General features: G+C 66.9%; 38 protein-coding genes and 2 pseudogenes (1 of these 40 running past the window's edge). 27 read left to right on the top strand and 13 right to left on the bottom strand.

Going from position 1 to position 47,492, the window contains the following annotated elements; translation table 11 throughout:
- The first annotated feature begins 1,334 nt into the window (after positions 1-1,334).
- The 4 genes from CJ014_RS17395 (at position 1,335) to CJ014_RS17380 (ending at position 7,945) form a co-directional block, all read left to right on the top strand.
- Entirely contained in the window at positions 1,335-2,027 is a 693-nt protein-coding gene (locus CJ014_RS17395; RefSeq protein WP_100081751.1) for an SDR family NAD(P)-dependent oxidoreductase, read from the top strand.
- A 434-nt stretch (positions 2,028-2,461) separates the two neighbouring features.
- Positions 2,462-3,466 carry an efflux RND transporter periplasmic adaptor subunit gene (locus CJ014_RS17390; protein WP_245427418.1) on the top strand — a complete coding sequence of 335 codons (1,005 nt, stop codon included), beginning with the start codon at positions 2,462-2,464 and terminating at the stop codon, positions 3,464-3,466.
- Complete coding sequence (locus tag CJ014_RS17385; protein WP_100081749.1) at positions 3,463-6,771, top strand: efflux RND transporter permease subunit; 3,309 nt, start codon at positions 3,463-3,465, stop codon at positions 6,769-6,771. The genes CJ014_RS17390 and CJ014_RS17385 overlap by 4 nt, the downstream gene beginning before the upstream one ends.
- Before the next feature lie 37 nt (positions 6,772-6,808).
- The gene (locus CJ014_RS17380; protein ID WP_245427417.1) at positions 6,809-7,945 is read left to right on the top strand and encodes an alpha/beta hydrolase; all 1,137 of its coding nucleotides are present in this window, start codon (positions 6,809-6,811) and stop codon (positions 7,943-7,945) included.
- Between the two features lie 35 nt (positions 7,946-7,980).
- On the opposite strand, the gene CJ014_RS17375 is transcribed toward CJ014_RS17380, so the two are convergent.
- A complete protein-coding gene (locus CJ014_RS17375) occupies positions 7,981-8,571 on the bottom strand; it encodes a TetR/AcrR family transcriptional regulator (RefSeq protein ID WP_100081747.1) in 591 nt (196 codons plus the stop codon).
- A gap of 5 nt (positions 8,572-8,576) precedes the next feature.
- The gene (locus tag CJ014_RS17370) at positions 8,577-11,033 is read right to left on the bottom strand and encodes an MGDG synthase family glycosyltransferase (protein ID WP_100081746.1); all 2,457 of its coding nucleotides are present in this window, start codon (positions 11,031-11,033) and stop codon (positions 8,577-8,579) included.
- 363 nt (positions 11,034-11,396) lie between these two features.
- Between CJ014_RS17370 and CJ014_RS17365 the strand changes: the two genes are divergently transcribed.
- The gene (locus CJ014_RS17365; RefSeq protein WP_100081745.1) at positions 11,397-12,479 is read left to right on the top strand and encodes a DUF2336 domain-containing protein; all 1,083 of its coding nucleotides are present in this window, start codon (positions 11,397-11,399) and stop codon (positions 12,477-12,479) included.
- A 233-nt stretch (positions 12,480-12,712) separates the two neighbouring features.
- Here CJ014_RS17365 and CJ014_RS17360 read toward each other — a convergent pair whose 3' ends face one another.
- The 3 genes from CJ014_RS17360 to CJ014_RS17350 form a co-directional block, all read right to left on the bottom strand.
- Positions 12,713-13,456: a 3-oxoacyl-ACP reductase family protein gene (locus tag CJ014_RS17360; RefSeq protein WP_100081744.1), complete on the bottom strand. Its 744-nt coding sequence runs from the start codon at positions 13,454-13,456 to the stop codon at positions 12,713-12,715.
- A gap of 71 nt (positions 13,457-13,527) precedes the next feature.
- Positions 13,528-14,112: a TetR/AcrR family transcriptional regulator gene (locus tag CJ014_RS17355; protein ID WP_100081743.1), complete on the bottom strand. Its 585-nt coding sequence runs from the start codon at positions 14,110-14,112 to the stop codon at positions 13,528-13,530.
- Positions 14,113-14,453: 341 nt separating this feature from the next.
- Positions 14,454-15,245: a DeoR/GlpR family DNA-binding transcription regulator gene (locus CJ014_RS17350; protein WP_100081742.1), complete on the bottom strand. Its 792-nt coding sequence runs from the start codon at positions 15,243-15,245 to the stop codon at positions 14,454-14,456.
- Between the two features lie 611 nt (positions 15,246-15,856).
- Here CJ014_RS17350 and CJ014_RS17345 point away from each other — a divergent pair.
- From CJ014_RS17345 to CJ014_RS17265, 17 genes and pseudogenes are all read left to right on the top strand, one after another.
- The gene (locus CJ014_RS17345) at positions 15,857-16,717 is read left to right on the top strand and encodes an L-ribulose-5-phosphate 3-epimerase (protein ID WP_100081763.1); all 861 of its coding nucleotides are present in this window, start codon (positions 15,857-15,859) and stop codon (positions 16,715-16,717) included.
- Positions 16,718-16,846: 129 nt separating this feature from the next.
- Positions 16,847-17,503, top strand: coding sequence for a 3-dehydro-L-gulonate-6-phosphate decarboxylase (locus CJ014_RS17340; RefSeq protein WP_100081762.1), 657 nt, complete (start codon positions 16,847-16,849; stop codon positions 17,501-17,503).
- Positions 17,504-17,579: 76 nt separating this feature from the next.
- Entirely contained in the window at positions 17,580-18,527 is a 948-nt protein-coding gene (locus CJ014_RS17335; protein ID WP_100081741.1) for a sugar kinase, read from the top strand.
- A gap of 27 nt (positions 18,528-18,554) precedes the next feature.
- Positions 18,555-19,934 carry an MFS transporter gene (locus CJ014_RS17330; RefSeq protein WP_100081740.1) on the top strand — a complete coding sequence of 460 codons (1,380 nt, stop codon included), beginning with the start codon at positions 18,555-18,557 and terminating at the stop codon, positions 19,932-19,934.
- A gap of 110 nt (positions 19,935-20,044) precedes the next feature.
- Entirely contained in the window at positions 20,045-21,100 is a 1,056-nt protein-coding gene (gene ulaG, locus CJ014_RS17325; protein WP_100081739.1) for an L-ascorbate 6-phosphate lactonase, read from the top strand.
- A gap of 69 nt (positions 21,101-21,169) precedes the next feature.
- On the top strand, positions 21,170-22,177 hold the full coding sequence (locus tag CJ014_RS17320; RefSeq protein WP_245427416.1) for an ArsR/SmtB family transcription factor: 1,008 nt from the start codon (positions 21,170-21,172) through the stop codon (positions 22,175-22,177).
- A gap of 27 nt (positions 22,178-22,204) precedes the next feature.
- On the top strand, positions 22,205-23,116 hold the full coding sequence (gene metF / locus CJ014_RS17315) for a methylenetetrahydrofolate reductase [NAD(P)H] (protein ID WP_100081737.1): 912 nt from the start codon (positions 22,205-22,207) through the stop codon (positions 23,114-23,116).
- A 16-nt stretch (positions 23,117-23,132) separates the two neighbouring features.
- Positions 23,133-24,182, top strand: a pseudogene (locus tag CJ014_RS17310) (homocysteine S-methyltransferase family protein); the annotation flags it as partial.
- 59 nt (positions 24,183-24,241) lie between these two features.
- A complete protein-coding gene (locus CJ014_RS17305; protein ID WP_100081735.1) occupies positions 24,242-24,439 on the top strand; it encodes a hypothetical protein in 198 nt (65 codons plus the stop codon).
- Positions 24,439-24,885, top strand: coding sequence for a PIN domain-containing protein (locus CJ014_RS17300; protein ID WP_100081734.1), 447 nt, complete (start codon positions 24,439-24,441; stop codon positions 24,883-24,885). Before CJ014_RS17305 ends, CJ014_RS17300 begins: the two co-directional genes overlap by 1 nt.
- Before the next feature lie 38 nt (positions 24,886-24,923).
- Positions 24,924-27,572 (top strand): annotated as a pseudogene (gene metH / locus CJ014_RS17295) (methionine synthase); the annotation flags it as partial.
- 488 nt (positions 27,573-28,060) lie between these two features.
- Positions 28,061-29,047, top strand: coding sequence for a sugar phosphate isomerase/epimerase family protein (locus CJ014_RS17290; protein ID WP_100081732.1), 987 nt, complete (start codon positions 28,061-28,063; stop codon positions 29,045-29,047).
- A 59-nt stretch (positions 29,048-29,106) separates the two neighbouring features.
- Positions 29,107-30,168, top strand: a complete 1,062-nt coding sequence (locus CJ014_RS17285) for a sugar ABC transporter substrate-binding protein (protein WP_100081731.1) — start codon at positions 29,107-29,109, stop codon at positions 30,166-30,168.
- Positions 30,169-30,227: 59 nt separating this feature from the next.
- Entirely contained in the window at positions 30,228-31,751 is a 1,524-nt protein-coding gene (locus CJ014_RS17280; protein ID WP_100081730.1) for a sugar ABC transporter ATP-binding protein, read from the top strand.
- A 12-nt stretch (positions 31,752-31,763) separates the two neighbouring features.
- On the top strand, positions 31,764-32,744 hold the full coding sequence (locus CJ014_RS17275) for an ABC transporter permease (protein WP_100081729.1): 981 nt from the start codon (positions 31,764-31,766) through the stop codon (positions 32,742-32,744).
- Complete coding sequence (locus CJ014_RS17270; RefSeq protein ID WP_100081728.1) at positions 32,741-33,616, top strand: MurR/RpiR family transcriptional regulator; 876 nt, start codon at positions 32,741-32,743, stop codon at positions 33,614-33,616. Before CJ014_RS17275 ends, CJ014_RS17270 begins: the two co-directional genes overlap by 4 nt.
- Positions 33,613-34,494: a PfkB family carbohydrate kinase gene (locus CJ014_RS17265; protein ID WP_100081727.1), complete on the top strand. Its 882-nt coding sequence runs from the start codon at positions 33,613-33,615 to the stop codon at positions 34,492-34,494. Before CJ014_RS17270 ends, CJ014_RS17265 begins: the two co-directional genes overlap by 4 nt.
- Before the next feature lie 58 nt (positions 34,495-34,552).
- Here the strand turns inward: CJ014_RS17265 and CJ014_RS17260 are convergent, their stop codons facing one another.
- On the bottom strand, positions 34,553-35,011 hold the full coding sequence (locus tag CJ014_RS17260; RefSeq protein ID WP_100081726.1) for a group III truncated hemoglobin: 459 nt from the start codon (positions 35,009-35,011) through the stop codon (positions 34,553-34,555).
- 241 nt (positions 35,012-35,252) lie between these two features.
- Positions 35,253-36,665: an L-fucose/L-arabinose isomerase family protein gene (locus CJ014_RS17255; RefSeq protein ID WP_100081725.1), complete on the bottom strand. Its 1,413-nt coding sequence runs from the start codon at positions 36,663-36,665 to the stop codon at positions 35,253-35,255.
- A 290-nt stretch (positions 36,666-36,955) separates the two neighbouring features.
- On the opposite strand from CJ014_RS17255, the gene CJ014_RS17250 reads away from it, so the two are divergent.
- Positions 36,956-37,756 (top strand): IclR family transcriptional regulator, encoded by an 801-nt coding sequence (locus CJ014_RS17250; RefSeq protein ID WP_100081724.1) that lies wholly within the window; start codon positions 36,956-36,958, stop codon positions 37,754-37,756.
- Positions 37,757-37,857: 101 nt separating this feature from the next.
- Here CJ014_RS17250 and CJ014_RS17245 read toward each other — a convergent pair whose 3' ends face one another.
- The 5 genes from CJ014_RS17245 to CJ014_RS17225 all read right to left on the bottom strand — a co-directional run bounded on the left by CJ014_RS17245 (position 37,858) and on the right by CJ014_RS17225 (position 42,802).
- A complete protein-coding gene (locus CJ014_RS17245) occupies positions 37,858-38,814 on the bottom strand; it encodes an ABC transporter permease (RefSeq protein ID WP_100081723.1) in 957 nt (318 codons plus the stop codon).
- Between the two features lie 10 nt (positions 38,815-38,824).
- Positions 38,825-40,303 (bottom strand): sugar ABC transporter ATP-binding protein, encoded by a 1,479-nt coding sequence (locus CJ014_RS17240; protein ID WP_165790880.1) that lies wholly within the window; start codon positions 40,301-40,303, stop codon positions 38,825-38,827.
- Between the two features lie 60 nt (positions 40,304-40,363).
- Positions 40,364-41,434 carry an ABC transporter substrate-binding protein gene (locus CJ014_RS17235; protein WP_165790879.1) on the bottom strand — a complete coding sequence of 357 codons (1,071 nt, stop codon included), beginning with the start codon at positions 41,432-41,434 and terminating at the stop codon, positions 40,364-40,366.
- 168 nt (positions 41,435-41,602) lie between these two features.
- Positions 41,603-41,830: a hypothetical protein gene (locus tag CJ014_RS17230; RefSeq protein WP_100081720.1), complete on the bottom strand. Its 228-nt coding sequence runs from the start codon at positions 41,828-41,830 to the stop codon at positions 41,603-41,605.
- A 378-nt stretch (positions 41,831-42,208) separates the two neighbouring features.
- Positions 42,209-42,802 carry a TetR/AcrR family transcriptional regulator gene (locus tag CJ014_RS17225; RefSeq protein WP_165790878.1) on the bottom strand — a complete coding sequence of 198 codons (594 nt, stop codon included), beginning with the start codon at positions 42,800-42,802 and terminating at the stop codon, positions 42,209-42,211.
- A 100-nt stretch (positions 42,803-42,902) separates the two neighbouring features.
- Between CJ014_RS17225 and CJ014_RS17220 the strand changes: the two genes are divergently transcribed.
- Genes CJ014_RS17220 through CJ014_RS17205 form a run of 4 tightly spaced genes read left to right on the top strand, consistent with a single transcriptional unit; the run spans position 42,903 to position 47,365 of the window.
- Entirely contained in the window at positions 42,903-44,351 is a 1,449-nt protein-coding gene (locus tag CJ014_RS17220) for an efflux transporter outer membrane subunit (RefSeq protein ID WP_100081718.1), read from the top strand.
- Between the two features lie 5 nt (positions 44,352-44,356).
- Positions 44,357-45,502, top strand: a complete 1,146-nt coding sequence (locus CJ014_RS17215) for an HlyD family secretion protein (RefSeq protein WP_100081761.1) — start codon at positions 44,357-44,359, stop codon at positions 45,500-45,502.
- Positions 45,503-45,506: 4 nt separating this feature from the next.
- Positions 45,507-47,042: a DHA2 family efflux MFS transporter permease subunit gene (locus CJ014_RS17210; protein ID WP_100081717.1), complete on the top strand. Its 1,536-nt coding sequence runs from the start codon at positions 45,507-45,509 to the stop codon at positions 47,040-47,042.
- Positions 47,042-47,365, top strand: coding sequence for a hypothetical protein (locus tag CJ014_RS17205; RefSeq protein WP_100081716.1), 324 nt, complete (start codon positions 47,042-47,044; stop codon positions 47,363-47,365). The genes CJ014_RS17210 and CJ014_RS17205 overlap by 1 nt, the downstream gene beginning before the upstream one ends.
- Positions 47,366-47,440: 75 nt before the next feature.
- Here CJ014_RS17205 and CJ014_RS17200 read toward each other — a convergent pair whose 3' ends face one another.
- Positions 47,441-47,492: the 3' portion of a hypothetical protein gene (locus tag CJ014_RS17200; protein ID WP_133121874.1), read on the bottom strand. Its footprint extends 134 nt past the window's final position; the window shows 52 of its 186 coding nt (coding positions 135-186); its start codon lies off the right edge, out of view; its stop codon occupies positions 47,441-47,443.

Here is a 47,492-nt window from a genome sequence, read left to right as displayed (position 1 = left end):
CATGCACCAATACAACCACTGTCCACGAAAGATCCTTGGCTACAGGACCCCAGCCGAGGTATTCGAAGACTTCCTCACTGTTGCGCTTCAAACGTGAATCCATCCTCCGCCTTCGCGCAGGATGACAGAATTATATTTAGGAAACAGTCACATAGGGCGTTACCCCACGCGCTCTGGCGCACACGCTATAGCGCGCTCACGCTATAGCTCCCACTCTTGTACGCGTGTCATATATCGACCTCTCGCCCTTTCGGCCCGAGGCCCTTCGATTGGCGAATTATATAAATAAAACAATCATATAGATTGTCATCCTCCGCGCAGGCGGAAGACCTCGGGCCGAAAGGGGCGCTAGGCACATATCGATCGCGCCTCTCTCTCGGAGAACCCTATATCCGCCGCTCGCCCCTTCCTGCCTGAGGTCCCCGCCTTCGCGGGGATGACAACTTGATAGATGCCCGCGCAGGCGGAGGATGGCAACTTGATGGATACCCGAGCGAGCCGCTACCGCTCTGTTTCCTATATATAAATCTGTCATCCCCGCGCAGGCGGGGACCTCAGGCCGAAAAGGGCGCCAAGGCGAATATCGGGCACCGGTCAGAAGGAAACCGCTCGATCGCCACGACGCCATCCCGAAACGCGGTTGATATCGGGCCACCCCTCTCCCTGGTCCCTCTCCCACAAGGGGCGAGGGGACGCGGTTTAGGTCTACCCATTACTGGAAAACGCGCCCGTTCAGACCAATGGGTCGGCAAATCCCATCGTCCCCTCGCCCCTTGTGGGAGAGGGACCAGGGAGAGGGGTAAGTCGTAAGCTCGACGATGCCAGATAGTGCTCCGGTTTGGTTGGAGGCCTATATTCGCCGCTCGTTCTTTCCTGCATGAGGTCCTCCGCCTTCGCGGAGAATGACAATCTATGGATGGGTTATCTATCTGTTTCCCATATATAATTCTGTCATCCTCCGCGAAGGCGGAGGACCTTGGGCCGAAAAGGGCACCCGGTGGCCATAGGGCTCCAAAAAGGACAACGGGGCCCGAGCCTGATGGGAGATGCACCTTTTGCGCCGCTTCGGTGCCCGTGCTTCCCGTGCTCTGACGATCAGGCTCCGGAGCCGAAAACGGCGGTTTGGCGTTGCCGGGAATCCTCAGCCGTCGTTCCATCCACTATCGTAATCTCCCGATAAGTCTTTCCACTCATGCGCAAGTCTGAGCGGCTCGCCATGATGCCGGCCGCCCGGTCCGCGTGGCCGCCGCCACGCCGGGCGATCGCGGATCCGTCGTGCCTTGGAGCGGAGGGAACATTCGCGCGCCGGCCCGGTTTTTCGAGTGGAGGGAGCCATGACACCGACGGTCCTGATCACGGGCGCGAGCCGCGGCGTCGGCCTGGAGCTCGTCCGCCAGTATCTCGCGCGCGGGGCGCGCGTGCTGGCCATCCACCGGCCGGGGCCGACGGTGCCGGAGGCGCTGGCCGCGCTCTACGCGGCCCATGCCGACCGGATGCGGCTGATCGCCCTCGACGTCCGCTCCACCAGCGCCGTCGTCAACCTGGCGGCGCGGCTGTCCGAGCGAATCGACATCCTCGTCAACAACACCGGCATGCTGATGGGAACCGGCTTCGCGCCGGCCGGCAACATGATCGGCGGCGGCCTGCGCGCCACGCTGCAGGTCAACGCCACCGGACCGCTGTTCGTGGCGCAGGCGGCGCTGTCCAACATGACGCGCGGCGGCAAGATCGCCACCATCCTGCCGATCGGCGACGTCCGCAGCCTCGACCTGCTCGACCCCGATGCCCGCCAGGCGGCCAAGGCGGCGGTGGTCAAGGTGATGCAGTCGCTGGCCAGCGACCTCAAGCCGGCCGGCGTCGCCGTGGCGCTGGTCCATCCCGGCGCGGTCGGCCCGGCGCCGGACGGCGGCGAAGCCGCGCTCAGCCTCGCCGACAGCGCCCGCGGCATCATCGAGGTGATCGACGGACTGACGCTCGAAACATCCGGCCAGTTCTTCGGCTACGACGGCGGTTCGGCCGAGGACTGAGCCCTCCGAGGGCGCGCCCGGGAAATCTGCGGCCGGCGCCGGCATTTCGGCCGGCCGGTAGATGAAGGTCACCCATCCGGTCGATTTTCACGCTTGACGTTCGGACGGCTTCCGCTCTATCAAATTTAACGAACGTTCAGTAATTACGGTTATCCATGCACATCGTCGACTATCGAGCCGCGTTCAGGGGGCTGGCTGCCGAACGGGATGCCGCGTCCGAACGCCGCGCGGTCTCCGGCGCGGCATGTGACCGCGGATGTTGGCGTCGCCGGCTTTTCCCGTCGTTGCGCCTCCCGCCGTGCCGCGCCGGTCGCGGGGAGCAGGATTGCGCATCGATCGGGACAATCAAACGAGGGATATGCGAGATGGGAAGGTTTCTCCGCATCGCTTTAATTCTGGCCGTTATTCTCATGCTGGTCTCGACGACTGTGGGCATGGCGGAAAATACCGGAGGAAAACCACCCGTATATGCAACGCTGAAGGTGGAGGCGACGTCCACTCCCATCACCTACACGGTGGCCGGTTCCGTCATTTCGGACGGCCGGATCGAGCTGTCGTCGCGGGTCGTCGGCTTCATCCAGCAGCTCGACGTGCGCGAGGGACAGAAGGTGGCGCGGGGCGATCTTCTCGTGCGCATCGATCCTACCGACATCGACCAGGCGATCCGCCAGGCCAGGGCCGGCGTGCAGGCGAGCGAGGAGGATTTGCAGGACGCCGAGCACGAGGTCGAGATGTACGGCACTCTGGTCGGCACCAATTCGGTGTCGAAGGAAACGTTCCGCAAGGCCAAGGTCCGCAGGGACATAGCCCGGGTGACGCTCGACAAGGCACAGTCCGCCCTTGCCGCCGCCGAGGCGCAGAAAAACTATGCCAGCATCACCAGCCCGGTGGACGGCGTGGTGGTTTCCGTTGCCCGGCGGACCGGCGAGATGGCGACGACGGGCGCCACCCTTCTCACGGTGGAATCGCGCGAGGTGCTGCTGTTCAAGGCCTACGTGTCCGAAAGCAATCTCTCGGCGATCGATCCGGAAAAGCCGGTGTCCGTGCGGATCGACACGCTGAAGGACGCCGCGTTCCGGGGGCGCATCCGCGGCATCGTCCCGTCGGGCGACGACGTCACGCGGCGCTATGAAATCAATGTCGTCCTGCCGGCCGATCCGCGTCTGGTGCCGGGCATGTTCGGCCGGGCGGACATCGTCTTCGGCATGCGGCAGGCGCTGATGGTGCCGCGGGCGGCGATCGTGACGCGCGGCGGCCTCCAGGGCGCCTTCGTGCTCGACGGCACGGTGGCGCGGTTCCGCTGGCTGCGGACCGGCCGGACGATCGAGGACAGGGTCGAGGTCGTGGCGGGACTGTCGGACGGCGAGCGCATCGTTTCCGCCGCCAACGACACGCTTTGGGACGGCTCGGAAATCCGGGTCGCGGAGAGCGCCCGATGACCGATCCCCGCCTGAATTTCGCCGGCCGCCTCGCTCAGACCTTCATAACGTCCAAGCTGACCATCGTGTTCATCGTCGCGGTCGCCCTTCTGGGCGTGATGGCGATCCTTCAGACGCCGCGCGAGGAAAATCCGCAAATCACCATGCCGGCCGCCGTCGTCACGGTGACGCTGCCGGGCGCCTCGTCGGCGGAAGTCGAGGAACTCGTGGTGATGCCGCTCGAGGCCATCGTGAACGAGATTCCCGGCGTCGATCACGTGGAAAGCACGGCGCTGAATTCCGTCGGCCTGGTGCAGGTGCAGTTCAAGGTCGGCCAGGAAAAGGAGGCGTCGCTCATCAAGCTCTACGACCGGGTGCTGGCGAGCCGGAGCAGCCTGCCGGCCGACGCCGGAACGCCCGCCGTGCAGAGCGTCGACGCCGACGACGTGCCGATCGTGACCTTCACGCTGGCCTCGGACCGGTACGACGACTACGCCCTTGCCCGGGTGGCCGAGCGCATGGCGGACCGGCTGCGCAGCACGGAGAACATATCGGTGGTCAGCGTCAAGGGCGGCCGCGACCGGCAGATCGCCATCGAGCTCGATCCCGACCGCCTTCAGGCCTTCGGCGTCACCCTCGGCCAGGCCTATGCCGCCTTTTCGGCCAGCAACCTGTCCCTGCCGCTGCAATCCACCGTGCGGGACGGCAAGGTCGAGGCGATCAAGCTGTCGGCCTCGTTCACCTCGGCGGACGACGTCCGCAACCAGATCATCGCCGTTTCCGAGGGACGACCGGTGTATGTCCGCGACGTGGCGACGGTCACCGACGGGCCGGACGCCGAGGTCACGACATTGAGCCGCTTTTCCTTCGGGCGCGGCGATGCCCGCTTCGGCAAGGCGCATTCGGCGGATCTGCCGGCGGTCACCATCGCCATCGCCAAGAAGAAGGGGACCAACGCCGTCGTCGTCGCCAACGCGGCGATCGACCGCGTCGAGCGCATGCAGGCCGCCTTCGTGCCGAAGGATATCCAGGTGGTCGTCACCCGCAACGACGGCCAGAAAGCCGACGACGCCGTCAATCAGTTGCTGGAGCACCTGCTGATCGCGCTCGCCACGGTGGGCCTGGTGCTGGTCCTGTTCCTCGGCTGGCGCGAGGCGACCATCGTCATGGTGACGGTGCCGCTCATCCTGTCGCTGACGCTCCTCACCAACTACCTGGGCGGCGTGACGATCAATCGCGTGACGCTCTACGCTCTGATCCTGGCCCTCGGCCTCTTGGTGGACGCCGCCATCGTCGTCATCGAGAACATTCATCGCCACTACCGGTCGAAGCGGGCGATGAAGAACAAGATCGCCGCGACGGTCAACGCGACCAACGAGATCGGCAATGCCACCAACCTCGCCACCTTCGCGGTGATGCTGGTGTTCATCTCGCTGCTGCTGGCGCTGACCGGCATGCCGCGCCTCTATTTCTTCCCGGTGGCGGTGACGGTGCCGACGGCCATGGCCGCCTCGATCCTGGTGGCCTATATCGTCGTCCCCTGGGCGGCCAACCGCTGGCTGAGCCATCATGCGGTGCGCGATATCGACGAGCACGACGCCGCGCATCACGGCGCGCCGGGCCGGGTGGAGAAGCTCTATCTCCGCCTGTTCGCGCCGCTACAGCAGCGCCGCTGCGTGCGGATCGGCTTCGCGCTGGCGATCGCCGTTCTGATGATCGGCTCGGTCCTGCAGGGGGCGTGGCAGTTCGTCCGCCCGGAGGGCGTCGGCGGCGCCGTGTCGTCCCTGGGGGTTCCCATCGGCTTCCTGCCCAAGGACAACAAGAACACCTTCAACATCGTCGTTTCCATGCCCGAGACGACGCCGGTCGAGGTGACGGACGGGCTGGTCCGCAAGATCGCCGTGCTGCTGTCGCAGGACCGGAACATCGTCAATTACCAGACGTGGATCGGCGAAGCCGGCGTCGCCGATTTCAACGGCCTGTTCAAGGGAACGGCCGGGCGCAGCGGCAGCCATGTGGCCGAAATCCGCGTCAATCTCACCGACAAGCATGCGCGCAGCGCCAGCTCGATCGACATCGTGCGCGACTTGAGGCCGAGGATCGATGGCCTTCTTACCGCCTATCCGGGCGCCGAGGTGTCGCTGGTCGAGGACCCGCCGGGGCCGCCGTTGCGCGCCACGGTGTCGGCCGAACTCTACGGACCGGACCCCGAGGGGTTGCGCCGTCTGTCCGGCGAGGTGCGCGAGGCGTTTTCGGCGACATATGACGTCGTCGACCTCACCGATACCGAGCCGGTCGACGTGCCGGAGCATCGGCTGATTCCCGACAAGGAAAAGGCGGCGCTCTCCAAGGTTTCGACGGCGCAGGTCGCACAGGCGCTTTCCCTGGTCTACGGCGGCGCCGATCTCAGCCGGGCCCATCCCGCCGACGAGCGGAACCCGGTGACCGTCCGGGCGTTCGTGCCGCGGCGCTTCGCCGTCGATCCGACGCGTCTCGACCGGATATTCGTCGACAACACCGACGGCAAGGCCGTTCCGCTGTCCGAGCTGGTCTCCAGCGTGCCGGCCTTCGCCGACCGGCCCATCCTGCATCGCGACAACGAGAAGGTCACCTTCGTCGGCGCGGAACTGGCCGATTCCGTGCCGCTTTATGCCGTGCTCGACATCAAGAAGCGGCTCGACGGCATGACGGCGCCGGACGGGCGGCCGCTCGGGATGGGCAATCTGGGCTTCGCCGAGCGCAAGCCGGATACGATCGACGGCTACCAGCTCCTGTGGGGCGGCGAAATGCGCATGACCCTCAACGCCTACCGCGACCTGACCGTTGCGCTCAGCGGCGCGCTGCTCACGGTGTATTTCCTGCTGGTCGCCTACTACCGCTCGTTCCTCATCCCGATGATCGTCATGTCGGCCGTGCCGCTCGGCATCATCGGCATCTTTCCCGGTCACTGGCTGCTCGGCGCCGATTTCTCCGCCACCTCGATGATCGGCATCATCGCGCTGTCGGGCGTCGTCGTGCGCAATTCGCTGCTGATCATCGACTTCATCCAGGACAACCTCAAGCAGGGGCTGCCTCTGGAGGTCGCCGTGCGGCAGGCCGGCGCGGTGCGCCTCCGGCCGATCCTGCTGACGACGTTCGCCATCATCCTCGGGTCTGCCATCATGGTGACGGACCCGGTGTTCGGCGGCCTGGCCATATCGCTGATCTTCGGAACCGCCGTCTCGACGGTCCTCACCGTCTTCGTCGTGCCGATCCTCTACGATCTCAACGCCAGGCGGAAGCGGCGGCCGGCTGGAGGGGAAGCCCCGGAATGTGCTAAGGCCTGATCGGCGGCGGATCTTCGCGGATGGTGGAGGACAAAAGGTGCAACGATCGCTTTTGCCTCGGTCCAGCCTTCGTTTCCTCCTGCTCCTCGTCCTCGCCCTTGCCGCCGGCTGCGCCGGGCGGCCGGGGCCGGACCTGCTCGATACGCCTGCGACGGTTGCCCCGGATGCCCGGACCGTCAGCGTCTACGTGGCGAGCACGCGGCAGCGCGACGAGGCAAACGCGCGGGCATTCACGTCCGGGCGGGCCGAGGAGGTGGGCTATGCCGAGTACACCATATCGATCCCGCCGCATCACAAGCCGGGCAACATCGAATGGCCCGACCGGCACGTCGATCCGGCGACGGACTTTGCCGTCGTCGGCTATCGCGAACTAAAGCGGGAGGCCTTCGCCCGGGAGGTGTCGAGACCGCGCAACGGCAGCCCGCCCGACGTCGGCGTGTTCGTGCATGGCTTCAACACCAACTTTCAGGAAGCGCTGTTCCGCCTGGCGCAGATGACGGCCGACGCCGACATCGAGGGCGGATCGCCCATCCTGTTCGCCTGGCCGTCCGAGGGGCAGGTGAGGGGCTACATTTCCGACAAGGACGCCGCCACCTATTCGCGCGACCAGTTGGTCGGGCTGTTGACGACGCTTGCCGGCATGAAGACCCGGAGCGACATCACGGTCATCGGACACAGCATGGGCGGATGGCTGACCGCCGAGGCGATACGACAGCTCCGCCTGACCGGAAGGAACGCCGTCATCGACCGTCTGCAGGTGATCCTCGCCGCGCCCGACATCGACGTCGACGTGTTCAGGGCGCAGACGGCGGTGATCGGCCCGCTGTCGCCGCCGATGACGATCCTCGTTTCGCGCGACGATCTCGCCCTCAGGGTTTCGGAGTTCCTGACCGGCGAGCGGCCGCGCGTCGGCAAGCTCGACGTCAACGATCCCCGCGTCGAGGAGGCCACGCTGAAGGCCGGCGTGCAGGTCGTCGACATCTCGGAGCTGGAGGCGCCCGACGACTTCAAGCACGGGCGTTTTGCCCAGCTGGCGACGCTTTACCCCAAGCTTGCCGGCACGAACCAGCCGGGCCCCGGCCTGCGGCAGGCCGGCGCCTTCGTGTTCAACGCCGTCGGCGCCACCCTATCCAGCCCCTTCGTCCTGGCGGGGAAGGTCGTCGGCGGGCAGTGAGGGGCGCCGAAGGGCGGTATGCGGCGGAGCGGGTTTCAAGCGGGCGGCTGAAGGACGCGCTCGATCAGCGAAGCGATATGCCGGCCGACGGTTTCGGGGTCGACATGGCCGGGTTCGCTGCCTTGCAGGTAGGGGAGAGCCACCGCGATCTGGACGTGGCCGAGGATCAGCGCGACGATCGAGGCGGCGGTCAGCCGGGCATCGAGCCGGCGCTCGCCGGCGGTGGCGTCGATCAGTTGCAGGAACGGCCGCTCGAAGATCGTCGTGGCCAGATAGGCGATCCGCCCCTCGTCCCCGTCGAGAAGTTCCCGGAACACGAGCCGGGCGAACACCTCGTCCTCGAAGAGCAGATGCGTCAGCCAGGTGACGAAGGCTCCGATCCGTTCGGCCGGCTGCCTGGCTTCGCTGAAGATGGTGTCGAGCGCGCCGGCCCGCTCGGAGAGGGCATGCACCAGCGTCTCCCGGACCAGCGTGTCCTTGTCGGTAAAATGATAATAGAGATTGGCCGGCGTAACGCCGACCTTGTTGGCGACGTCGCGCATGGATACCGCCGAATAGCCCTCGGAGGCGAAAAGCTTGGCGGCTTCCACCAGGATCGTGTTGTGCGTCTGCGCGCCGTCGGCCATGGGTGCTATCTTATTGAATCGTCGTGGTTGTCGGTAGCAAGTTCGATCGGGCTTGTCGAGCGGGCCGGCCTATCGCGTGCTTCGAGCGCCGCCGACCGCGCGGCGGCGGATCCGGCCGGCTTCTTCGGCCGGAAGGGCCCGGCGCGCCGGGAAAGGCGTATGGCCAGCTTCCGGTGCGCCCGACGGGAAGACAGCCGGAAGAAGATGTCCGAACGGTTTGCCAGGGAGGCCAGGAACTGCGTCAGGCGCTTGGTGGTGGTCCCGGCCCGCGCCAGGCGGATCACGGAATCGACGCCGAGTTCATGGGCCAGCATGCCGTCGTAGAGCCGGCGCAGCCGTTCGGCCCAGGCGCTGCCGAGCGGAGCCAGGGCATGGCGCGCCGAGGCCGCAAGGCCCGAGACACGGCGTTTCGGCTCCCGGGTCGCCTCAAAAAACAGGGCGCGAAGATCGGCAAGCATCGCCCGCTCGACCGACCGGGCGTCCTGCTCCCCGCCGGATCGCGCCCCGGCCGGCCTATCCAACGCCTCGACGACAAGCCGCCGGCTGCCGTGAAGCAGGATCAGTTGCGCGCGGACATGGCCTTCCAGCGGGTCGGCGCCGTCGCGGCGCAGCGTGTTGGACAGCGAGCGGAGCGGCTGATAGGGCGACAGCGGAAAACGGCTGAACCGATAGTCGGCGTGACTCCCCGGCACCTGCCGGTAGGCCACGAGCCGCACGGCAAGCGCGGCATCGGCGCGCAGGGCGGCATCGGCGGCGTCGAAGCAGTCGAGCGGCATCGACGGCAGGCCGAGGCCGGCATTGGGCGCGTCCACCTGCCAGCCTCCGGCCGCGAGAATCCGGCCGACGAGATCGGCGCAGTTTTCGGTGCGGCGATCCCAGACGAGCCGGCCGCGGCGATAGTCGCCTTCGATCGCCGCGACTTCCGCCAGCATCGCCGCCCGGCGCGCCGGGGCGACGCCTCTTACCCGCAGCGACAGGGTCTCGCGGCCGTAGGCGATGCCATAGGTGTTGGCATGCACCTGCGAGGGAGAGGGCGGGTGGACGCCGTAAAGATATTCGCCGAGGGCGAGATGCTGCAGGATGGTCGGGTCGCGGCCGGGCCTTGCCAGGTGATTGGCGCTGAACACCCTGTCGCCGATGCGGAGGGCGATGTGGCCGAACGGATTCTCCATGACGATCCGTTGCGGCGTGCGGGCCGTGGAATAGGAGAGCAGCACCTCGATGTCCGCCGGCACGCTGGCGTCGATCGCGGCCAGCGCCGCGTCTATCCCCTCGACCGGCGTGCCGTTCTCCTGGCCGAAGTCGGGCGGCAAGGCGTGGATCGGCGACGGTTCCCCGAGGGCGAAGTCGAGGATCGGCCCGAGATCGCAGTCCTGCCGATAGGCGGCCTGCGCCGCCCGCATGTCGGCGAGGGCTTGCCTGTCGCCAATGAGCCTCCTGACGGTCTCGCCCAGCCGAGCCGTTTCCGGCGACACCCACGCCAGGCGGCAGCGGGCGAACATCTCGGCATTTTCCCGTTCGTGCCCGCCGATCACGTCGAGGACGACGGTCGGCGTCGCCAAGCGGAAGGCTTCCGACGGCGTGACGCCGCCGGCCTTGGTGACCACCACGTCGGCCGCCCCGATCAGGCGCGTGGCGGCGGCGTGCGGCACGAGGCCGAGGGGCGCCAGCTTCACCGTGGCGGGGAGCGTCGCCGCGTGGGCCGAAAGCTGGCTTCGCTGCGACGCGTTGGTGCCGCAGACGGCGACGATCTGCAGGGGGCGGTCGAGGGCCGAGACTAGGCTGTCGATCATCCGCCGCTGGTCGCCGACGCCGTTGCGCCCGGTCATGATCAGCACGGTGAAGGTATCCGGCGACAGGCCGTAGCCGGAGAGATCGGCGCGGCACTCCGTTCGCCCGGCCGTGGGGACGTCGACCGGCATGCCGGTCGCCACGACGCGGCTTTCCGGAACGCCGGCCTCCAGCCACCTTCGCGCCAGTTCGGGATGGGCGACGAAGGTCCGGTCGATCCGCCTGGAGATGCGCGGGAAATAGCTCACGAAATAATCGGTGTGGACCCATCCTATCGGCGTGCCGCCGAGCAGGCCGTGTTCGCGGAGGCCGCCGAGAAGCTGGGCCGCGCCATAATGAGTGGCGAGGATGCTGTCCGGCGCCTCGGCCTCGATGAAGGCGAGGACGGCGTCCGCATCGTAAGTCTGCGAAATGCTGGCGAGAGAGCAGGCACGGGCGCCGCTGTCGCTGAAGGACGCGAACAGCGCATCGAAGCTCTGGGGCAGATTGTTGGCGACCAGCCAATAGAGCCTCTCGTCGACGGCCCTCCAGGCGGGGTTCATGAAGGCCCTGATATCCTTGAAGACGACGCTTGCCGCCGGTTGCCGCTCGACGATCCTCGCGGCGATCGCCCGGGCCACGCTGATATGGCCGTTGCCGATCGTCGAATAGAAAACAACCACCTTGGACATCGCTGTGCTCCGCGACGGGTCTCGCCATGCCCGTGATGTAGGGCTCGTCGACGCCTTGGGAATGGCTGACCTAACGTTCGTCAAGTATATTTAGGGTAACGATTTCCGCGTGTCGAGAGCGCCTCCCGGCGCAATTTCCCGGGGCGTCGGCCCTTCCGGACGCTCACGCGCGGCCTGGTGGCCCATGAGTGGGAAGATCGCGGCCGCGTTTCACCGCCGGCCGCGCGCCGTCGCATCGCCGCCATCGTCTGGAAGCGGATGGTTTCGGACCGGAATTTCCATAAAATCCTAAGAATTTCGTGAAACCCATATCCACTTGTAGGCGCTAGCGTGGCCGTCACGCTTTCTGTGGGTGGTGCCGGAATGCTCGAAACCAATTTGGTCGATTTCAAGAGTCTTGCGCTCGATCCGTCTCCCGATCGCAAGAACGAACTGCTGAAGGGCGTCTCCTCGCTGTTCGCCTTCACGTCCGAGCGCTGCACGCTCGAACAGATCGAGATCTACGACGACGTCATCACCCGCCTGTCGGAGATGGTGGAGATCGAGGCGCGCATCTTCGCCGCCGAGAAGATCGCCCCGCTGCGCCGGGCGCCGGAGCGGGCCGTCCGCAAGTTCGCCCAGGACGACGAGGCGGCCGTCGCCTCGCCGGTGCTCAGGCAGTCGCCGCTGCTCAACGACCGCGACCTAGTCGCCATCGCCGAGGAGAAGGGCCCCGACCATCTCAAGGCGATCGCCCAGCGGTCGGTGCTGAGCGAGCGGGTGGCCGATATCGTGGTCAGCCGCGGCAACGTCGAGGTCCGCCGCCTGGTCGCCGGCAACTACGGCGCCCGCCTCAGCGAGATCGCGCTCGCCTGCATCGTGCAGCAGGCGCTTTCCGACCCCCGCACCGCCGAGATCCTCGGCCGCCGCCCCGACACGCCGGACGCCATCATCTCGCAGGTGATCGGCAAGGCCGTCGACCAGGTGCGCTCGACGGTGATGGACAAGGCGGACGACGACCTCGAGGCCAATCTCGCCGAAGCGGCGCGGCTGGCCGAGGCGCGGCTTTCCAACTCCTACTGGCTCGGCCTCTACGACTTCGAGTCGGCCTGGGAGCGCATCGGCCAGCAGGGCGGCCGGCGCATCGTCTCCGAGGAACTGCTCTGCCAATATGCCGTCGAGGACCGCTTCGCCGACGTGGTGGCGACCTTCTCGCTTCTGGCCGATCTCGACATCGAGGAAGCCAAGCACTGGCTGGTCAGGGTCGACACCGAGCCCTTCGTGGTGATGGCGCGGGCGCTCGGCCTGAGGTTCGCCACCGTGCAGGAAATGCTGAAGTGCGGCCCGTGGAAGCACCGGCTCGACAACTGGCAGCGCAACGACGCGCTCGCCCAGTTCCAGCAGATCGACCCGCGCGTCGCCCGCGCCCGCGTCACCGCCTCGCGCGGCGTGCGCACGGTGGGGTGAGGGAAGCGGCTGATCGTTATCGAACGCGGCGGCCCACCGGGCCGCCGATCGCTTTTTGGGGTGGTGGAGACCGATATCAGCCTTCCGCCTTGTCCTGCCCGAGGTCCTGCGCCTGCGCGCAGGATGACAGTTTTATATATAAGAAACATATAGATGGATTGGCATCCTGCGCGCAGGCGCAGGTCCTCGGGCAGAAAAGGGCACGGGGTTGATATAGGGCGCACCGCCGTCTTTCAGAGCGCGAAGCCGCCGTCGATGGTCAGGCTGGCGCCGGTCACGAAGCCGGCCTCGTCGCGGGCGATGTAGGAGACCATGCCGGCGATTTCCTCCGGCTCGGCCATGCGCTTCAGCGGCACCATGCCCAGCACCATATCCATTCCCTCGTTGCCGAGGCCGCTGATCATGTCGGTGCGGGTGGGGCCTGGCTGCACGTTGTTGACGGTGATGCCGCGCGGCGCCAGGTCGAGGGCGAGCGCCTTGACCATGCCGGCCACCGCCGCCTTGGTCGTCTGGTAGACGCTGGCGCCCGGAAAGCCGCTGCGCAGCGCGATGTTGCTGCCGATGGTGATGATGCGGCCGCCTTCCTTGAGGTGCGGCACGGCCGCCTGGATGGCGAGGAAGACGCCGCGCACGTTGACGTCGAGCTGCAGATCGAGATCTTCCAGCGGCACTGTATCGACCAAGCCCATGCGGGCGACGCCGGCATTGACCACCACGACATCCAGCCGGCCGAAGCGGTCGATGGTGGTGGCGACGGCGGCGTTGAGGTCGTCCCGGCTGGCGCTGTCGGCCTTGATGGCCAGCGCCTCGCCGCCGGCCTCGCGCAGCTTGGCCGAGAGGTCGTTGGCGGCGTCCGGGCGCGACACGTAGGTGAAGGACACGGCATAGCCGTCCTCGGCGAGCCGCGTCACGATGGCGGCGCCGATGCCGCGCGAACCGCCGAACACCAGCGCCACTTTCCTGCTGTCATCACTCATAACGTCTTCTCCTTTTTTGACTGATCAGTCCATAATTGGCTAGATCAAGGGCATGCTTCTGTTTTCAAATCCTATTTTGCCTTGAGGCGTTCCACGGCGAAGGCGGCGAGAGCGTGAAGTTCCTGGGCCCCGGCCCCGCCTCTCGCCGCGAGCTGGAGGCCGGTCATGGTGATCTGGACGAAGGCCGCCGCCTGTTTCGGGTCGAGATCGGCGTCGATCTCCCCGAGCGACTGTCCCTCTTCGATCCTCTCGGCGATCTTGGCCGAAACGACCGCGATCATCCTCTCGCGCATCTCCACCAGTTCGGGGTCGGTGGTGCCGAACTCGCCGACCGATCCCGTTCCCATGCAGCCCTTGCAGCGCAGGCTGTCGTCGTCGGGGATGAGGCCGACCAGCAGGTCGAGGAGGCCGGCCAGCGGCGAGACCGGCGAGGTCAGCCGGCCGAGATGACAGCTCGTGGCGTTTTGCTGATAGGCCTGCAACGCCTCGAGATAGAGCCGGCGCTTGTCGCCGAAGGTGTTGTAGAAACTCTGCCGGCCAATTCCCATCGCCCGGACCAGGTCCTCCGTCGACGTGGCGGCGAAGCCCTTGGACCAGAACACGTTGATCGCGGCCGCCAGCGCGGCATCCCTGTCGAACTCCCTTGGTCTTGCCATGGCCAAGGGTGTAGCGGTTATGGACTGATCGGTCAAGAATGGGGCGATCACGTTCGCGTGGGGATGGGGAGGTGAAGGGGAGCGGGTGGTTGATCGGTTGAGGATGCGTTGGGGTAGGGGCGCCCTATACTTTTAGAGCGCCCTTTTCGGCCCGAGGTCCTGCGCCTGCGCGCAGGATGACAACCTATCCATATGTTTTTTATATATAAAACTGTCATCCTGCGCGCAGGCGCGGGACCTCGGGCAGGATGGGGCGAGGGGCCGATATAGGGCCGCTCCATCCAGCAAGAACCCATATGCGACATGTCCGCCGCTTTCGCGCCATCAAGGCGGCGGGCTGCTCATATGTCTTCGTCGATGTCGCACAGGGTGACCTGCAGCCCGGCGGCGCGGTAGGCGGCGATTTCCGCCGGATCGGCGTCCGCGTCGGTAATCAACCGCTGCACGCTGGTGATCGGCAGGCTCGAGAACTGGGCCGTCAGTCCGATCTTGGAGGCGTCGGCCACGACCACGACGCGGTTTTCGCACTGCTTGGCCATCAGCCGGTTGACGATCGCGGCGGCATAGATCGTCGAGGTCACGCCCGCCTTCTGGCTCATCGCATTGGTGCCGAGGAAGCAGATCGTGCCGTTGATCTCGTTGAGCGTCAGGTTGGTCAGGTCGCCGTTGAGCGCGCGCGTATGACGGTTGTATTCCCCGCCGAGGACGAACAGCTCCGCGCGCATGTGCTCGTTTATTTCGCCGACGATCTTCGCGTTGTTGGTCACGATGCGCACATCCATGGACGCGATCTCGCGAAACACGGCGAGCGTCGTCGTTCCGCCGCTGAGCATCACCGTGTCGCCGGGGCGGACGAACGTCGCAGCCTGCTCCGCGATGCGCTTCTTCCTGGCGTCCAGGCCGTCGCGAAGCTTCGACGGTTCGGCCTGCTCCGTCCGGGCCAGAAGCCGGGCTCCACCATGAAACCGCTCCACGACGCCCTGCGCCGCCAGATCGTCGAGATCGCGCCGGACCGTGACTTCGGCAACGTTGAGCGCGCTGGCGAGGTCCGGCACGCGCACGAGGTCGGCCTTTTGCAATGCGTCGAGCACCCGCGCCCGCCTTGCCATCGTCGTTCGACCAAATCCGGACATCGTTCTCCTCGTGCTTCCGGCGAATTGCGCTCCGCTCACCCGCGAGGCCACAAGATCATTTCCGATGGGCGGCGACAATAGAAACCGCCGCCAGCCTTCCGGCGATCACGCAATATCTGATCGTTTTATGCACATTTCTCCGAGGGCAGAGCTCGGGCGAGCGAAAATACGCCGGCAGGGGTCATGCCGCGCGCTCCCGTGGAATCCATTGACCTGGACGAGAGGCCGGCCCGTTGGCTATCGAAAGAGGATTTTGGGCCTAACTGCGCACTGCAAAACTACGTAATCAATCATATTTCGATCAAAAATACGCCAATAAGCAGTGATAATTGTCCTTTTATGTTTCTTTTTTGCCTCGTTTGGGCTTGCTTTCGGATTCGGTGTGTATGATTATCGTGCGTGTTCGGGTGAAGAGAGGAAACCCGAGAACGCCTATCGAACGGTACCCGAGCAAAACGATCAGCACGAGCGTGTGTCCTCGGAGTTTGGGGCGCATGCAATCATATCGTCCTGACTCGAGTGGTCATTTTTGACCGTTATGTTTCGATTCATGTTTGAAAAGCGTCGCCGTCGGCAACTTCCAAACGAAAATCGCAAACTTCGGTCTGACCATGTCCGTCGCAGCCGTCCATCTTGGTCTTTACGAAAAGGCTTTGCCGCCCTCTCTGGGTTGGCATGAACGCCTCTCGATGGCGCGCGAGCTCGGCTACGCATTCATGGAAATGTCGATCGACGAGACGGACCAGCGGCTGGCCAGGCTTGATTGGACGCGTGACGAGCGGCGGGCGCTGCGTCTCCTCGTCGAAGACAGCGGCCTCGCCATCCCCTCGATCTGCCTGTCCGCCCATCGCCGCTTTCCTTTCGGCAGCGCCGACCCGGCGCAAAGGGAGCGGGCGGGCGAAATCATGCTCAAGGCGATCGATCTTGCGCAGGCGCTCGGCGTGCGCACGCTGCAACTGGCCGGCTACGACGTCTATTACGAACCGTCGACGCCGGACTCGCTGGCTCGTTTTCGCGACGGGCTGGCCCGGGCCGCCGACCTGGCCAGCGCCGCGCAGGTGATGCTCGCCGTCGAGATCATGGACAGGCCGCTGATGGGCTCGATCACCAAGTGGCTCGCCTGGAAACGCGACATCCCGACGCCGTGGTTCCAGGTCTATCCCGATCTCGGCAACCTGTCGGCCTGGGGCGCGAACGTCCCCGACGAACTCGCGCGCGGCATCGGGCACATCGTGGCCGTGCACGTCAAGGATACGCGGCCGCCCGCCGGCTCGGATCCCGGACAGTTCAAATGCGTGCCGTTCGGCGAGGGCTGCGTCGATTTCGCCGCCGCCTTCGCCGCGCTCAAGCGGCTGGGCTACCGCGGCGCCTTCCTCGTCGAGATGTGGGCGGAGGCCTCCGCCGACCCGTGCGGCGCCGCCGCCGCGGCGCGCCGGTTCGTGCTCGGCAAATTGCAGGAGGCCGACTGGTGAACGACTTCGCGGCCCCGGCGATCCGTTGGCCGGCGCAGCCTATTTCAATCAAGGAGGAAGACACATGAACACCGTCCATCCGTCACCACGATGCCGCGCCGCCGGCCGCCCGGAAAGCGGGGCCAGGACATGACGCCGCCCCGGCTGCAGATTGCGCTCGACAAGACCGACCTGCCGGGCGCGCTCGCGCCGCTGCAGCGCGCCGCGTCGCGGATCGACATCATCGAGTGCGGCACCGTCCTCATCCTCGCCGAGGGGCTGCGCGCCGTGCGCGAAATCCGCGCGCTGTTTCCGGACAAGGACATATTGGCCGACATACGGATCGCCGAGGCCGGAAAACTGCTTTCGGAGATGGCCTTCGAGGCCGGGGCGTCGCTCGTCTCGGTCGTGGCCGGCGCCTCGATGACCACCGTGAAGCAGGTCTGCGCCGTGGCCGCCGCCCATCGCGGCGAGGTCCAGGTCGAGCTGTCCGACGAATGGTACGACGCGGCCAGGGCGCGTCAGTGGCGGGAGGCGGGCGTGCAGCACGTCATCGTCAAGCGCTCGCGCGATCGCGAGGCGGCGGGCGACCTTTCGTGGGGGCCCGGCGACGTTGCGCGCGTCGACGAGCTGGCCGGCATGGGATTCACCGTCACCATCACCGGCGGGGTGACGCCGGCCGACCTCGAAACATTCGCAGGCCATCCGGTCGGCATCGTCATCGCCGGCCGCTCGATCATCGCCGCCGAGGACCCGCTGGCAGCCGCCACCGGGCTGAAGCAGGCCATCGCTCGCGTGTGGCCGTAAAGGCCGCGCTTCGTCGAAATCGGCCGGGTGTGCGGAGGAACCGGGAGCGCGCCCCGGCCATGGGAGGGAAAAGCCAATGACAACCTATGATCTGACGACCTTGGGAGAAGCGCAGATCCGGCTGACGGTTCCGAGAGGCGACCGTCTGGCCACCTGCCGGGAATTGCGGCTGACCCCCGCCGGCTCGGAGGCCAACGTGGCGGGCCTCCTGGCCCAGCTTGACCGGCGAACGGCGTTCGCCTCGGTGATCCCCCACGGCGATCTGGCCCAGCGGTTCATCGACGAGTATCGCGCGGTCGGCGTCGACCTGTCGTACTGCGTCCGCTGCGAGGGCCGGATGGCGCTCTATTTCATGGAGCCCGGCGACCCGCCGCTGCCGGCGAAAGTCGTGTACGACCGCCTCTACACCAGGTTCCGGGAGATCAGGCCCGAGACGTTCGACTGGGATGGGCTGCTCGATACGCGGGTCCTGTTCGTCACCGGCATCACGGCCGCGCTCACCGACAACACCGGCGACACCGTCGCCTGGGCGGTGCGCGAGGCGGCCCGGCGGGGCGTCAAGGTGGCGCTCGACGTCAACTACAGGTCGCTGCTGTGGACGGCGGACAAGGCCCGCTCGGTCCTCGAGCCGCTGCTCGAGCACGTGGCCATCCTGTTCTGCTCGCGCCCCGACGGCATCAAGGTCTTCGGCCTGGAGGGAGACGGCCCGGCCGTCAACGCGGCCCTGCGCGGCAGGTACGGCCTCGACCATGTGGTTTCGACCGATGCGATCCATGGTTGCTACTACTGCGGCATCGAGGGCGAGCGGGTCTACGGCATCGAGCCGGTCCGCGTCACCGACCGCCCCGGCGCCGGCGACGCCCTGGTCGGCGGCGCCCTGCACGGATACCTCAACGGCAACGTCATGGAGGGCGTCAACTACGGTCTGCGCACCTCGAAGCTCGCCCTGACCCACTACGGCGACCTGACCCATCTCACGCCGAGCGAACTCGAAATCCCGACCACCGCCGACATCCTTCGATAACCAGCTAGGGACCTCAGGGAGGAACTCATGTCCACAGCATCCAGCATACCGGCCGGTATGACTGCCCTCGAGCAGATCGATTCCCGGCCGCTTACCAAGAACCAGAAGAACCTGATCGCGCTCGTCGTCGCGGGCAACATATCGGAGTTCTTCGACATGTTTCTCATCGGCTTCGCCGTGAGCAGCCTGCTCAAGGACCCGGCCTGGCATCTGCAAGGCTTCGAGGCCGGATGGATTCTCGCCATGTCCGGGCTCGGCACCGTGGTCGGCGCCATCCTCTGGGGGCGCCTTGCCGACCGCATCGGCCGCAAGGCGTCGTTCTCCTGGTGCGTGCTTCTGTTCACGCTGTTCACCTTCGCCTCGGTGTTCACGCCGACCGACGGGTGGATCATGCTGGCCATCCTGCGCATCTTCGTCGGTATCGGCGTCGGCGGCCTGAACATCACCTCGATCCCCTACGTGCAGGAATTCGTGCCCGCCAAGCAGCGCGGCCTGCTGTCCGGCCTGGCCTCGGTCTTCATCCCCTTCGGCCTGTTTCTCGGGTCGGTGGCGCAGATGATCGTCGGCTCGAACTGGCGCCTGCTGATCGCGCTGGGCGTGATCCCGATCCTGCTGCTGTTCTGGCTGCGCAAGGTGCCGGAATCGCCGCGCTTCCTGCAATCGCGCGGCCGGACCGCCGAGGCCCGCGAGGCGCTCGCCTGGGCGCTGGAAGTCCCGGCCGACCGGCTCGGGGCCCTGCCGGAAGTCCGTTCCGTCCAGTCCGCGTCCTACTCGCTGATCTTCAGCAAGTATCTGAAGTCGCTCATCATCATCACCATCGGCTCGTTCTGCTTCATCCTCGGTGCGTCGGTCATCCAGAGCTGGGGCCAGTCGATCCTCGGCTCGGGCTACCAGTTCAGCGCCGGCATGGTCGGCGCCCTGTTCATGCTGGTGTCGCTGGGCGATCTGCTCGGCCGTCTTTCCTCGGCCTGGCTGGCCGACCGGATCGGCCGCCGCTGGACGATGTTCTCCTACGGCCTGATCGGCGCCCTCGGCCTGATGCTGGCCGCGGCGTCGGTGATCATCGCCCGAAGCGCCGAGTGGGACGTCACCACCGCCGGCTGGATCTTCTTCGTCGGCATCCTGATCGCCATGACCTTCGGCGACGGCGCCTTCGGCATCCTCAATGCCTTCGGGGCCGAGCAGTTCCCGAACGAGGCGCGCCCCACCGGCCTGGGTCTCGGCTACGGTCTCGGCGCCACCGCGAAGATCTTCGGGCCGGCGCTTCTCGGCTCGCTGTTCGGCAAGCAGGTGACGCTCGACTCCATCCCGCCCGCCTTTGGCCTGTTCGCGGCGCTGCTCATCCTCGGCGGCATCGTCTACCTGTTCGCCAAGGAAACCCGGGGCATGTCGCTCGACTCCATCTAGCGGTTCGGTCCCGGCATTCGCGCGGAGCGCCATAGCGGGCGAGCGCCAATGCCGGGGCCGGCGACCCGCCGGCCACTGTTTATTTCCCTAGCAAAAGGACGAGTCCGACCATGAGCATGATCGACGAAATCACCCGGGAGAAATGGATACTCGGGGCGTTCCCCGAATGGGGCACCTGGCTCAACGAGGAAATAGACGCGACCGAGGTGGCGCCGGGAACGTTCAGCATGTGGTGGATCGGCTGCACGGGCATCTGGCTCAAGACGCAGAACGGCACCGGCATCGCCACCGACCTGTGGTTCGGCAACGGCAAGCGAACCCAGAAGACCAAGGAAATGGCGGCCTTCCATCAGATGCGAAACATGACCGGCGGACGGGCGACGCAGCCGAACTTGCGCGCCGCTCCCATCGTCTTCGATCCGTTCGCGGTGACCGAGGTCGACGCCGTGCTGGCGACCCACATCCACCAGGACCATATCGACCCCTATTTCGCGGCGGCCGTCCTCAGGAACTGCGCGGCCGGCGTTCCGTTCATCGGGCCGCAGGGCTGCGCGGATCTGTGGAAGAAATGGGGCGTTCCCGACAGCCGGATCAAGGTGGTCCGTCCCGGCGACACGGTCGCCATCAAGGACGTGGAGATCGTCGTGCTCGAATCGTTCGACCGCACCGTGCTGGTCACGTCGAACGAAACGCTCGAAGGCACGCTGCCGACCATGGACGACAAGGCCGTGAACTACCTGTTCAAGACGCCCGGCGGCAACCTCTACCATAGCGGCGACTCTCACCACTCCATCCGCTTCGCCAAGCATGGCAAGGAGCACAAGGTCGACGTTGCGCTCGGCTCCTTCGGCGAGAATCCGGTCGGCAATCAGGACAAGATGACGTCCATCGACATCCTGCGCATGGCGGAGGCGCTCGGGACGAAGGTGGTCATTCCCGTCCATCACGACGTGTGGACCAACTTCAAGGCCGATCCGCTCGAGATTCTCCTGCTGTGGAACTACAAGAAGAACGTCCTGCAGTACCGGTTCAAGCCGTTCATCTGGGAGGTTGGCGGCAAATTCACCTATCCGGACGACGCCGACAAGCTGCAGTACCACTACCGGCGAGGCTTCGAGGACGCGTTCACGGACGAACAGAACGTGCCGTTCCCGTCCATCTTGTAGGACCGTTGCCGCTTCGCCGGCCACCATGACCCCTTGCATCACCCGGCCATTCGACATAAACATATCTTTATGTCTAGTGTTCGTATGGCCGGGCCGCCGGCGGCTTCCTTCGATGATGTGGTGTCGGTGCTCAGGAGTGCCGGCGAGCCGACGCGGCTGCGCCTGTTGGCGCTGTTGTCGCTCGGCGAGGCGACGGTGAAGGATCTCACCGAAGTGCTGGCGCAGAGCCAGCCGCGGGTGTCGCGCCACCTCAAATTGCTCACCGAGGCCGGCCTCGTCGAACGGCTGCCGGAGGGCGCCTGGGCCTATTACCGGCTGGTCGACGAGGGGCCGGCCGCCGCGCTGACGCGGACGCTGATCGCCGGCATCGATGCGGCCGATCCGGCCGTCGAATCCGACCGGCGGCGGCTCGATGCGATCAAGGCGGCGCATGCCGCCGAGGCGCAGCGCTATTTCGCCAGGAACGCCGCGAGCTGGGACCGCCTCAGGACGCTGCACGTCGCCGAGCACGACGTCGAGGCGGCGATCCGCGCCGCCGTCGGCGACCGTCCCATCTACAACATGCTGGACGTCGGCACCGGCACCGGCCGCATGCTGACGCTGCTCGCCGACCGCTACGGCCGCGCCGTCGGCATCGACATGAGCCACGACATGTTGTCCGTCGCCCGCGCCAACCTCGCGGCGGCCGGCATCGACAACGCCCATGTCCGCCAGGGCGACGTGACGGCGCTCTCCGTCGGCGCCGGCTTCGACCTGGTGGTGATCCACCAGGTGCTGCACTATCTCGACGATCCGGCGCGGGCGCTGCGCGAGGCGGCGGCGGCGCTGGCTCCCGGCGGCCGGCTGCTGATCGTCGATTTCGCGCCGCACGACCACGAGTTCCTGCGCGCCGACCACGCCCACCGCCGGCTCGGCTTCAGCCACGAGCAGATGCGCGGCTGGATCGAGGCGGCCGGCCTCGCCTTCGACACGGTGCGCGACCTGCCGCCGGAGACGGCCGACGGCCTGACGGTGTCGCTGTTCCTCGCCGCCGACCGCCGGATCGAGATGGCCAGGGATCTTCAGCGCATCGCCTGACACGACACGACTTTTCGGGATTTCATCATGCGGTTCAGTCACAACATCGGCGCCCTCGACCTCGGCGTTTCCTTCGAGTTCTTCCCGCCCAAGACGGAGAAGATGGAGGAGACGCTGTGGGCGTCGATCACCCGCCTGGCGCCGCTCGGGCCGCGCTTCGTGTCGGTGACCTACGGCGCCGGCGGCTCGACGCGCGAGCGCACGCATGCCACCGTCGCCCGCATCGTCCGCGAGACCGACCTGAAGCCGGCCGCCCATCTCACCTGCGTCGGCGCCAGCCGCGCCGAGATCGACGACGTGGTGCGCGGCTATCACGACGCCGGCGTCCGCCACATCGTGGCGCTGAGGGGCGACCCGGTGGGCGGCCTCGGCGCCCGCTACCAGCCGCACCCCGACGGCTACGCCTCGACCACCGACCTGATCGCCGGCATCCGGGCGATCGGCGACTTCGAGATCTCCGTTTCGGCCTATCCGGAAAAGCATCCCGAGAGCCCCGACGTCGCCGCCGACATCGCCATGCTCAAGCGCAAGGTGGAGGCCGGGGCGACCCGCGCCATCAGCCAGTTCTTCTTCGACAACGACAAGTTCGAGCGCTACGTCGACCGGGTGCGCGCCGCCGGCATCGACGTGCCGATCGTGCCGGGCATCGTGCCGGTGGTCAATTTCGAGCAGTCGGCCGCCTTCGCCCAAAAGGCCGGCGCCTCGGTGCCCGGCTGGCTGGCCCAGCGCTTCGAGGGGCTGGAGAACGACCCGGCGACGCGGCAACTGGTGGCCGCCGCCGTCTGCGCCGAGCAGGTGATGGATCTCATTGATCGCGGCTTCCGCAACTTCCATTTCTACACCATGAACCGCGCCGACCTCGTCTATGCCATCTGCCATATGATGGGCCTCAGGGCGAAGACCGAGCCGGCCGCCGATGCCATCGCCGTTTCCGCTTGAAATGAGGGATAACGCCATGACCGAGATCTCTCCGACCGAACACCGCCTGCGCGCGCTGGCGTCCGAGCGCATCCTGGTGATCGACGGCGCCATGGGCACGATGATCCAGCGGTTCAAGCTGAGCGAAGCGGACTTCCGCGGCGAGCGGTTCAAGGACTGGGCGAAAGACCTCAAGGGCAACAACGACCTGTTGTCGATCACCCGGCCCGACGTGATCTTCGACATCCACAGCCAGTATCTCGAGGCCGGCGCCGACATCCTGGAGACCAACACCTTCTCCTCGACCTTCGTCGCCCAGGCCGACTACGGCATGGAAGAGCTGGCCTACGAGCTGAATTTGGAGTCGGCGAAGATCGCCCGCCGGGCCGCCGATGCCTATACGGCCAAGGATCCGGCCAAGCCGCGCTTCGTGGCCGGCGCGTTGGGGCCGACCAACCGCACCGCGTCGATCTCGCCGGACGTCAACAACCCCGGCTTCCGGGCGATCACCTTCGACGAGTTGCGCCGCGCCTATGCCGAGGCGGTGCGCGGCCAGATCGACGGCGGCGCCGACATCATCATGATCGAGACGGTGTTCGACACGCTCAATGCCAAGGCGGCGCTGTTCGCCACCGAGGAAGTGTTCGAGGAAAAGGGCGTGCGGCTGCCGATCTCGGTGTCCGGCACCATCACCGACCTCTCCGGGCGCACGCTGTCCGGCCAGACGGCCGAGGCCTTCTGGTATTCGGTGCGGCACGCTGGCCTCCTCTCCATCGGCCTCAACTGCGCCCTCGGCGCCCGCGAGATGCGCGCCCACATCGCCGATCTCGCCCGCGTCTCCGACACGCTGATCTGCGCCTATCCCAACGCCGGCCTGCCCAACGAGTTCGGCGAATACGACGAGAGCCCGGAGGCGATGGCCGCGCTGATCGGCGAGTTCGCCCGCTCCGGCCTCGTCAACATCGTCGGCGGCTGCTGCGGCACCACGCCGCCGCACATCCGGGCGATCGCCGAGGCGGTGAACGGCCTGCCGCCGCGCGTGCCGCCGACGATCGAGCCGCGCATGCGCCTCTCCGGCCTCGAGCCGACGGTGATCGGGGCGTGAGGGTGTGGTATGATGTCGTCCAGGATATGCGAGGTTCGGTCATGTCGACGCAAATGAAGAGAAAGTCCGAAGGCGGTTACGGTCGCAACCTCGAATATCCCGAGATGAGCGAGGAAGAGCGGCGGCAAAGCTGGGAAGCAATCCAAAAGCTTTGGGCGCAGGGCGGCTTTCGCTCCGATGGCCCCTATCCCAAGCGCGATGAGCTTTACGACGAAATGACGTCCGAACACGTTCGCTGATGCTCACCGTCGACACGAACGTCCTCGTCTATAGCTTCGACGATCGCGAGGCCGGCCGGCAGGCGGCGGCGCGCGAGATCATCCGCGCCTTGCGTGACCGAAACGCGCCGATCGGCTTGCAGGTGATCGGCGAGAGCTATCGCGTCCTGACCGGAAAGCTGCGGTTGCCCCGGCCGGATGTCGCGGCGGCGCTCGGTGGCTTAGCGCGGACGTGGCCGGTATTCGCGAGCGACGTCGCCACGACGTGCCGGGCGCTGGCGGAAGCCGCCGCCGGACATCTCTCCTTCTGGGATGCCAGCCTGGTCGCCGCCGCCGAGGCGGCCGGCTGCACGCATATCTTCTCCGAGGACATGGGCGACGGCTTCCGGCTCGGCCGCCTCGAAGTGGTCCATCCGTTTTCCGGCGAGGGCCTCAGCCCACGCGCCCGCGCCCTTCTCGATCTCTGAAAAAGGTCCCCTGAATGTCAGCCACCGCCTCCTCCGCCAGCTTCGTCATGGTCGGCGAACGGACCAACGTCACGGGCTCGGCGCGCTTCCGCAAGCTGATCCGCGAGGGCGACTACGCGGCGGCGCTGGCGGTGGCGCGCGACCAGGTGGAAGGCGGGGCGACGGTCATCGACGTCAACATGGACGAAGGTCTGCTCGACAGCGAAGCGGCCATGGTGACCTTCCTCAACCTCGTCGCCGCCGAGCCGGACATTGCCCGCGTGCCGGTGATGGTCGATTCATCCAAGTGGACGGTGATCGAGGCCGGCCTCAAGTGCCTGCAGGGCAAGGGCATCGTCAACTCCATCTCGCTGAAGGAAGGCGAGGAGGCGTTCATCCATCACGCCCGTCTGGTGCGCCGCTACGGCGCCGCCATGGTGGTGATGGCCTTCGACGAGACCGGCCAGGCCGACACCTACAAGCGCAAGATCGACATCTGCGCCCGCAGCTACAAGATTTTGACCGAGAAGGTCGGCGTGCTGGCCGAGGACATCATCTTCGACCCCAACATCTTCGCGGTGGCCACCGGCATCGAGGAGCACAACAACTACGGCGTCGACTTCATCGAGGCGACGCGCTGGATCAGGCAGAACCTGCCCGGCGCCCACGTGTCGGGCGGCGTCTCCAACCTTTCCTTCTCGTTCCGCGGCAACGAGCCGGTGCGCGAGGCGATGCACACCGTGTTCCTCTATCACGCCATCGCCGCCGGCATGGACTTCGGCATCGTCAATGCCGGCCAGCTCGGCGTCTACGACGAGCTCGACCCGGAACTCAGGCAGCTCTGCGAGGACGTGGTGCTCAATCGCCGGCCGGATGCCACCGAGCGCCTCGTCGACGCGGCGGGGCGTTATGCCGGCAACGGCGCCAAGGAGAAGACCGTCGACCTCGCCTGGCGCGCGCTGCCGGTGGAGAAGCGGCTGGAGCACGCGCTGGTGCACGGCATCACCGAGTTCATCGTCGAGGATACCGAGGAGGCGCGGCTTGCCGTGGCACGGCCGCTCCACGTCATCGAGGGGCCGCTGATGGCCGGCATGAACGTGGTCGGCGACCTGTTCGGCGCCGGCAAGATGTTCCTGCCGCAGGTGGTGAAATCGGCCCGCGTCATGAAGCAGGCGGTGGCCTGGCTGATGCCGTTCATGGAGAAGGAAAAGGAGGAGCTCGGCATCACCGAGGATTCCTCGGCCGGCACCGTGCTGATGGCGACGGTGAAGGGCGACGTGCACGACATCGGCAAGAACATCGTCGGCGTGGTGCTCGCCTGCAACAATTTCAAGGTGGTCGACCTCGGCGTGATGGTGCCGGCGCAGAAGATCCTCGACGCGGCGCGCGAGGTGAAGGCCGACATCATCGGCCTCAGCGGCCTGATCACCCCGTCGCTCGACGAGATGTGCCATGTGGCCGCCGAGATGGAGCGGCAGGGCTTCGAGCTGCCGCTGCTGATCGGCGGCGCCACCACCAGCCGCGTCCACACCGCCGTCAAGATCCATCCCAACTACGCGCGCGGGCAGGCGGTCTACGTGACCGACGCCAGCCGCGCCGTCGGCGTGGCGTCGTCGCTCTTGTCCGACCGCAAGGTGGTCTACATCGACGAGGTGAGGAGCGAATACGCCCGCATCGCCGAGGAGCATGCGCGCGGCCGCGAGGAGAAGCGGCGCCTTTCCATCGCCGACGCCCGCCGCAACCGCTTTGCGCCCGACTGGAAGGGCTACGCGCCGCCGAGGCCGAGCTTCCTCGGCACCCGGGTATTCGAAAGCTACGACCTCGCCGAGCTGGTGCCCTATATCGACTGGACGCCGTTCTTCTCCACCTGGGAGATGCGCGGCCGCTTCCCGCAGATCCTCGACGACGCCGTCTACGGCAAGGCGGCGCGGCCGCTCTATGAAGACGCGAGAAGCATGCTCAGGCAGATGGTCGACGAGAAGTGGCTGACGGCGCGCGCCGTGATCGGCTTCTGGCCGGCCAACAGCGTCGGCGACGACATCGAGCTTTATACCGGCGAGGACCGCAAAGAGCGGCTGGCGGTGTTCCACGGCATCCGCCAGCAGATGGCGCGCGGCACGGCGCGGGCCAATTTCTCGATCACCGACTTCGTGGCGCCCAGGGAAACCGGCCTTGCCGACTATGTCGGCGGCTTCGCCGTCAGCACCGGCTTCGGCGAGGAGGCGGTGGCCGAGCGCTTCGCCCGCGCCAATGACGACTATTCGAAGATCCTCAGCCAGTCGCTGGCCGACCGGCTCGCCGAGGCCTTCGCCGAGCGCATGCACGCCCGGGTGCGCCGCGAGTTCTGGGGCTATGCGCCGGACGAGGCGCTGACGCCGGAGGAGATCATCGGCGAACAGTATCGCGGCATCCGCCCGGCGCCCGGCTATCCGGCCCAGCCCGACCATACCGAGAAGGGCACGCTGTTCTCGCTCTTGAACGCCACCGAGGCGGTGGGCATCGAGCTCACCGAGAGCTACGCCATGTGGCCGGGCGCCGCCGTCTCCGGCCTCTATTTCAGCCACCCCGACAGCCAGTATTTCGGCGTCGGCAAGATCGACGCCGACCAGGTGGCCGACTACGCCGCCCGCAAGGGCTGGGACATGGCGACGGCCGAGAAATGGCTGGCGCCTATCCTCAACTACGAGCCGAGGCGGGCGGCGGGCTGAGGGCAACTCACGCGCCAGGGATCGAACCTGCGACCGCTTCGGTGTGAAGCGAAGGGCTCGGCTGGTTTCTTCGCAGTCGGTTTGGCTGTCCGGTCGAACTTCCGCGACGACGGCCGCTCGCCGCGCCAATGCCTTGCAAAGCCGCTCGCTTTGCTGTCATTGGCGAACTTCACGATTTTACATGATTAGTGAAGTTATTCCGATATCCAGAAATGCCGGCGAGGCCTGAGACCAGTCTGGCCGCAGCCTGTGCGCAGGCGCCATCCGGATTCGCCCGGACCGCAACCCATCCATGAAAAATCCATTTGTTAGAACGAGATCATTGATTTCGTCCGTTCCGGTTGCGCGACGCGTGCCCGTTGCTACCGACGCGCGTTCACTTTTCGAAACCGCTACGACTAAAGGCCTATGCCGTAGGTGATCATTCTGACTTCACTAATTAATGTTTTTTTGTGATGTTGAATTGCTTTTCCAGAAGGGGTGCCTCCGTGTCCGACCTGCGCTTCGCTACTCGCCTGAATTCATTCGCCTGTCGTCCGGAACTGGAGTGGCCGGGCCTCGGCGGCAAACCGTCCGTCATCCAGATAGCGAGGCGGGCGGCCAAGGTGAGCGGCCTCACGGATGTCGATCTCAACTATCCCGACCACGTGAAGGGCGAGCCGGCGGCTCTGGCGCGGCAGATTCGCGATCTCGGTCTCGAGATCAACGGCCTCGCCATGCGCTACTATTCCAACCCGGCCTTCAAGATCGGCGCCTTCACCAACCCCGATCCCGCCGTCCGCCGCGAGGCGATCGAGCTCACCAAGCGCGGCATCGACGCGGCGCGCGAGATGGGCACGTCGCTGATGACGCTGTGGCTCGGGCAGGACGGTTTCGACTACGCGTTCCAGGCCGACTATCGGCAGCTTTGGCAGGACGAGGTCGAGGGCATCCGCGAGGTCTGCGACCACGATCCGGACTGCCTCGTCAGCATCGAGTACAAGCCGAACGAGCCGCGCTCCTTCGCCGTGATGCCCGATTGCGCCACCACGCTGCTGGCCATCAGGGATGTCGACCGGCCGAACCTCGGCATCACGCTCGACCTCGCGCATGTGCTCTACGCCGACGAGCAGCCGGCCTTTGCCGCGGCGCTGGCCGCCGGCCACAGCCGCATTCTCGGCATCCACCTCAACGACGGCTACGCCAAGCGGGACGACGGCCTGATGGTGGGGGCGGTGCATCCGCTGCAAACCATCGAGCTGTTGCGCCAGATGCGCGCCGACGGCTATGGCGGCGCCATCTACTTCGACACCTTCCCCGACACCACCGGCCTCGATCCCGTTCACGAATGCGAAGTGAACATCGCCACGGTGCGGCGGATGTTCGCCGTCATGGATCGTCTCGACGGCGACGAGCGTCTCGGCAAGGCGATTGCCCGCCAGGACGCCGTTTCGGCCCTCGCCATTGTCAACGAACTCACCTTTGGCGGCGCCTGAACCCGTCGGCGCCGAGGACGGCGCCGGCTGCCCTTTTACCCGATGGGAGGATGAAGACTATGAGGACCATTTTCAGATCGACGGTCTGCGCCACGGTCGCCCTGGCGTTCATGGCCGGAGCGGCCTGGGCGGCCGAGCTTGCCCCGCTCAATTCCGACACCGAGAAGGACCGTATCGTCTGGTCCGATCTCGACGCCAAGTTCGGCCCGCTGCCGGCGCTGAAGTCCGGTCTGCGCGTCGGCGGCGTCTCCAAGACGCTGACCAACGAATACTGGCGGTCGCTCGGCGAGGGCTATCAGAAATATGCCGACAAGACCGGCGTGTCGGTGGTCTATCAGGCCGCCCAGAGCGAAGGCGATCAGCTCGGCCAGCTGACCATCGCCGAGGGCCTGATCACGCAGGGCTACGACGTGCTGCTGGTGTCGCCGCAGACCGACGCCAACCTGCAGCCGATGATGGAGCAGGCCAAGGCCGCCAACATTCCCGTCGTCAACGTCAACGACGCGGTGATACCCAGCGCCGAGCACTATGTCGGCAACGTCCAGCGCGACAACGGCGTGCGCGTCGCCCACTGGTTCATCCAGAACCGGCCGGACGGCGGCAAGGTAGCGGTGATCGAGGGCCAGGCCGGCGTTTATGCCGCCGTGCAGCGCACCGACGGCTTCAAGGCGACGATCACCGGCGAATCCGACAAGTTCGAAGTGGTCGCCTCGGTTCCCGGCAACTGGGATCGCCAGACTTCCTATGACGCGGCCACCAACATCCTGCAGCAGCATCCCGACCTCGTCGGCTTCTACTGCAACAACGACGGCATGGCCCTCGGCGTCGTCGAGGCGGTCAAGGCCGCCGGCCTTGCCGACAAGGTGGCGGTGTTCGGCACCGACGGCATCTCTGACGCCTACGCCTCGATCAAGGCCGGCGAGCTGACCGGCACCGTCGACAGCTTCCCGGTGCTGACCGGCGAGGTGGCCATGGAGACGGCGCTGCGCCTCGTTTCCGGCCAGGCCCTGCCGCGCGTCGTGTCGACGCCGCAGGCGCTGATCACCAAGGACAACGTCGCCCGCTATCAGGAGGCCGGCGACGACCTGCGCGCCGTGCTGATCGAAGACGAGAAGAAGTAAGTCTCTAAAGATGGACGCCGGCCGGCCATCCGGCCGGTGTCCACCGGAGGAAAGTATTGATGAGCCAGTCCGTGCCCCGTCTGCGCTTCGAAGGGGTGACCAAGGAATTTCCCGGCGTGCGCGCCCTTTCCGACGTCACCTTCGAGGTCGCCGCCGGCGAAATCCACGCGCTGCTCGGCGAAAACGGCGCCGGCAAGTCGACGTTGCTGCGCATCCTGTCGGGCGGGCTGCGTCCGACCGCCGGCAAGGTGCTGGTCGACGGCCGCGAACTCGTCCTGCGCAAGCCGATCCAGGCGCGTGCCGCCGGCATCGCCATGATTCACCAGGAATTGCAGCAGGTGCAGCACCTGACGGTGGCGCAGAACATGTTCCTCGGCCATCAACTGACGCGGCTCGGCGGCCTCGTCGTCGATCGCGCTGGGCAGGAGAGGCGGGCCGCCGCCGCGCTCGCCCGCATCGACCCGTCGATCGATCCGGCCGCGCCGATCCGCACGCTGAAGGTGGCGCAGCGCCAGATCGTCGAGATCGCCCGCGCGCTGCTCGACGAGGCGCGCATCATCGCCATGGACGAGCCGACGTCCAGCCTGACGCCGAGCGAGTTCGATCGCCTGGCCGAAATCGTCGCCGATCTCGCGGCCGGTGGCGTTTCCATCATCTATGTCTCGCACAAGATGGACGAGGTGTTCCGCATCGGTCACCGCGCCACCATCATGCGCGACGGCGCCGTGGTCGGAATGCGCGCCCTTGCCGGCGTCGACCAGAAGGAAATCGTCTCGCTGATGGTTGGGCGCGAACTCAGCCAGGAGCCCCACCGGTCGTTCGCGACCGACGAGGTCAAGCTGGAGGCGAACGGCCTCGGCTCGGCGGTGTCGCGGGTGCGCAACATCTCCTTCCGCCTGCACAAGGGCGAGGTGCTGGGCATCGCCGGCCTGGTCGGCTCGGGCCGCTCGGAACTGCTGCGCCTGATCGCCGGCGCCGACCGCCGCTCCGCCGGCACGCTCGCCATCGACGGCAAGCCGGTCACCTTCCGCAGCCCGCGCGAGGCGATCGCCGCCGGTGTCGGCCTCTGCCCGGAGGAGCGCAAGCGCGAGGGCATCATTCCGCTCCGCTCGATGACCAGCAACCTCGGCCTGCCGTCGCTCAAGCGCTACACGTCCGGCGGCCTGATCGCCCGGCGCAAACTCGACAAGGTGGCCGAACGGCATCTCAAGGGCGTCAACCTCCGGCCGTTCCTGCCGGACCGCCCGATCCGCCTGTTCAGCGGCGGCAACCAGCAGAAGGGCATCATCGCCCGCTGGCTGGCCGCCGACAGCCAGATCCTGCTGTTCGACGAGCCGACGCGCGGCATCGACGTCGGTGCCAAGTCGGAGATCCACGCCCTGATCGAGCGGCTGGCCTCCGAGGGGCATTCGATCATCGTCGTCTCCTCGGAGTTGCCCGAGGTGATCCGCCTGTCCGACCGCGTGCTGGTGATGCGCGAGGGCGAGCTGGCCGCCGAGCTTTCGAGCGACGGCCTCACCGAGCAGGCAATCGTCGCCCATGCCATTCCCGGCTACGCCGGCCGGTCCACCTCCCAGTCCTGACGGGTGCCCCTCATGTCGTCTCTCTCCCATGGCAATGGTGCCGAAGGTTCATCGCGGTTTGGTCTGCGCACGCTTGCCCTGCGCGATGCCGGCACGCTGATCGGCCTCGTCGTCATCCTCGCGGTCTTCGCGCTGCTCGCCCCCGGCTTCATTTCCGAGCGCAACCTTCTCAACATCCTGCAGCAGTCGAGCCTCAACGCCTGCCTCGCCCTGGGCATGACGCTGGTGATCGTGTCGGGCGGCATCGACCTCTCCGTCGGACCGACGGCGGCGCTGTCGGCCGTCATCTCCGGCTCGCTGCTGCTCTCCGGCGTGCCGGTGCCGCTGGCCATCCTGGCCGGCCTGGCGCTCGGCGCCCTCTGCGGCCTGATCAACGGCGTCTTCGTGGCGGTGGTCGGTCTGCAGCCGTTCATCGTCACGCTCGGCACGCTTTCCACCTACCGGGCGCTGGCGCTGATCTACACCGGCGGCAACCCGGTGCTCGGCATTCCCGCCGGCTATCGCGCCATCTTCAACGGCGCCGTGCTCGGCGTTCCCTCGCCGATCATCATCGTCGCCGTCGTCGCCGTGATCGCCTGGATCATCCTCAAGAAGACGCCGCTCGGCGAGTATCTCCTGGCGGTCGGCGGCAACGAGGAAGCGGCCTATATCGCCGGCGTGCCGATCGCCCTGACCAAGATCGCCGCCTACGTCATCTCCGGCTTCCTGGCGGCGCTGACCGCGTCGATCCTGATCGGCCGCCTCGGCGCCGCCGAGCCGATCCTCGGCAACCTCTGGGAGCTCGACGCCATCGCCGCCTCGGCCATCGGCGGCGCCTCGCTGATGGGCGGCAAGGGCTCGATCGTCGGCACGCTGCTCGGCGCCATCATCCTCGGCGCCATGCGCAACGGACTGACGTTGATGAACGTTCAGGCGTTCTATCAACTGCTCGCCACCGGCCTTATTATCCTCGTCGCAATGATCATCGATCGCATGACCAGGGGTAGAGGATGAACACCGGCAGTCTTGACCTGAAGTCCGTGGGTCCGCGCATCCGCATGATGATGCCGCTGTTGACGCCGCTCGAAGCCAAGGTGGTCGATACGGTGTTCGGGCTGAGGGATTTCAACGAAGACACGACGCTGAAGGAGATCGCCGGCGAGGCCGGCGTCTCCGAGGCCATGGTGGTCAAGATCACCAAGAAGCTGGGCTTCGCCGGCTTCAGGGAATTCCGCAACGCCGTCGCCCTCTACAACCAGCTTCCCACCTCGGAAATGCACCAGGAGCTGTCCCCGGACGACACCTCGGAAGAGATCATCCAGAAGGTGTTCCATACGTCGATCCACGCGCTCCAGGAAACGCTGGCCATCCTCGATGTCGCGGCCTTCGACCGGGCCGCCGACCTCATCCACCGGGCGCGGCAGCGCGACTTCTACGGCGTCGGCGGCTCGGCGCAGATCGCCCGCGACGTCGCGCACAAGTTCCTCAGGATCGGCATTCGCAGCGCCGTCTACGACGACGCCAACATGATGCTGATGTCGGCGTCGCTCCTGGGAGGCGACGACGTCGTGGTGGCCTTCTCGCACTCGGGCAACACCACCGCCGTGATCGAGGCCGTCCAGCTCGCCCGCAAGAACGGCGCCCGCTCGATCGCCGTCACCAACTACGACACCTCGCCGCTGGCCCAGATCGCCGATGTCGTCTTGTGCTCGACGGCCCAGGGCTCGCCGCTGATGGGCGAGAACGCCGCCGCCCGCATCGCCCAGCTCAACATCATGGACGCGGTGTTCGTCGCCGTCGCCCAGCGCAACTATCGCGCCGCCGAACAGAACCTCCAGCGGACCATGTCGGCCGTGAACTCCAAACGCAAAGACAGGATGCCATGACCGCCAGGCCGCTCGTGACCGTCTTCGGAAGCCTTCACTACGACATCATGGTCGACAGCCCCGACCGCCCGCGCAAGGGCGAGACGCTGGCCGGCTCGGCCTGGTTTCCGAAATGCGGCGGCAAGGGCGGCAACCAGGCGGTGGCGGCGGCCCGGGCCGGTGTTCCCGCCGCGATGATCGGCGCGGTCGGCGACGACGACTTCGGCCGGGCGCTTGTCGCCAATCTCGACAGGCGCGGCGTCGACCGGAGCCGCGTGCGCACCCTCGGCTCGGCCGGCAGCGGCATGTCGGTGGCGATCTTCGACGCCGACGGCGACTATGGCGCGGTGATCGTCTCCGGCGCCAATCTGTCGCTCGGCGAGGCCGATGTCGCCGCCGCGGCCGATCTTCTCGCCCGGACCGGCGTGCTGGTGCTGCAGAACGAGGTTCCGGACGCTGCCAACGCCGCCATCGCCGCCGCGGCGCGGGCGGCCGGCGGCCGCGTCCTGCTCAACGCCGCGCCGGCCCGGCCGCTGTCCGACGCCCTGCAGCGCCAGATCGACATATTGGTGGTCAACGCCGTCGAGGCCGCCGACGTGTCGGGCCGGGCGGTCGCCGGCCCGTCCGACGCGCTGGCGGTTGCCGCCGAACTCGCCGGACGGTTCCCCCACGTCGTGGTGACGCTCGGCGGCGACGGACTGGTCTATGCGGGCGCCGGCGAAGCGCCCTACGCCCTGCCGGCAATACCGGTCAGGCTGGTCAGCACCCACGGCGCCGGCGACGAGTTCATCGGCGTCCTGGCGGCCGGGCTGGCGCAGGGCAAAGGCATACGCGTGGCACTCGAAGCGGCAAACGCCGCCGCCGCCAAACTGGTGGCGACCCCCGAGAACGAACGCTGACGGGCCAGGCATGTCCGGGAAGAGCGTGCGGTTCTCGGGGGGGCGAGCGGACCCGCGGCTATGCCATATCACCGGCCGGCTCGGCGCGGATCATCTCGAGGCCGGTGCTGTCCAGCCCCCGGTTCTGGGCGCGGGCGAGGCGGAAGTTGTGGCCGATGCGCTCGGCGGTGGCGATGACGCCGTTGGCATCGCGCTCGTCGAACACCCGACGCGCCGTTTCGGCGAACAGCGTCAGCCAGCGCTGAAAATGCCGGTCCTCGATGTCGGGGATCATGAGGTGCGGCCGCATCGGCCGGCCGTCGTAGCGGCCCGAGCGCAGCAGCACCGACGACCAGAAGGCGCACATTTTCTCCAAGTGGGCAGGCCACTGGTTTTTCTCGATCTCGCGGCCGAAGATGGCGGCAAGGTCCGGATCGGCCATCACCTTGCCGTAGAAGCCATGGACCAGCGCGCGGATGTTGTCCTCGTCGATCGATCCCATGGGAATGCCGCGTCGCGGCGCGTCGGTTGCGGTCATGCTGTCTCCGGCTGCCGATAGAAGCTGCCGCTGATGTAATCACGCGGCTGCGTCGAGGCAAACGGGGAAGAGGCTCCTTGAAAAGAACGATCCGGCCGGGTGGAGCCGGTCGGATCGCGTTGGTCTTGTTTCACGCATCCGCTTGGTCCGAAAAGTCTGCAACTTTTCGGGCGGATGCGTCAGGTTTTTGTTTCACGCATCCGCTTGGTCCGAAAAGCCTGCAACTTTTCGGGCGGATGCTTCAGGCGGAGAGAATGTCGAGCTCGATGCCGAGCATGGCGCAGACCTTCGAGATATCCTCGATGTGGCTGCCGTAGACCGCGTGGCAGTGGTTGGCGTCGAACTTGTCGATGAACTTCCGATAGTCGAACGGCAGCTTGGCGAAGACGTGCGGCCACTCCTCGGTGGTCTCCTTCATCACCTCGTCCGGCAGCTCGACGAATTCGGCGTCGAACATGGTCATGCGATAGGCGCCGTTCTTGCGGCAGAGGCGGGCGATGGTGGCCTTGCCGGCGTGCGTCATCAGATTGACGTGGCAACCGCCGCCCGAATAGATGCCGAGGGCGGGGTAGAGCGTCGTCTTCCCGAGGTTGGCCTTGTAGTCGTCGCTGCCGGTCGCGTAGTAGGTCGATTCCGAGCCGCAGTTGCAGAACACCATGACGCCGCGCTCGGCGTCCCAGTGACGGACGTCCATGAACAGCACCGGACTGTCGGTCAAAAGCTTCAGGATCTGCATGGTCAGGCCGGCGTCGGAGTCGGCTTCGCAGGCGAAGGCCATCGGCTCCTTGGGGCCGTCCCAGTCGTAGGGATCGTTCATGAAGGCGGCGCTGATGCACTGGGTGCAATGGTGCCGGCTGAGCTCGTAGTGGCATTTGACGCCGACGAAATCGAGGCTCTTCTCGGCGGCCAGCCGCTTGGTCGCCTCGTAGTGGCGGATCTGGCGCTTGAGCTTGTCGGGCGTCAACTGGACGCCGTCGTACCTGATCTCCTTGACGTTCTCGGTGAGCCAGGCGAAAGCCTTCTCGACCTTGTCGGCCGGCACTTCCTCGGCCAGCCGGACGATTTCCGACTGGTCGACGTGCTCGACGTCGATGCCGAACTTCTGCTGCCAGTCCTGCATGCTGACGGTGGCGCTGTACATGCCGAGGCTGCGGCCGCCGACCAGTCCGTAGGTCGAGCCGCGCAGCTTGCCGACGACATGGGCAGAGCGGGCGAAGCTGACGACCTTGTCGCGCACTTCCGGGTCGTGGATGTCGCCGGCCGCCCGGAAATGCTGGATGCCGAGCTGGTTGAGCGCGCCGCCGCTCGCCAGCATCGACACCATGCCCGGCCAGTCCGGATTGAGATTGGCCATCAGCAGGCAGGGCATCTTCAGGAACTGCGCGGCGATCGCCGAGAAGTTCGGGAAGGAAAAGACGCCGTAGGAGAAGATGACGCCGTCGACGCCCTGGGCGATCATTTCGAGGGCGGTGGTCTTCGCCGTCGCCGGCGAATTGACCAGCGTCGAAGCCGTGACGAGATCCATCACGTCTAGGGCGTTCACCTCGGCGACGATGGAATCCACCTGCTTCTGCACGATCGCCTTGAGCTGTTCGTGAACCGCCGGCTCTCCGTCGGAGAAGCCGATGATGCCGATTTTCGGCCTGCTAACCATTGTTTCCTCCTGGTTCTTGCTTTTCGCTAATGAAAAAGATATTTCACATATGAATATGAAATCGGAATAGACTCCATCGACGTTCATCGGTATCGGCTTCGCCGGTGAAGTCCGGCGGATGCTGCGCGAGAGGGTTGCGATCCGGCCGCTGCCGGATAGCCGGCAAAGGCCCCGCCGCCGCGGTCGATTGACGGTGCATCGCAGGCAAGTGGCTGGTATCTGTGATTGAATCGCGCCGGGCGGGAGCGTCGGGTAGTCGCCCTTCCAGGGCGCAGAGGGAACAACGTCAAATGAACGCCAATCCGGAAGTCACCTCGGACGCCCCCGCCCTCGATCGGGGACTGAGCGTGCTGGAATACGTCGTGGAAGCCAGCCAGCCGGTCAGCATGAAGGAGCTTTCCAAGGCGCTGTCGATTCCCTCGGCCTCGGCCTTCCGCCTGATCAAGACGCTGGTGCAGCGCGGCTATCTCGACGAGATCAACCTGTCGCAGCAGTTCTACCAGCCGGGCAACAAGCTCTTCCAACTGGTCCAGTTCTACCAGCTCAACCACTCGCTCCATTCGGTGGCGCGCATGCCCTTGCTCGACCTTGCCGAGCGCACGGGGCAGACGGCGCAGCTCGCCATCCTCAAGGCCGGCTCGGTGATGTACATCGAGCAGGCGCTGCCGAAGGAGCCGGTGTCGATCGTCGCGCCGCTGCACAGCTACATCCCGATCAACGTCAGCGCCGCCGGCAAGATCATCTGTTCCTACCTGACGCCCGGCGAGCTCGAGGACGTGCTGGTTCCCGAAAATCTCCAGCGGAAGACCAGGAACACCATCTGCGACGCCAAGGCGCTGACCGAAGCCATCGGCCAGTCGCGCCAGCAGGGCTACGCCACCGACATCGAGGAGTTCGCCCGCGGCATCGGCTGCGTCGCCGGTGCCATCTGGGACAGCCACGATCGCTGCGTCGGCGCCCTCGGCGTCACCGGCCATGTCGAGCAGTACCAGGACAAGGCCAGGCGCGACCACATCGTCGCATCGGTGCTGGCCATCGCCCGGGAGGTTTCGACGCTGATGGGCTACGCCGGCAGCTATCCGCGCCCGTGAGCGACGGCCGGACGCGCCGGCGCAGCCTCTGCCGATGACGGCGGCGCGTGCCCGGACGCGATCGCCGCCTGCCGTTTGCCGATGGGTCACGACGCTTCCCCTTACTTGATGATGCCGATCTTCTTGCGGTCGATGGTGACGAACACCGAGAGGATCAGCACCAGTCCCTTGATGATGTTCTGGAAATAGGGGTCGAGGCCGATGATGTTCATGCCGTTGGACAGGATGGTGATGATCAGGGCGCCGAGAATGGTGCCCTGAATGGAGCCGACGCCGCCGGTGAGCGGCGTGCCGCCGACCACCACGGCGGCGATGGCGTCGAGTTCCAGCCCTTCGCCCAACTGAGCGGTGGCGGCCATCGATCGCGCCGCCTGCAACAGGCCGGCCAGACCGCAGAGCAGACCGACCAGGCCGAACACGGCGATCTTCACCCGCTCCACCTTGATGCCGGTCAGAAAGGCGATGCGCTCGCCGCCGCCGATGGCCCGCACCTCGCGGCCGAACACCGTCAGGTTGAGCACCACGGCCGTGACGGCGATGACGCCGATGGCGATCAGAACCGAATGGGGAACCGACAGGCTGCGGCCCGAATAGACCGTCAGGAAGGACTCGTCCTCGATGGAGATCGGCGCGCCGCGGGTGAAGTAGAGCACGACGCCGCGGTAGACCACCATGGTGCCGAGCGTGACGATGAACGAGGGCACCTTGCCCCTGGCGACGACCACCCCGTTGATGAGGCCGCTCAGAAGGCCGACGATGCAGGCCGGCACGACGGCGAACACGCCGATGCTGCCCGCCGTCACGGCGGCCACCAGCGCCGACAGCGCCACGATGGCGCCGACCGACAGGTCGATCGAGCCGGCGATGATGACGAAGGTCATGCCGAGTGCGGCGACCAGCAGCACCACCGCCTGCTGGGCGACGATCATCAGGTTGTTGAATTGCAGGAACCTCGACGAGGTGAGCGCGAAGGCCGCGCACAGCACGATCAGCAACATGATGGGGAACAGCCGCCGGACGTCGTCCGTCGTCAGCGACCGGGTCTGCGAGAGTTTCATTCTGGGGTCCTCATGTCATGTGCCGGATGAGAGCGTCCTCGGTGGCTCTCGACGGGTCTTCGATCTCGGCGGTCACGGTCCCCGCCCGCATCACCAGGATGCGGTCGCTGAGGCCGATCAGCTCGTTCAGGTCCTCGCTGACCAGGAGAATGGCCAGGCCTTTGGCCGCCGACTCGCGCAGCGACCGGTAGATTTCCAGGCGGGCGCCGACGTCGACGCCGCGGGTCGGATTGTTGAGCAGCAGGAGGCGCGGTTCGGCGGCGAGGCATTTGCCGAGCACCACCTTCTGAAGGTTGCCGCCGCTCAGCGAGGTCATCGGCGCCCGGACCGACGCCGTCTTGATGCGCAGCCTGGCGATCATGTTCGACGCCAGCTCGCCGGCCCGCCGCCGGTCGAACCAGGGGCCGCGCCGCGGCGGCCGGGCCATCACCAGATTGTCGAGCACGCTGGCGCCGACGATGGCGCCCTCGGCGGTGCGGTCGCCCGGCAGGTAGGCGACGCCTTTCTGCCAGCCCTCGGCCGGCGAGCGGGCGGCGCCGGTGTGGCTGCCGATGCGAATCTCGCCGCTGCGGATCCGCTCGACGCCGGCCACGACCTCCAGCAGCCGTTCGCCGCCGGCACCCTTGAGGCCGGCGACGCCGACGATCTCGCCCTGGCGCACGGTGAGCGACAGCGGCGCGAGGCGCGGCCCGGCGCCGACCCCGTGGAGGCTGAGGACCGCCGGACCGTCGGCCCGTTCGCCGCGCGGCGGATAGATGCCCTTGGACATGTCGCGGCCGACCATGCGGCTCTGGATTTCCTCGCGGTCGAGTTCGCCGGCCTCGAAGTCGCCGACCTTGTGCCCGTCCTTCAGGATGGTCAGCCGGTCGGCGATGGCGCCGACTTCGGCGAGGTGGTGCGACACGAAGGCGACGGCGAGGCCCTGCGACTTCAGGGCGCGCATGGCGGTCAGCACCACGTCGACCTCGCGATGGTTGAGGAAGGCGGTGGATTCGTCGAAGAAGATCGCCCGCGGTCGGGTCGACAGGGCGCGGGCGATCTCGATGCACTTCCACTGACCGAGATCGAGCGAGGCGAGCGGCCGGTTGACGGAAATGTCGGCCGAAAAGCTGTCGAGCAGCTCCTGGGCGCGCCGGGCCATGGCCCGTTCGGTCAGGAGGCCGCCGCGCCGGAAGCGGCGCAACTGGCCGACCAGGATGTTTTCGGCCACCGTCAGCGACGTGTTGATGGTGATTTCCTGGAAGACCAGCCCGACGCCGTGGGCCACCGCTTCGCCGAGCGAGGCCGGGGCGTAGGGCGCGCCGTCGATGGTCATGACGCCGGCATCCGGCCGTTCGGCGCCGCCCAGTATCTTGAGCAGGGTCGACTTGCCGGCGCCGTTCTCGCCGACCAGCGCGTGAATGGCGCCGCCGTCGAGCGTGACGGACACGTCGACCAGCGCCCGCGTGCTGCCGAAGGTGCGCGAAATGGTGTTGGCGACTATCTGCACGGCATTCGTCCGCAATGGGTGGGCGCGCCCGCGGGCGGACCGCGGGCGCGGCTGAGACGCTTACTTGCTGTAGGTCAGCTCGAAGGCGGCGGCCGGGGCATCCGGCGTGTAGGCGCGCGAATGGGCCTTGAAGTCGTAGGGCGGCACGCCCTCGGGGAAGTCGGCCTTGAACTGCGCCACCGTGTCCTTGGTGACGGGCAGCAGCTTCAGCTTGACGCTGTCCTGCTCCTTCGGCAGGTCGATGCCCTTGATCTCATCGTAGAGCATGACCAGCGCGAAGCCGCCCTGCAGCCAGTGACCGCCGATGTCGAACAACAGGTCGCCGCTCTCGACGGCGTCGACATTCTCGGGGTTGAGGTCCATGGCGACGACGAAAATGTCCTTGCCCGGCTGCTTGCCGGCATTCTTCAGCGCCGTCATCACGCCGGTAGCGGTGCCGCCGTTGGCCGCCCAGACGCCCTTGATGTCGGGGTGGCCCTGGTAGAGCGATTCGAACACGGTCTGCGACGTGTCGCGGACGAAGTTGCCGTCGACCTCGCCGGCCACCACCACCTCGGGATGGTCCTTCAGGGCATCCTCCAGGCCCTTGCGGCGGTCGATGGCGACCGACGTGCCGGCGGTGCCGTTGACGACGCCGATCACCTTCTTGCCGTTGGCGTCCGGGCTCATGGCGGCGAACAGCGCCTCGGCCATCTGGCGGCCGGCGTCCTGGTCGCTCGGGCCGACGAAGGCGAGATAGTTCGGGAAGCGATCGGTCTGCGGCGGATAGTCCGGATAGGTGTCGGTGAGGATCACCGGGATGCCGGCGTCCTTGGCGAGGGTCAGGCCGCGCGTGGCGGTGGCCCAGTAGGGGGTGAAGATGATGCCGTCGGCCGGACGGGCGACGAGATCCTCCAGCGACTTCACCATCTGGTCCGGCTTGTTGTCGGCGTTGAGCACGACGAGCTCGACGCCGAGGTCGGCGGCGCCCTTCTTCATGAAGTCGACGTAGTTGTTCCAGAACTGCGCGGCCAGCGTCGGCACGACGACGCCGATCACCGGCTTGTCCTTGGACGCCATGGCGGGCGCCGCGCCGAACAGGAGCGGGATTGCCAGGGCGGCAATCGTGTTGCGAAGGCACTTGGTCAACATGGGTTTCCTCCATTGCCGGTCTTGTTGTGCGCGTCGATCGGCCCGGCATTCGCCGATCGGCTTTGTTTCCATGGTCCGCCGCTCCTCGGCGGCGGCGGCTCGACGCCACCGCGGCGATGGCGCCTCGATGATTTCCCGGATGACGAGCGATGCCGGCCGGCGACGCGGTCATGCCGCGTGCATCACCAGACCGGCCGTGTCGTTGCCGTTCTTGAGCCTGCCGATCATATTTTGTGTGAATTTGAACACGCCCGGTGATGCGGCCTGCGGGATCAGCTCGGTCGATTCCGATGGAATCTTGTCCGGCCACTTATAGTCCTGCGCCAGCAACGCCGACGAAATCAGCGTCGATGGCACGAACAGGCATAAGCCAGGGGAGAGACGCGACGGTTTCATGGGTAGTCTCCTCCACTTATTTTTGTTCCGAATTGCGCATGGATCCGCAATCAGCACGATGGACCTCCGGCCATCGCTGTCATTCAACCGCCCGTATGTGCCTTGTACTTGGTTTCGAGAGGGAAGTGGTTACTGCCCTCCTCGACGGCAACCGCTGCTCTCTATTTCATATGTGAGAATGTTTTTTCATATGTGAAGCTACAAAGAGTTTGGGCGCTTGTCAACCGTCACTAAGTGTTGAAATGCACAGAGACGGCGGCAGACGTCGCCGTGCCTGTGACGATGCGCCGCTTTTCCGCGCAACGCGGAGTCAAGAATGGTCGGTTCGGATCATCAGGATGATAAAGTCGGGTATCCTGCGAAGGACGCGGAGGCCGGTCAGGATCTGCCGTAAATCCGCATGAAGGCGGCGACGGCCGTGTCGACCGCCTCGCGCTTGTCCCTGATGTCGGTGAGGCCGAAGAGGCGTGGTTCGGTGACGCCGGCTTCCAGGAGGCCCTTGAAGTGCTGGGCGGCGACTTCCGGCGAGGCGAGGTCGATTTCGCCGGCGGCGGCGCGCGCCTTCAGGAATTCGGTGAGGCCGGTGATGCCGCGCTGGGGGCCGAGCGCGTAGACCTCGCGGCCGAGGGTGGAGTTCTGGCCCTCGCTGAGCACGGTGCGCAGGATGGCGAGGATTTCCGGCCGGGTGACGAGATCCAGATAGAGCCGGCCGTAGCGGCGGAGAACCGAGGCGATGTCGCCTTCGGAGGCGAGCGCCGCCATGGTCTCGTCGCCGGCCTCCTCCAGCGCCGAGGTCACCGCGGTGGCGAACAACAGCTCCTTGGACTGGAAGTAGCCGTAGAGCGTCGCCTTGGAGCCGCCGAGCCGGGCCGAGATCATCGCCATGCTGGCGCGCTGGTAGCCCACCTCCTCGAACACGGCCAATGCGGCTTCGATGATGGCGTTGCGCTTCTCATCGGTCTTGGCGCGCATGCGGAATCTCCCATTCGTGATCGGAAGACTAGATTTTGGCCTTGACCGCCGCAAGTCGCCTTTATAACAAAACCGTACTGTACGGTTATATGGGTGCCGCATGCGTTCGAGGCTCGGTCAAAATGGATGTTCCGCCGGCGTTCTGCTTTTTCTGTCAGCGCTTTATGGCGGATGCGCCATGCTTCCGGAAAATGCGGCCGTCTCCGAGGTGAAGCCGATCTCCGACTATGCGTCCGGCAAGAGCCTTGCCCCCGCCGCCGACGCGGCCTGGCCGGCCGACGCCTGGTGGCAGGCCTATGGCGACCCGCAACTGGCGACGCTGATCGACGAGGGGCTCGCCGGCGCGTCGGACATGCGGATCGCCGCGGCGCGCGTCGCCCTGGCTTACGCCGGCGTCGGCGCGTCGCGGGCGTCGCTGCTGCCTACCGTCGGCGCCTCGGCCAAGGCCGATAGCGAGCGCCAGTCCTACAACTACCTGATCGGCGAGGACTTCGTGCCCAAGGGCTGGAACGACGCCGGCACCGGCACGCTGTCGCTCGACTGGGAGATCGACTTCTGGGGCAAGAACCGGGCGGCGTTGGCCGCCGCCAAGGGCAAGGCCGCCGCCGCCGAGGCGGAAGCCGCCGCCACCCGGCTCGCCCTGTCCACCGGCATCGCCGACGTCTACGGCCGGCTCGCCGCGCTCTATGCCGACCGCGATTCTGCCGTCAGCGCCATCAACGTGCGCAAGCAGACGCTGTCGCTGATGAGCGACCGCACCGGCAAGGGCCTCGAAAACGAGGGGGCGCTGGAGCGGTCGCGCGCCGCCGAGGCCGGCGCCGAGGCCGAGCTCGCCCGGATCGACGAAGAGATCGGTCTTGCCCGGAACCAGCTCGCCGCGCTGATCGGCGCCGGGCCGGACCGCGGCCTCGCCGTCAGCCGGCCGAAGGTGCGGGGCGGCCGTTACACCGGCGTTCCCCGGAGCCTGCCCATCGAATTCCTGGGCCGGCGGCCGGATATCCTGGCGGCCCGCTACACCGCCGAGGCGTCTTCCAAGGAGATCGACGCCGCCAAGGCCGCCTACTATCCCAACGTCAACCTGGCGGCGATGATCGGCAAGCAGGCGCTCGGCCTCAACATGCTCACCGATACCGGCTCGACGTTCGGCTCGGTCGGCCCGGCCGTCTCGCTGCCGATCTTCGACGGCGGCCGCCTCAGGGCCGGCGAGCGCAGCGCCGTGTCGCAATACGAGATCGCCGTCGCCAGCTACGACAGGACGCTGACCGAGGCGCTGCGCCAGGTGGCCGACGCCGTGGTCAGCAAGCGCCAGCTCGCCAGCCAGCTCGCCAACACCAGGCGGTCGGCCGTCGCCGCCGAGAAGGCCTGGCGCGTCGTCAGCGACCGCTACAACGGCGGCCTTGCCACCTATCTCGAAGTGCTGACCGCCGAAGACGCGCTGATCACCGCTCGCCGGGCGACCGCCGCGCTGCAGGCCCGCGCCTTCACCCTGGATATCGCAATGGTCCGCGCCCTCGGCGGCGGGTTCCGCAGCACGGAGAAGCAGTCGTGAACGACATGAGCAAGATCGACGCCGACGCCGAAGAAACCGCCCGGGCCGCCACGGCGGCCGTCAATCCCAAGAAGCGCGGCCCGCTGTTCCTGGGGTTGTTTCTCGCCGTGGCGGCCGCGGGCGGCGCCTACTATGCCTATGACACGCTCTATGCGTCCAAGCATGCCGTCACCGACAACGCCTATGTCGGCGCCGACGTGGCGCAGATCACACCGCTGGTGGCGGCGCCCGTCCTGGAGGTGCTGGTCAGCGATACCGAGATGGTGAAGAAGGGCGACGTGCTGGTCCGCCTCGACGACACCGACGCCGAGCTGGCGCTCGCCATGGCCGAGGCGACCTACCAGAGCGCCATCCGCCGGGTGACGGCTCTCGTCGCCAACGACAAGGCGCTCGCCGCCCAGATCGCCGGCCGCGAGGCCGACCAGGTGCAGGCGGCCGCCCAGCTCGCCTCGGCCGAGGCGGGGTTCGAGAAGGCCAGGATCGACCTCGACCGCCGCCAGACGCTGGCCGGCAATGGCTCGGTGTCCGGCGACGAGATCACCGCCGTCGAGACCGTGCTGAAGACCGCCGAGGCCAGCCTTTCGGCCGCCCGGGCCGGCGCGGCCGGCGCCCTTGCTGCCCACGACGCCGCCGTGGCCGCCAAGGAGGCCAACGCCGCCATGATCTCCGGCGTCGGCATCGACGACAATCCGGAAGTGCTGGCCGCCCGCTCGGCCCGCGACCAGGCCAGGGTCAACCTCGAACGCACGGTGATGCGGGCGCCGGTCGACGGCGTCATCTCGCGCCGGCAGGTGCAGGTCGGCCAGCGCGTCCAGCCGGGCATGACGCTGATGGTGGTGGTGCCGCTCGGCGAGGCCTATGTCGACGCCAACTACAAGGAAGTGCAGCTCGCCCACGTCAAGGCCGGCCAGAAGGTGACGCTCACCTCCGACCTCTACGGCGGCGACGTGCCGTTCACCGGCACGGTGGTCGGCTTTTCCGGCGGCACCGGCGCCGCCTTCTCGGTGGTGCCGGCCCAGAACGCCACCGGCAACTGGATCAAGGTGGTGCAGCGCCTGCCGGTGCGCATCGCGCTCGATCCGGCCGAGCTCAGGGCGTATCCGTTGCAGGTCGGCCTGTCGATGACCGCCGACATCTCGCTCGTCGAGTGACCGAATGACCGCGCCCGCCCTGCCGCACGCCGGCCCGCTGGCCGGACCGCGCCTCCTGGTCGCCGCTCTCGCCATCGGCGCCGGCAACTTCCTGGTGGTGCTCGACAGCACCATCGCCAACGTGTCGGTGCCGACGATCGCCGGCTCGGTTGGCGTGTCGGTGTCGCAGGGCTCGTGGGTGATCACCTCCTACGCGGTGGCCGAGGCGATCACCGTGCCGCTCACCGGCTGGCTCAGCCGGCGGTTCGGGGCGATGCGCGTCTTCCTCGCCTGCTATTTCGCCTTCGCCGCCATCTCGCTCTTGTGCGGCCTGTCGCAATCGCTCGGCATGCTGATCGCCGGCCGCGTGCTGCTCGGCCTGGTCGGCGGCCCGATCATGCCGTTGTCGCAGATGCTGCTGATGCGCATCTTCCCGCCCAGGCAGGCGACCGTCGCCTCGGTGATCTGGGCGATGACGACGCTGATCGGTCCGATCGCCGGCCCCATCCTCGGTGGCATCATCTGCGACGGCATCGGCTGGCCGTGGATCTTCCACATCAAGGTGCCGATCGCGCTGATCGGCGGCGCCCTGGTGTTCCTGACCACACGGGGGCTGCCCGACCCGACCGGCAAGGCGCGCATCGACGCGATCGGCCTGGCGCTCTTGGTGCTGTGGGTCGGCGCCTTGCAGATCATGCTCGACGAGGGACGCAACCACGACTGGTTCGCCGCCACCGAAATCAAGCTGCTCGCCGTCGTCGCCGTGGTGGGCTTCCTCGCCTTCGTCATCTACGAGCTGACCGAGGCGCAGCCGATCGTCGATCTGCGCATCTTCCGCCATCGCGGCTTCACGGCGGCGGCCGTCACCTTCGCCGGCGGCTTCGGCGCCTTCTTCGCGGCCATCGTCATCCTGCCGCTGTGGCTGCAGCAGAACATGGGCTACACGGCCACCTGGGCCGGATACGCCACCGGCATCATGGGCATTCTCGCCATGATCTCGGCGCCGATCGTCGGCAAGGCGACGGAGAAGTTCGATCCGCGCGCCATCCTGTCGATCGGCATCCTCGGCCTCGGCGCCATGACGGCCTGGCGCATGGGCTTCAATTCCGACGTCACCTTCGCGCAGATGGCCTGGCCGACGCTGTTCACCGGCCCGTTCATGGTGATGTTCTTCGTGCCGGTGACCGGCCTCGCCATCGCCAGCGTGACGCCGGAGGAGCAGGCCAACGCCGCCGGCCTCTCCAACTTCATGCGCACGCTGGCCGGCGCCTTCGCCACCTCGCTGGTGCAGACCGGCTGGGCCAATTCGGCGCGCGTCAACCAGACCGAGCTGGTCGGCGCCATGCACAACAACGCCGAGGTGATCGCCGGCATGGTGGCGGGCGGCGCCTCGCCCGAGGTGGCGGTCGCCAATCTCACCCGCATCGTCGAGCACCAGAGCGTGCTGCTCGCCACGCTCGACATGTTCGCGGTGATCACCGTGGTCTTCGTGCTGGCGGCCCTGCTGCCCTGGCTGGCGCCCAAGCCGAAGGGACCGATCGACACCAGCGGAGCGCATTGATGGACCGGCCCGACAAATCTCCCGACGAGCGGAAGTACCGCTACAGGCTGCACCTGACGGTCGAGCAGACCGAGGTGGCGCGGCCGAGCCTCCTCGTCAACCGGCTGAAGCTGTTCGAGGCGGATTCCCTGCAATCGCCGGAGATCGGCGCGCTCGCCGACTATTCGCGCGCCCACGCGCAGATGGCCGAGAAGGACCGCTATATCCTGGCCTTCTCGCTGATGACGGTGCGGCAGCTGCTCGGCCGGGCCACCAGGCTATCGCCCCGCTTCAACGAGCTGAGGGCCTGGCTCGACGATATCGATCGCGACGTGATGGCCTGATCGGCAACGGCCCGGGTTGGGCAACCCGAGCCGTGAATTCCGTTGCATGCAGCCGGCTTTCCGCGGCCCGGCAGGTCATTTCTTCCGGTTGATCTGCGGGCGCTCCTCGAGCGGCGGCGGGGTCGGA

Source organism: Pleomorphomonas carboxyditropha (assembly GCF_002770725.1).
GTDB classification, from domain to species: domain Bacteria; phylum Pseudomonadota; class Alphaproteobacteria; order Rhizobiales; family Pleomorphomonadaceae; genus Pleomorphomonas; species Pleomorphomonas carboxyditropha.
Note: the sequence above shows the minus strand (reverse complement) of the source record. Positions and strands in the feature narration are given on the sequence as shown.

Excerpts from the sequence above, each read along its gene's own strand:
- CJ014_RS17395 (WP_100081751.1), top strand. The coding sequence starts at position 1,335 with ATGACACCGACGGTCCTGATCACGGGCGCGAGCCGCGGCGTCGGCCTG.
- CJ014_RS17390 (WP_245427418.1), top strand. The coding sequence starts at position 2,462 with ATGGCGGAAAATACCGGAGGAAAACCACCCGTATATGCAACGCTGAAG.
- CJ014_RS17385 (WP_100081749.1), top strand. The coding sequence starts at position 3,463 with ATGACCGATCCCCGCCTGAATTTCGCCGGCCGCCTCGCTCAGACCTTC.
- CJ014_RS17375 (WP_100081747.1), bottom strand. The coding sequence starts at position 8,571 with ATGGCCGACGGCGCGCAGACGCACAACACGATCCTGGTGGAAGCCGCC.
- CJ014_RS17370 (WP_100081746.1), bottom strand. The coding sequence starts at position 11,033 with ATGTCCAAGGTGGTTGTTTTCTATTCGACGATCGGCAACGGCCATATC.
- CJ014_RS17365 (WP_100081745.1), top strand. The coding sequence starts at position 11,397 with ATGCTCGAAACCAATTTGGTCGATTTCAAGAGTCTTGCGCTCGATCCG.
- CJ014_RS17360 (WP_100081744.1), bottom strand. The coding sequence starts at position 13,456 with ATGAGTGATGACAGCAGGAAAGTGGCGCTGGTGTTCGGCGGTTCGCGC.
- CJ014_RS17355 (WP_100081743.1), bottom strand. The coding sequence starts at position 14,112 with ATGGCAAGACCAAGGGAGTTCGACAGGGATGCCGCGCTGGCGGCCGCG.
- CJ014_RS17350 (WP_100081742.1), bottom strand. The coding sequence starts at position 15,245 with ATGTCCGGATTTGGTCGAACGACGATGGCAAGGCGGGCGCGGGTGCTC.
- CJ014_RS17345 (WP_100081763.1), top strand. The coding sequence starts at position 15,857 with ATGTCCGTCGCAGCCGTCCATCTTGGTCTTTACGAAAAGGCTTTGCCG.
- CJ014_RS17340 (WP_100081762.1), top strand. The coding sequence starts at position 16,847 with ATGACGCCGCCCCGGCTGCAGATTGCGCTCGACAAGACCGACCTGCCG.
- CJ014_RS17335 (WP_100081741.1), top strand. The coding sequence starts at position 17,580 with ATGACAACCTATGATCTGACGACCTTGGGAGAAGCGCAGATCCGGCTG.
- CJ014_RS17330 (WP_100081740.1), top strand. The coding sequence starts at position 18,555 with ATGTCCACAGCATCCAGCATACCGGCCGGTATGACTGCCCTCGAGCAG.
- ulaG (WP_100081739.1), top strand. The coding sequence starts at position 20,045 with ATGAGCATGATCGACGAAATCACCCGGGAGAAATGGATACTCGGGGCG.
- CJ014_RS17320 (WP_245427416.1), top strand. The coding sequence starts at position 21,170 with ATGTCTAGTGTTCGTATGGCCGGGCCGCCGGCGGCTTCCTTCGATGAT.
- metF (WP_100081737.1), top strand. The coding sequence starts at position 22,205 with ATGCGGTTCAGTCACAACATCGGCGCCCTCGACCTCGGCGTTTCCTTC.
- CJ014_RS17305 (WP_100081735.1), top strand. The coding sequence starts at position 24,242 with ATGTCGACGCAAATGAAGAGAAAGTCCGAAGGCGGTTACGGTCGCAAC.
- CJ014_RS17300 (WP_100081734.1), top strand. The coding sequence starts at position 24,439 with ATGCTCACCGTCGACACGAACGTCCTCGTCTATAGCTTCGACGATCGC.
- CJ014_RS17285 (WP_100081731.1), top strand. The coding sequence starts at position 29,107 with ATGAGGACCATTTTCAGATCGACGGTCTGCGCCACGGTCGCCCTGGCG.
- CJ014_RS17280 (WP_100081730.1), top strand. The coding sequence starts at position 30,228 with ATGAGCCAGTCCGTGCCCCGTCTGCGCTTCGAAGGGGTGACCAAGGAA.
- CJ014_RS17275 (WP_100081729.1), top strand. The coding sequence starts at position 31,764 with ATGTCGTCTCTCTCCCATGGCAATGGTGCCGAAGGTTCATCGCGGTTT.
- CJ014_RS17270 (WP_100081728.1), top strand. The coding sequence starts at position 32,741 with ATGAACACCGGCAGTCTTGACCTGAAGTCCGTGGGTCCGCGCATCCGC.
- CJ014_RS17265 (WP_100081727.1), top strand. The coding sequence starts at position 33,613 with ATGACCGCCAGGCCGCTCGTGACCGTCTTCGGAAGCCTTCACTACGAC.
- CJ014_RS17260 (WP_100081726.1), bottom strand. The coding sequence starts at position 35,011 with ATGACCGCAACCGACGCGCCGCGACGCGGCATTCCCATGGGATCGATC.
- CJ014_RS17255 (WP_100081725.1), bottom strand. The coding sequence starts at position 36,665 with ATGGTTAGCAGGCCGAAAATCGGCATCATCGGCTTCTCCGACGGAGAG.
- CJ014_RS17250 (WP_100081724.1), top strand. The coding sequence starts at position 36,956 with ATGAACGCCAATCCGGAAGTCACCTCGGACGCCCCCGCCCTCGATCGG.
- CJ014_RS17245 (WP_100081723.1), bottom strand. The coding sequence starts at position 38,814 with ATGAAACTCTCGCAGACCCGGTCGCTGACGACGGACGACGTCCGGCGG.
- CJ014_RS17235 (WP_165790879.1), bottom strand. The coding sequence starts at position 41,434 with ATGTTGACCAAGTGCCTTCGCAACACGATTGCCGCCCTGGCAATCCCG.
- CJ014_RS17230 (WP_100081720.1), bottom strand. The coding sequence starts at position 41,830 with ATGAAACCGTCGCGTCTCTCCCCTGGCTTATGCCTGTTCGTGCCATCG.
- CJ014_RS17225 (WP_165790878.1), bottom strand. The coding sequence starts at position 42,802 with ATGCGCGCCAAGACCGATGAGAAGCGCAACGCCATCATCGAAGCCGCA.
- CJ014_RS17220 (WP_100081718.1), top strand. The coding sequence starts at position 42,903 with ATGCGTTCGAGGCTCGGTCAAAATGGATGTTCCGCCGGCGTTCTGCTT.
- CJ014_RS17215 (WP_100081761.1), top strand. The coding sequence starts at position 44,357 with ATGAGCAAGATCGACGCCGACGCCGAAGAAACCGCCCGGGCCGCCACG.
- CJ014_RS17210 (WP_100081717.1), top strand. The coding sequence starts at position 45,507 with ATGACCGCGCCCGCCCTGCCGCACGCCGGCCCGCTGGCCGGACCGCGC.
- CJ014_RS17205 (WP_100081716.1), top strand. The coding sequence starts at position 47,042 with ATGGACCGGCCCGACAAATCTCCCGACGAGCGGAAGTACCGCTACAGG.